50 protein-coding genes (1 of these 50 running past the window's edge) are annotated in these 55,255 nt (G+C 69.1%); 28 read left to right on the top strand and 22 right to left on the bottom strand.

From position 1 onward, the window contains the following. Positions 1–1,499 precede the first annotated feature (1,499 nt). On the bottom strand, positions 1,500–1,703 hold the full coding sequence (locus tag RALTA_RS26695; RefSeq protein ID WP_012357099.1) for a cold-shock protein: 204 nt from the start codon (positions 1,701–1,703) through the stop codon (positions 1,500–1,502). A gap of 430 nt (positions 1,704–2,133) precedes the next feature. Here RALTA_RS26695 and RALTA_RS26690 point away from each other — a divergent pair, with 430 nt between their 5' ends. From RALTA_RS26690 to RALTA_RS26680, 3 genes are all read left to right on the top strand, one after another. After that, on the top strand, positions 2,134–3,498 hold the full coding sequence (locus RALTA_RS26690) for an NCS2 family permease (protein WP_012357098.1): 1,365 nt from the start codon (positions 2,134–2,136) through the stop codon (positions 3,496–3,498). A 662-nt stretch (positions 3,499–4,160) separates the two neighbouring features. Then, on the top strand, positions 4,161–4,631 hold the full coding sequence (locus tag RALTA_RS26685; RefSeq protein WP_025584012.1) for a hypothetical protein: 471 nt from the start codon (positions 4,161–4,163) through the stop codon (positions 4,629–4,631). Positions 4,632–4,756: 125 nt separating this feature from the next. Further along, entirely contained in the window at positions 4,757–6,124 is a 1,368-nt protein-coding gene (locus RALTA_RS26680; RefSeq protein WP_012357096.1) for a sigma-54 dependent transcriptional regulator, read from the top strand. Positions 6,125–6,246: 122 nt separating this feature from the next. On the opposite strand, the gene RALTA_RS26675 is transcribed toward RALTA_RS26680, so the two are convergent. The 3 genes from RALTA_RS26675 to RALTA_RS29260 all read right to left on the bottom strand — a co-directional run bounded on the left by RALTA_RS26675 (position 6,247) and on the right by RALTA_RS29260 (position 7,591). Beyond that, complete coding sequence (locus RALTA_RS26675; RefSeq protein WP_025584014.1) at positions 6,247–6,645, bottom strand: hypothetical protein; 399 nt, start codon at positions 6,643–6,645, stop codon at positions 6,247–6,249. A 99-nt stretch (positions 6,646–6,744) separates the two neighbouring features. Continuing rightward, complete coding sequence (locus RALTA_RS26670; protein ID WP_232347830.1) at positions 6,745–6,966, bottom strand: hypothetical protein; 222 nt, start codon at positions 6,964–6,966, stop codon at positions 6,745–6,747. A 427-nt stretch (positions 6,967–7,393) separates the two neighbouring features. Then, a complete protein-coding gene (locus RALTA_RS29260) occupies positions 7,394–7,591 on the bottom strand; it encodes a hypothetical protein (protein ID WP_240990016.1) in 198 nt (65 codons plus the stop codon). A 244-nt stretch (positions 7,592–7,835) separates the two neighbouring features. On the opposite strand from RALTA_RS29260, the gene RALTA_RS26665 reads away from it, so the two are divergent. Continuing rightward, positions 7,836–8,759, top strand: a complete 924-nt coding sequence (locus RALTA_RS26665; protein ID WP_012357092.1) for a YihY/virulence factor BrkB family protein — start codon at positions 7,836–7,838, stop codon at positions 8,757–8,759. 195 nt (positions 8,760–8,954) lie between these two features. Continuing rightward, positions 8,955–10,556 (top strand): peptide chain release factor 3, encoded by a 1,602-nt coding sequence (locus RALTA_RS26660; protein WP_012357091.1) that lies wholly within the window; start codon positions 8,955–8,957, stop codon positions 10,554–10,556. A gap of 80 nt (positions 10,557–10,636) precedes the next feature. On the opposite strand, the gene RALTA_RS26655 is transcribed toward RALTA_RS26660, so the two are convergent. Next, positions 10,637–12,814 carry a TonB-dependent receptor family protein gene (locus RALTA_RS26655; RefSeq protein ID WP_012357090.1) on the bottom strand — a complete coding sequence of 726 codons (2,178 nt, stop codon included), beginning with the start codon at positions 12,812–12,814 and terminating at the stop codon, positions 10,637–10,639. Positions 12,815–13,158: 344 nt separating this feature from the next. On the opposite strand from RALTA_RS26655, the gene RALTA_RS26650 reads away from it, so the two are divergent. From RALTA_RS26650 to RALTA_RS26640, 3 genes are all read left to right on the top strand, one after another. Continuing rightward, positions 13,159–14,406, top strand: a complete 1,248-nt coding sequence (locus RALTA_RS26650) for an MFS transporter (protein WP_041232671.1) — start codon at positions 13,159–13,161, stop codon at positions 14,404–14,406. Positions 14,407–14,586: 180 nt separating this feature from the next. Then, entirely contained in the window at positions 14,587–15,465 is an 879-nt protein-coding gene (locus RALTA_RS26645) for a helix-turn-helix domain-containing protein (protein WP_012357088.1), read from the top strand. Positions 15,466–15,782: 317 nt separating this feature from the next. Then, entirely contained in the window at positions 15,783–16,730 is a 948-nt protein-coding gene (locus RALTA_RS26640; RefSeq protein WP_012357087.1) for a mechanosensitive ion channel family protein, read from the top strand. On the opposite strand, the gene edd is transcribed toward RALTA_RS26640, so the two are convergent. Then, complete coding sequence (gene edd, locus RALTA_RS26635) at positions 16,727–18,574, bottom strand: phosphogluconate dehydratase (protein WP_012357086.1); 1,848 nt, start codon at positions 18,572–18,574, stop codon at positions 16,727–16,729. The two genes, RALTA_RS26640 and edd, sit on opposite strands and share 4 nt — an antisense overlap. A gap of 206 nt (positions 18,575–18,780) precedes the next feature. Between edd and zwf the strand changes: the two genes are divergently transcribed. From zwf to RALTA_RS26605, 6 genes are all read left to right on the top strand, one after another. After that, entirely contained in the window at positions 18,781–20,238 is a 1,458-nt protein-coding gene (gene zwf, locus RALTA_RS26630) for a glucose-6-phosphate dehydrogenase (RefSeq protein WP_012357085.1), read from the top strand. A 35-nt stretch (positions 20,239–20,273) separates the two neighbouring features. After that, entirely contained in the window at positions 20,274–20,954 is a 681-nt protein-coding gene (pgl, locus tag RALTA_RS26625) for a 6-phosphogluconolactonase (protein ID WP_012357084.1), read from the top strand. 43 nt (positions 20,955–20,997) lie between these two features. Beyond that, positions 20,998–22,008, top strand: a complete 1,011-nt coding sequence (glk, locus tag RALTA_RS26620) for a glucokinase (RefSeq protein ID WP_012357083.1) — start codon at positions 20,998–21,000, stop codon at positions 22,006–22,008. 2 nt (positions 22,009–22,010) lie between these two features. After that, complete coding sequence (locus RALTA_RS26615; protein ID WP_012357082.1) at positions 22,011–22,724, top strand: response regulator; 714 nt, start codon at positions 22,011–22,013, stop codon at positions 22,722–22,724. Then, a complete protein-coding gene (locus tag RALTA_RS26610; RefSeq protein ID WP_012357081.1) occupies positions 22,724–24,049 on the top strand; it encodes a sensor histidine kinase in 1,326 nt (441 codons plus the stop codon). The genes RALTA_RS26615 and RALTA_RS26610 overlap by 1 nt, the downstream gene beginning before the upstream one ends. 343 nt (positions 24,050–24,392) lie before the next feature. Beyond that, the gene (locus RALTA_RS26605; protein ID WP_012357080.1) at positions 24,393–24,848 is read left to right on the top strand and encodes a YccF domain-containing protein; all 456 of its coding nucleotides are present in this window, start codon (positions 24,393–24,395) and stop codon (positions 24,846–24,848) included. Positions 24,849–24,852: 4 nt separating this feature from the next. On the opposite strand, the gene RALTA_RS26600 is transcribed toward RALTA_RS26605, so the two are convergent. The 3 genes from RALTA_RS26600 to RALTA_RS26590 are packed head-to-tail and all read right to left on the bottom strand — an operon-like array spanning position 24,853 to position 27,228. Then, positions 24,853–25,326 (bottom strand): MarR family winged helix-turn-helix transcriptional regulator, encoded by a 474-nt coding sequence (locus RALTA_RS26600; protein ID WP_012357079.1) that lies wholly within the window; start codon positions 25,324–25,326, stop codon positions 24,853–24,855. Next, positions 25,323–25,550, bottom strand: coding sequence for a hypothetical protein (locus tag RALTA_RS26595; protein ID WP_012357078.1), 228 nt, complete (start codon positions 25,548–25,550; stop codon positions 25,323–25,325). Before RALTA_RS26595 ends, RALTA_RS26600 begins: the two co-directional genes overlap by 4 nt. Next, positions 25,540–27,228: an FAD-dependent oxidoreductase gene (locus tag RALTA_RS26590; protein WP_012357077.1), complete on the bottom strand. Its 1,689-nt coding sequence runs from the start codon at positions 27,226–27,228 to the stop codon at positions 25,540–25,542. Before RALTA_RS26590 ends, RALTA_RS26595 begins: the two co-directional genes overlap by 11 nt. A gap of 184 nt (positions 27,229–27,412) precedes the next feature. Here RALTA_RS26590 and RALTA_RS26585 point away from each other — a divergent pair, with 184 nt between their 5' ends. From RALTA_RS26585 to RALTA_RS26575, 3 genes are all read left to right on the top strand, one after another. After that, positions 27,413–29,194, top strand: coding sequence for an OPT/YSL family transporter (locus RALTA_RS26585; RefSeq protein ID WP_012357076.1), 1,782 nt, complete (start codon positions 27,413–27,415; stop codon positions 29,192–29,194). Between the two features lie 129 nt (positions 29,195–29,323). After that, positions 29,324–30,481, top strand: coding sequence for an acyl-CoA dehydrogenase family protein (locus RALTA_RS26580; RefSeq protein ID WP_012357075.1), 1,158 nt, complete (start codon positions 29,324–29,326; stop codon positions 30,479–30,481). A gap of 32 nt (positions 30,482–30,513) precedes the next feature. After that, positions 30,514–31,086: a hypothetical protein gene (locus RALTA_RS26575; RefSeq protein WP_041232670.1), complete on the top strand. Its 573-nt coding sequence runs from the start codon at positions 30,514–30,516 to the stop codon at positions 31,084–31,086. Positions 31,087–31,188: 102 nt separating this feature from the next. Here the strand turns inward: RALTA_RS26575 and RALTA_RS26570 are convergent, their stop codons facing one another. Together RALTA_RS26570 and RALTA_RS26565 are read right to left on the bottom strand one after the other, a co-directional pair. Then, complete coding sequence (locus RALTA_RS26570) at positions 31,189–31,563, bottom strand: hypothetical protein (RefSeq protein WP_012357073.1); 375 nt, start codon at positions 31,561–31,563, stop codon at positions 31,189–31,191. A gap of 184 nt (positions 31,564–31,747) precedes the next feature. Then, positions 31,748–34,585 carry a M16 family metallopeptidase gene (locus RALTA_RS26565; protein ID WP_041232669.1) on the bottom strand — a complete coding sequence of 946 codons (2,838 nt, stop codon included), beginning with the start codon at positions 34,583–34,585 and terminating at the stop codon, positions 31,748–31,750. Positions 34,586–34,704: 119 nt separating this feature from the next. Here RALTA_RS26565 and RALTA_RS26560 point away from each other — a divergent pair, with 119 nt between their 5' ends. The 3 genes from RALTA_RS26560 to thpR are packed head-to-tail and all read left to right on the top strand — an operon-like array spanning position 34,705 to position 37,290. Then, positions 34,705–36,186: an AlkA N-terminal domain-containing protein gene (locus RALTA_RS26560; RefSeq protein ID WP_012357071.1), complete on the top strand. Its 1,482-nt coding sequence runs from the start codon at positions 34,705–34,707 to the stop codon at positions 36,184–36,186. Further along, the gene (locus RALTA_RS26555; RefSeq protein ID WP_012357070.1) at positions 36,183–36,683 is read left to right on the top strand and encodes a methylated-DNA--[protein]-cysteine S-methyltransferase; all 501 of its coding nucleotides are present in this window, start codon (positions 36,183–36,185) and stop codon (positions 36,681–36,683) included. The genes RALTA_RS26560 and RALTA_RS26555 overlap by 4 nt, the downstream gene beginning before the upstream one ends. A 25-nt stretch (positions 36,684–36,708) precedes the next feature. Next, entirely contained in the window at positions 36,709–37,290 is a 582-nt protein-coding gene (gene thpR, locus RALTA_RS26550) for an RNA 2',3'-cyclic phosphodiesterase (RefSeq protein WP_012357069.1), read from the top strand. Here thpR and RALTA_RS26545 read toward each other — a convergent pair. Beyond that, positions 37,274–37,897, bottom strand: coding sequence for a LysE family transporter (locus RALTA_RS26545; RefSeq protein WP_012357068.1), 624 nt, complete (start codon positions 37,895–37,897; stop codon positions 37,274–37,276). The two genes, thpR and RALTA_RS26545, sit on opposite strands and share 17 nt — an antisense overlap. Before the next feature lie 134 nt (positions 37,898–38,031). Between RALTA_RS26545 and RALTA_RS26540 the strand changes: the two genes are divergently transcribed. Both RALTA_RS26540 and RALTA_RS26535 read left to right on the top strand, forming a co-directional pair. After that, positions 38,032–38,913: a LysR substrate-binding domain-containing protein gene (locus RALTA_RS26540; RefSeq protein ID WP_012357067.1), complete on the top strand. Its 882-nt coding sequence runs from the start codon at positions 38,032–38,034 to the stop codon at positions 38,911–38,913. Positions 38,914–39,117: 204 nt separating this feature from the next. Continuing rightward, on the top strand, positions 39,118–39,927 hold the full coding sequence (locus RALTA_RS26535) for a flagellar brake protein (protein ID WP_012357066.1): 810 nt from the start codon (positions 39,118–39,120) through the stop codon (positions 39,925–39,927). 77 nt (positions 39,928–40,004) lie between these two features. Here the strand turns inward: RALTA_RS26535 and RALTA_RS26530 are convergent, their stop codons facing one another. The 4 genes from RALTA_RS26530 to RALTA_RS26515 all read right to left on the bottom strand — a co-directional run bounded on the left by RALTA_RS26530 (position 40,005) and on the right by RALTA_RS26515 (position 44,335). Next, the gene (locus RALTA_RS26530) at positions 40,005–40,853 is read right to left on the bottom strand and encodes an IclR family transcriptional regulator domain-containing protein (protein ID WP_012357065.1); all 849 of its coding nucleotides are present in this window, start codon (positions 40,851–40,853) and stop codon (positions 40,005–40,007) included. Between the two features lie 90 nt (positions 40,854–40,943). After that, complete coding sequence (locus tag RALTA_RS26525) at positions 40,944–41,375, bottom strand: DUF6691 family protein (protein WP_012357064.1); 432 nt, start codon at positions 41,373–41,375, stop codon at positions 40,944–40,946. Positions 41,376–41,378: 3 nt separating this feature from the next. Further along, the gene (locus tag RALTA_RS26520; protein WP_012357063.1) at positions 41,379–41,813 is read right to left on the bottom strand and encodes a YeeE/YedE family protein; all 435 of its coding nucleotides are present in this window, start codon (positions 41,811–41,813) and stop codon (positions 41,379–41,381) included. Between the two features lie 239 nt (positions 41,814–42,052). Beyond that, positions 42,053–44,335 (bottom strand): patatin-like phospholipase family protein, encoded by a 2,283-nt coding sequence (locus RALTA_RS26515; RefSeq protein WP_012357062.1) that lies wholly within the window; start codon positions 44,333–44,335, stop codon positions 42,053–42,055. Positions 44,336–44,573: 238 nt separating this feature from the next. Here RALTA_RS26515 and RALTA_RS26510 point away from each other — a divergent pair, with 238 nt between their 5' ends. The 4 genes from RALTA_RS26510 (at position 44,574) to RALTA_RS26495 (ending at position 48,380) form a co-directional block, all read left to right on the top strand. Then, complete coding sequence (locus RALTA_RS26510; RefSeq protein ID WP_232347827.1) at positions 44,574–44,798, top strand: oxidoreductase-like domain-containing protein; 225 nt, start codon at positions 44,574–44,576, stop codon at positions 44,796–44,798. 35 nt (positions 44,799–44,833) lie between these two features. Continuing rightward, positions 44,834–45,697, top strand: coding sequence for an NAD-dependent protein deacetylase (locus RALTA_RS26505; protein WP_012357060.1), 864 nt, complete (start codon positions 44,834–44,836; stop codon positions 45,695–45,697). Between the two features lie 382 nt (positions 45,698–46,079). Further along, positions 46,080–47,000: a DMT family transporter gene (locus tag RALTA_RS26500; protein ID WP_012357059.1), complete on the top strand. Its 921-nt coding sequence runs from the start codon at positions 46,080–46,082 to the stop codon at positions 46,998–47,000. Between the two features lie 201 nt (positions 47,001–47,201). After that, entirely contained in the window at positions 47,202–48,380 is a 1,179-nt protein-coding gene (locus RALTA_RS26495; protein WP_407637545.1) for an MFS transporter, read from the top strand. Position 48,381: 1 nt separating this feature from the next. On the opposite strand, the gene RALTA_RS26490 is transcribed toward RALTA_RS26495, so the two are convergent. The 3 genes from RALTA_RS26490 to RALTA_RS26480 all read right to left on the bottom strand — a co-directional run bounded on the left by RALTA_RS26490 (position 48,382) and on the right by RALTA_RS26480 (position 49,775). Beyond that, positions 48,382–48,930: a DUF1439 domain-containing protein gene (locus RALTA_RS26490; RefSeq protein ID WP_085960222.1), complete on the bottom strand. Its 549-nt coding sequence runs from the start codon at positions 48,928–48,930 to the stop codon at positions 48,382–48,384. Positions 48,931–49,052: 122 nt separating this feature from the next. Next, entirely contained in the window at positions 49,053–49,256 is a 204-nt protein-coding gene (locus RALTA_RS26485; RefSeq protein WP_012357056.1) for a SlyX family protein, read from the bottom strand. Between the two features lie 93 nt (positions 49,257–49,349). Continuing rightward, positions 49,350–49,775 carry a VOC family protein gene (locus RALTA_RS26480; protein ID WP_012357054.1) on the bottom strand — a complete coding sequence of 142 codons (426 nt, stop codon included), beginning with the start codon at positions 49,773–49,775 and terminating at the stop codon, positions 49,350–49,352. Between the two features lie 299 nt (positions 49,776–50,074). Between RALTA_RS26480 and RALTA_RS26475 the strand changes: the two genes are divergently transcribed. Continuing rightward, positions 50,075–51,022 (top strand): LysR family transcriptional regulator, encoded by a 948-nt coding sequence (locus RALTA_RS26475; protein ID WP_012357053.1) that lies wholly within the window; start codon positions 50,075–50,077, stop codon positions 51,020–51,022. 15 nt (positions 51,023–51,037) lie between these two features. Here RALTA_RS26475 and RALTA_RS26470 read toward each other — a convergent pair whose 3' ends face one another. Genes RALTA_RS26470 through RALTA_RS26460 form a run of 3 tightly spaced genes read right to left on the bottom strand, consistent with a single transcriptional unit; the run spans position 51,038 to position 53,996 of the window. Further along, positions 51,038–51,814 carry an enoyl-CoA hydratase gene (locus tag RALTA_RS26470; RefSeq protein ID WP_012357052.1) on the bottom strand — a complete coding sequence of 259 codons (777 nt, stop codon included), beginning with the start codon at positions 51,812–51,814 and terminating at the stop codon, positions 51,038–51,040. Between the two features lie 15 nt (positions 51,815–51,829). Next, positions 51,830–52,789, bottom strand: coding sequence for a Bug family tripartite tricarboxylate transporter substrate binding protein (locus RALTA_RS26465; RefSeq protein WP_012357051.1), 960 nt, complete (start codon positions 52,787–52,789; stop codon positions 51,830–51,832). Between the two features lie 43 nt (positions 52,790–52,832). After that, on the bottom strand, positions 52,833–53,996 hold the full coding sequence (locus RALTA_RS26460) for a CaiB/BaiF CoA transferase family protein (protein ID WP_012357050.1): 1,164 nt from the start codon (positions 53,994–53,996) through the stop codon (positions 52,833–52,835). Positions 53,997–54,320: 324 nt separating this feature from the next. Between RALTA_RS26460 and argG the strand changes: the two genes are divergently transcribed. After that, positions 54,321–55,255 carry the 5' portion of an argininosuccinate synthase gene (gene argG / locus RALTA_RS26455; RefSeq protein ID WP_012357049.1) on the top strand. 391 nt of this gene lie beyond the right edge of the window, so 935 of the gene's 1,326 nt are visible here — the first part of the coding sequence; its start codon is at positions 54,321–54,323; its stop codon lies beyond the right edge, outside the window.

Raw genomic sequence — 55,255 nt, 5'->3', positions numbered from 1 at the left:
CGGGGTTCTTGCCAGCCGGGAGGATCTAATGGCTGGTCGCATGGTGGCGGACGGTGGGCAACCCGGCAGGGTTGTCCACGGTTCGCCAGCCATCAGCTACCAGTAAACGATACCGATACGGGTTAACTACTTGTAAACCGTATACGTGAAGCCAAGGCCCTTGATTCGTATGAGGAAATGGCGGTCCGGCGAACCCGATTCTGCGGCGATCCGTACCCGATTCAGCGAAGGGCCGAACCCGTATCTGCGGCCACCCGAACCTGTATCTGCGGCCGGCGCGAACCGGATTCTGCGGGGATAACCCGCGTCGCCCACAGGCTTCTCCACAGGCGGAAGCCCGCCAAGCGTACCCGATTCTGCGAGCCGGGCGCCTGCCAGGCGTATCGGCGTGCCGGTTCCCGCCCAAAACCGGTGGATAACTGCGCCAGCCGGCGCTTATCCACGCAGAAACAGGTTCGGCTTCCAGCGTCCGGCCGGCGCCCGAAGCCGCGCCGCGTACCCGATTCTGCGAAAACCCTCGCCAAAGCGTACCTGTTTCTGCGTTGCCCTCGGATCTATGTCAGCTGGCCGTGCCAGCGTACCTGTTTCTGCGGCGTACCCATTTCTGCGTCGAGCCCTGGAGGCCGGGTCCCGTCATAAACCGTACCCAATTCTGCGGACGCCGCGGGTCGCTCAGTATCGCCAACCGTACCCGTTTCTGCGTCAGGTCACTCCGAAGGTTGAGCGGTCTTTCCACCAAGTTCTCATTATACATAAGCATTGCGTAAAAAGCTAGTACTTACACCCAACGTATACGTGTTCGCGCGGGGCGATCAGTTATGCGTACCCATTTCTGCGTGCTGTCTGGCGGAAGGCCTGGCACCGGGAACGTACGATCCGGCGATGCCACACCGGGGCGTACCCGATTCTGCGAGCCCACAGGCCTGCCGTCGGTCGCGGAGGCGTACCCGATTCTGCGAAGCTGCAGCGTGCGCTGGCTGTGCGGGCCGGGGCTGCGCCGCAGCACGGGGTGTACCCGTTTCTGCGGTAGCCGCTTCAGTCGCCGGATGTGGATAGGTCCGCGTCAAAAGCGGGTTGACGAGTGTCCGGACAGGCCAGAAAAAATTTCACTGCGTACCCGTTTCTGCGTGCCGGACGGCGGTACGGGGCCAGTGCCAGAGCGCAATGCGTACCCGATTCTGCGTGGCGATGGCCAGGATCGGTCGCTTCGGGCTCCGACGCGTACCCGTTTCTGCGGGCGGCGGGACGAGGCGCTGTACTGTGCGGTGCAACATGCCGTACCCGTTTCTGCGCAGAGGTGCGCAGCGCGGCGAGCGGTTGCCGATCAGGCGGGAGGGGGAGGGGAGGGAAGGGGAAGACGAGTAGGGAGACGAGCCGGTGCCCGGTGCGGCAAGTGAGCCGGGAGCGATCGGCAATCCTGCTGCAGAAAACAAAAAACCCCGCCTTGGGGCGGGGTTCTACGCTGTGCGGCACACGCCAGGTGCGCCGGCGGTCAACGCTTACAGCGGGGTGATGTTCGCGGCCTGCAGACCCTTCGGGCCATTCTTGACTTCGAACTGCACGCGCTGATTTTCCTGCAGCGACTTGAAGCCCTCGGCACGGATTTCCGAGAAATGGGCGAAGAGGTCGTCACCACCCGCGTCCGGCTTGATGAAGCCGAAGCCCTTGGCGTCGTTGAACCACTTGACGATACCGGTTTGCATAATGCTTTCCAGAAAAAGGACAGAAAAGATCGCATGACGAAGACGTCATCCGACACGGGGAACTCAAGGAAAGGACACCATGGACAACCGAAGTACCAGACGGTGGCTAACGAATGAACTGTTGCCTCGTCGCTTGAATCTAGGCGCGTTTATACGGGGGAATGCGGTCAGCGTCAAGCTGGGGACGGTCCCCATGGCTCACTCTCGGCGCGTGGCTGGCGGGACTGGCCCGGCCCGTGCGCGCCGTGGGATCATCACGCCTTTTGCATGTTGCCTATTCGTGCCCGCCGCGACGGCGCGGGCCGGGGCGGTACAGAGTACGCTAGCCCGTTCAGGGCATGCGCGGCCGGCGGGCGAGCCCGCTCCGGCACCTGGACCGATTCCGGAGCCCCTGTCGCCGCGGACACGATAAGACACCAGGAGACCATTCATGTCGATGCCGGATCCCGCTTCCAAGCCGGGTACTTCCACCTCCGCCGCGGCCCAGGCCGCGCCGTCGCTGATCGAGCGGGCATTCAAGCTGCGCGAGCACCATACCGATGTCCGTACCGAAATCCTCGCGGGCATCACCACGTTCCTGACGATGGCGTACATCATCTTCGTCAACCCGTCGATCCTCGGCGATGCGGGGATGCCCAAGGACGCGGTGTTCGTCGCCACGTGCGTGGCCGCGGCGATCGGCACGCTGATCATGGGCTTCTACGCCAACTACCCGATCGCGATGGCACCGGGCATGGGCCTGAACGCGTATTTCGCCTACACCGTGGTCAAGGGCATGGGCTTTCCGTGGGAAGCGGCGCTGGGCGCTGTCTTTATCTCCGGCTGCCTGTTCCTGCTGGTCACGCTGTTCCGCGTGCGCGAGATGATCGTCAATGGGATCCCGCATTCGATCCGCGTGGCGATTACCGCGGGCATCGGCTTGTTCCTGGCCATCGTTGCGCTGAAGAACGCCGGCATCGTGACCGCCAGCCCGGCCACGCTCGTGACCCTCGGTGACCTGCACCAGCCTTCGGCGGTGCTCGCGATCATCGGCTTCTTCGTCATCGTGGCGCTGGACCACCTGCGTGTGAAGGGTGCCATCCTGATCGGCATCCTGCTCACCACGCTGCTGAGTTTTGCCTTTGCCGGCAACACGTTCCACGGTGTCTTTTCCGCGCCGCCGTCGCTGAGCCCGACGCTGTTCAAGCTCGATATCTCCGCCGCGCTGTCGATCGGGATCATCAATGTGGTGCTGGTGTTCTTCCTTGTGGAGCTGTTCGACGCGACCGGCACGCTGATGGGCGTGGCCAACCGCGCGGGCCTGCTCAAGGCCGGCAAGATGGACCGGCTCAACAAGGCGCTGATGGCCGATAGCACCGCGATCATGGCTGGCTCGTTCCTCGGCACGTCGTCCACCACGGCGTATATCGAAAGCGCCTCGGGCGTGCAGGCGGGCGGACGTACCGGCCTGACCGCGGTGACGGTGGCCGTGCTGTTCCTCGCGGCACTCTTTATCGCGCCGCTGGCGGGAACGGTACCCGCCTATGCCACCGCGCCCGCGCTACTGTATGTGTCGTGCCTGATGTTGCGCGAGCTGCTGGAAATCGACTGGAACGACGTCACCGAGGTGGTGCCCGCGGTGATGACGGCGCTGGGCATGCCCTTCACCTATTCCGTCGCCAACGGCGTGGCGTTCGGCTTTATCAGCTATGCGGCGCTCAAGCTGCTGACCGGGCGCGCGCGCAACGTGCCGGTGATGGTATGGATCATTGCCGCCGTGTTTATCTTCAAGTTCTATTACCTCCCGGGACACTGACGCGCGGGGATCGCGGCAGCACCCGATAGCAGGGCGGCCCAGGAGCCGCCCTTTTTGTTGCCCAGGCGGCCGGCGTCGCGTTCAGCCCACGCTGCCGGCGTACCCGTTTCTGCGAACAAGCGATGCTGCGCGGCCGGCCTGGCGTACCCGATTCTGCGTGCAGGCCGGGGACCGCGCGCGCAGCACCGCAGCAGCTATGTCCCTGCCGCGGTGGGGTGTCGGAGCGTACCCGTTTCTGCGTAGTATGGTTGCGCCACAGGCGCGCGAGAACGCGCGTTGGCGTGCCGTTGCCACTGCGTACGCATGTGTGCGCGAGGGCTCATACCAAAGGATGAGATTGGCTGTAAGTCACCCACTCGGGGCTGGACAAACCGCCGCAAATGCACTGAACTATAGGCGTGGCAAAGAGGGGCGCGGCAAGCGCCCCTTCTTGACTCCGGTCTATGCGGCAGGGTGCCGGAGCCACGCCGGAAGCGCGTCGGCGCAATGCGCCAGGGCGGCAGCGCTTTCGCGACAGAGACCGTCAGATCCATGACGGCGCCGCCCACAATCCGGGAGCGTGCGGACAACATGCGCGCCACGCAGACAAGAAAATTCCAAGACTGAAAAAGTGGTAAACGTAGACGTGCAGTGCCGGGGGATGTTGTTCAACGGGGATAATCATGACCGCAGGAGAGATCCGGCGACCCGTCATCGGGCCTGTCAGGGAGTCCAGTAACCGCTCCATCCGATCTATGCATCCAGCCTGGGCTGCCGTGGGGGAAGCCGCAGGCGAAGTGCCCGCCAAACGGGCCGCGAGCGACGTGGCCATCGCCGATGTTGCCGCCCTGCTTGCCGAAGACAGCGAACTCAGCGACAGCGCGCGTGCGGCGGTGTCCAACCTGCTGCGTCGCCATCGGCTGCTCGAAGGGGAACTGGCACGTCAGCGCACGCTGCTGCAGGAATGGATCCTGAGCCAGCTGACCTACAAGGCGCTCTACTACCAATACTCCGGCCAGTCGCCGCAGGCGCCTCGGGTGGAGTTGATGCGCGAAAAAGAGGCCGTGCGACGGCGCATCCTCGCGCAGCTTCAGCCGGGCGCGGACGACCTTGCCGCGCCTGATGAGTCCACCCGCAGTCTGTCCAGCTCGTGACACCGACGTCGACCGCGGGCCCATGCCCGCAGCCAGTTCAGCCCCACCGTCCGCTACGGACGCGCGCCGCTGTCGCGGCCACGGGTGCCGGCACCAAGAACAAGCCTAACGTCCGGGAGATCGTGATGGACCGACTGTGCAAGGCGTCACGCACTGCACAGCTCGTAGTCGTGTCGCGTCATGAAGATTTTGGTTTCGACCCGTCCGTGATCGGCGCGGAATGGGAAATCCGCCGCGTCGCGCAGGTTCGCGACGCCGAGCGCGCGGTGCGCGCCTGCCCGCCCACGGCGGGCGTGATCGACTTGCAGTCCGACTACAGCGAGGCCGAGTTCGCCCAGCTGGAGCAGGCGCTGCAGCACCTGCATATCACCTGGGTCGCGATCACCTCCGATGCGATGCTTGCCAACGAGCGCGTACGGCGGATGATCCGCGACTATTGCGTCGACTACGTGCGCCTGCCGTTCTCGATGCCCGAACTGCTGTACACGCTGCGGCATGCGCGCGGCATGGCGTCGTTGCATGGTACGCGCCCACAGGAAAGCGCGTCGCGCGGCACCATGATCGGCGAATGCGCGGCGATGCGGGCAATGTTCCGCTCGCTGGCCAAGGTGGCGCACAACGAAGCGCCAGTATTCATCTCGGGCGAGTCCGGCACCGGCAAGGAGCTGGCGGCCCAGGCGATCCACGATGCCTCGAGCCGGCGCAAGGGCCCGTTCATTGCCATCAACTGCGGCGCCATCCCTTCGCACCTGGTGCAATCGGAGCTGTTCGGCTATGAAAAGGGCGCATTCACCGGCGCCAACCAGCGCAAGATCGGCTGGATCGAGCAAGCGGAGGGCGGCACGCTGTTCCTCGACGAGATCGGCGACCTGCCGCTGGAAAGCCAGGTGGCGCTGCTGCGCTTCCTGCAACAGGGCACCATCACCCGGCTGGGCGGCCACCAGTCGATACCGCTGAACCTGCGCATCATCTCGGCCACGCACGTGGACCTGGTGGCGGCGCAGGGCGATGGGCGCTTTCGTTCGGACCTGTTCCACCGCCTGTGCGTGCTGACGCTGTCCATTCCGCCGCTGCGCGAGCGCGGCGAGGACATCCTGCTGCTGGCCAATGCCGTGCTGGCCGAGCACGGCCATGAGGCGCACCGCCGTATCCGCGGGTTCTCCGCGTGCGCGACGCAGGCGATGATGCAGTACGCCTGGCCAGGCAACGTGCGCGAGCTGATCAATCGCGTGCGCCGCGCCATCGTGATGACCGACAACCGCAAGATCACCGCCGAAGACCTGCAGCTGCACGGCGGCGCCGAGCTGCCGCGCAAGACCCTCGATGCAATCCGCGAAGAGGCCGAGCGCGAAGCGATCCGCACCGTGATGGCCAGCCACGGCTTTCACGTGGTGCCGGCCGCGCGCGAGCTCAATGTGTCGCGCGTGACCCTGTACCGGCTCATGCACAAGCACAACATCCGCGTGGACAGCCACGCCTCGGCGGGCGAATAGCGCAACGGGGCATCAAACCCCGGGGAGCGCCGTTGCCCGATCGGCGGAACAGGCGCCAGCGGGAAAGGGGAACCGGCGACGTCCGCTCGCCGGTTCCGCCTTTCCCCGTGCCGGCCGGCACGTCAGCGCACCACCCGCGGAGGCCGTGAGGCCCCCGTCCCGCCCGCGAACCCGCCGCCTGCCGACTGCGCTGGCCTGGAGGCGAGGTTCATGCTGATCTTGCCGCGCGTCCGCCGCGGCGGCTCGCATGCGTCCTGCTGTTGCCACGGCACGATGTCGCGGCGGCGCTGGCTGTCGCGGGCCTGGCGCGCGGGCGGCGCGATCGCATCGCTGCCCGCCGTGTCCGGGTCCAGACGCAGTTCTCCCCAGGCCCAGCCGAAGCCGCGCACATAGACATCGTTGCTGACCGCGGCGTGGCTGTTCGCATCGGCCGCGTCGGGGCGGTCGAACCACGCGTAGCTGGCCGCTGCCGCGCTGCCCGAGCCAATCGCCAGCGCCGTGGCGAGCATTGCAGCTTTCATGGTCGGCATCTCCCTGTGGAAAAAAAGTGCCCGCCGGGGGACGGAACACTAATCCGCGCGATCACGCTGGCTCGCGTGCCGCTTGTTCTTTTCGGCCCGTCATGCGCGCCGCTTGCCCGCGTGCCGGCGGCAGGCCGGACTGGCCTGCGCCGGTCGTCGGATCGCCACGCAAGCCATGCCGTGCGCGCTGCGCGCGACTTGCACGCGCGCGCGCGGATAGGGCAGCAGCGGCGCCGACACCAGGTCCGTCTCTGATGGCGGCGGACCGGCCAGGCGGTATGCGCGCCGGCGCGCCGTCATGCGGGAAGGCGGGTGACGCATGTAGGGATCTCCAGCGCGACGAAGGGTTTGACGGAACCGCCGCAAGCCTGCACGGCGCGCCCTGGCCAAGTCAGAGCGACAAGTGTGCCAAGGGCCGCAAACGCTTGTGCCATGCGGCCTTTCGCGACGCAGGGCAGCGCGGGGCCACCACTGTACCGCGGCGCCGGACCGATCGGTTTCGCCACTGCAACGCGATGCGCAAGTGCCGCGGCGGCGCAGGCATGGCGCTGGCGTCCGCTGGCGCGCACTGGCCGGCGCTTTGCCGGGCGCTCGGCGCGTGGTGCCCCGGCCGCTCAGTCCGTTGCACGGTTGAAACCGGCCTTACATCAGTCATGCACGCGAGTAACCGCCGTGCATCCCTCAACCCGACGGAGCGGTGTGCGGCCACGCAGAAACAGGTACGCCCAGGGTCGCGGCAGGTGCGCCATCACCGGGGCTGGCCCGGGGCGCCCGAGGGATTGGCGGGGCTGGACGGTGTCGCAGCGGGCGCTGCCGAGGGCATGGCGGACGATGCGGTGCCGGAGATAGGCTTGGGGCCGGGCTGGCTGCGCTCGCAGCCGGCGCAGCCGAGCACGGCGACGATTGCCAGCACGGCCGCCGGGCGTGCGCGCGGGTTGCAGGTCACGGTTGCCTCCTTGCGCCGGCGCGCGGGCAACGGATGCGCCGGCAGATATGCCTGGTCTTACTGTAGCAGGTAGCCTGCGGCGCGCCGCGCCAGGCCCGCCTTGGGCAAGCGGCGCAATGCGCAGTATGATGAACGCAGGGCCTGCCGCGCGGGCCACTCACTCCGCGGTCCCCGCACCGGATCGCGCCAGCACCAGGCCGTGACTGACAAGAACGAACCTTCCTCCTCGTCTGCCGCCCAAGGCGTGCCGCCGCCGCGCCGGCACCGTCCGCACTGGCTGCCCGACCGCCACACCGGTGCGCGCACGCTGCGCGTCGTGGGCGCTGCCATCACCTCGTGGTTCGCGCACCGCGCCGCCAGCAAGGGCGCGGCGCTGTCCTTCTACATGCTGTTCTCGCTGGCGCCGATCCTGGTGCTGGTGATTTCGATCGCCGGCCTGTTCTTCGGCGCCGAGGCGGCGCGCGGGGAGATCTTCGCGCAGCTCGAGGGGCTGGTCGGCGACCAGGGCGCCGCCGCCATCGAAGGCATCCTGGCCGCGACGCACCGCGCAGGCGGCAGCGGCATGGCCGCGCTAATCGCGACCGGCATCCTGTTCGTCGGCGCCACCAGTGCCTTTGCCGAACTGAAAAGCAGCCTGGACGATATCTGGCATGTGCCGGTGCCCGACACCGCCGGCTGGCGCCAGTTGCTGCGCACGCGCCTGCTGTCGTTCAGCCTGGTGCTGGTGCTGGCGTTCATGCTGCTGGTGTCGCTGATCGTCAATGCGGCGCTGGCGGTGGTCGAGCGCATCTGGGGGCAGTTGTGGACGCAGACGTGGCTGGCACCGGTCGCCGAAGCCATTTCCTCGCTGTTTTCGTTCGCCGTGGTGACCGCGCTGTTCGCGGTGATCTTCAAGATGCTGCCCAATGCGCGCATTGCGTGGCGCGACGTCACCATGGGCGCGGTCATCACCGCACTGCTGTTCTCGATCGGCAAGCGGCTGATCGGGCTGTATCTGGGCAACAGCGCCGTGGCCTCTTCCTATGGCGCGGCGGGGTCGGTGGTGGCGTTGATGCTATGGGTGTATTACTCGGCACAGATCTTCTTCTTTGGCGCCGAACTGACGCGCCAGTACGCGTTGCAGTTCGGCAGCCTGCGCGGCAAGCCGGCGGACAAGCTGGCAGGGTAGCGGCGGCGCCGTTGGCGGACCGGGCGGGGGCCGTGGACAACACAAATCCCGTAGCGGCGCCCAAACCGGTAAAATACCGCCCCATTCCCTTCGCGTGCCCGCAGGGCCCGGCCCTGCGGCCGCCCGCGGCGCTGCCGGTCCCGGTTCCGGCCACCGCCGGGCCATCCCATTGTTTCCCAGTCAAACTCCGCTGCCGTGAGCTCGCTCGTTTCTGAAATTGCGCGTCGACGCACCTTCGCCATCATCTCCCACCCCGATGCGGGCAAGACCACCCTGACCGAAAAGCTGCTGTGGTTCGGTGGCGCGATCCAGGTCGCGGGCGAAGTGCGGGCGCGCAAGGCCGATCGCCATGCCACGTCGGACTGGATGGAGCTGGAAAAGCAGCGCGGCATTTCGGTGACGTCGTCGGTGATGCAGTTCCCGTACAGCCGCGAGAGCGCGGATGGCAAGGCGCAGGAGAACATCGTCAACCTGCTCGACACGCCGGGCCACGAGGACTTCTCCGAAGACACCTACCGCACGCTGACGGCGGTGGACTCGGCGGTGATGGTGATCGACTCGGTCAACGGCGTGGAAGCGCAGACCATCAAGCTGCTGAACGTCTGCCGGCTGCGCGACACCCCCATCCTGACTTTCATCAACAAGCTCGACCGCGAAGGCCGCTCGCCGATCGAACTGCTCGACGAAATCGAGGACGTGCTGCAGATCCAGTGTGCGCCCATGACCTGGCCGATCGGCATGGGCAAGGCCTTCCGGGGCGTGTACCACCTGATCGACGACAAGGTGCAGCTGTTCGACCCGCACGGCGACAAGGGCACCGCCGCGATTCTCGACGGTCTGGACAATCCCGAGCTGGACCGCATCCTCGGCAGCCAGGCCGAAGAGCTGCGCATCGAGATCGAGCTGGTGCGCGGGGCCTCGCATACCTTCGACAAGGCGGCCTTCCTGAACGGCAAGCAGACGCCGGTGTACTTTGGCTCGGCCATCAACAACTTTGGCGTGCAGTCGCTGCTGGATGCGCTGTGCGAACTGTCGCCGCCGCCGCTGGCACGCAACACGGAGTCGCGCGTGGTCGAGCCGCAGGAGCCCAAGTTCACCGGCTTCGTGTTCAAGATCCAGGCCAACATGGATCCGCGCCACCGCGACCGCATTGCCTTCGTGCGCGTGTGCTCGGGCCGCTTCGAGCGCGGCATGAAGCTGCTGCACGTGTCGGCCGGCAAGACCGTGGCGATCAACAACGCCATCACCTTCATGGCGCAGGACCGCAACACTACCGAAGAGGCCTACGCCGGCGACATTATCGGCGTGCCCAACCACGGCACCATCCGCCTGGGCGATGTTTTCACCGAGGGCGAGCCGCTCAAGTTCACCGGCATCCCGTCGTTCGCGCCGGAGTTCTTCCGCCGCGCGCGCCTGAACAACCCGCTCAAGGTCAAGCAGCTGCAGAAGGGCCTGCAGCAGCTGGCGGAAGAGGGCGCCACGCAGATGTTCCGCCCGCTGGCCTCCAACGACCTGGTGCTGGGTGCCGTGGGTATCCTGCAGTTCGACGTGGTGGCGCACCGGCTGGAGCATGAATACGGCGTCGATGCCATCTTCGAATCGCATGAATGCGCCACCGCGCGCTGGCTCAAGGGCACGCCGGCGGAGATCGAGAAGCTGATCGCCAAGGCCGGGCACAACGTGGCGCTGGACGGGGCCGGCGACCACGTGTATCTGGCGCCGAGCATGGTCAACCTGCGGCTGACGCAGGAACGGTTCCCGGAGCTGCAGTTCCTGGAGACGCGCGAGATCGTCTGATCGTCGTGCTCTGCAAAGCAAAACGGCTCGCCATGGCGAGCCGTTTTGCCGTTCCGTTGCCTGGCGCTCTCTAAACCCGATCAATACGCCAGCGACGCCTGGATATAGAACGTGCGCGGCATGCCCACATACTTGCCGGCATTGTTGTCGGTCGAGCGCGTGAAATAGCGCTTGTCGAACACGTTCTTCACGCCCACCGCCAGCTTCAGGTTCTGCGCAGCCTTGCCGAAGTCATAGCCCACGCGCAGGTTCATCAGCGCATAGCCCGGGATATCGCCCAGCGCGCCATTGGCGCTTTCCGCGGTCTGGTAGGTGGTCGACGTGCTCGGGTCGCCCGGCGAATGCTGCCTGGACTGCGCAAAGCCGTCGACATTGAACGACCAGCGGTTGCGCGCGTAGCGCATGCCCACCGTGGCCACGTGGCGCGAATAGAACGGCAGGTCGCGTCCGGCGAAGTTGCCCTGGTTATAGGTGGCTTCGGTGTAGGTGTAGGTGGCGTAGGCCGACAGGCCCATCAGCGACTTGTCGAGCGCGCCGAAGTCATAGCGCAGCGACGATTCCACGCCGCGGTGGGTGGTCGCGCCAAGGTTGGTCCACGCATCCGGCGCGCCGCCGGTGCCGCCGCGCAGCTGCAGCTCGTCGTCGAAGTCGATGTTGAACAGCGTCAGCTCGCCGCCCCAGCCATTGGCGTTGAAGTGCGTGCCGATCTCGTAGGTCTTGGCCTTTTCCGGCGTCAGGCCATTGGTGGTCTGCGCGATCTGGAAATACTGCAGCGGGCCGAACGACACGCCGGCGTTGGCGAACAGCTTCCACTGGTCGCTGACGTGGTACATCACCGCCAGCGACGGCAGCGGCTCGTTGGAAGACACGTCGCGGCGCACACCGCTGAAGTTGTCGGTCACGTACGAACGGATGAACTCGTAGCGCAGGCCGGGCGTGATGGTCCAGTTGCCGACGTTGATGGTGTCGTCGATATAGACCGCGTTGGCGGTGGTGCCGCCGGTGCGCCACTGGTAGACCGGCGAGGGCAGGGTAGTGGCATCGATCGAACCCGGCACGTAATACGCCGTGCGCGATGCCTGCTCGTCGCTGGCTTCGCGCAGGAAGCGGTAGCCGACGCTGACCTCGTGGCTCATGCCGTCGCCGCGAAACAGCTGCGAGTAGCGCGGCTCGATTGCAAAGGTGTGGTAGTTGCGCGGGGCCGCGGTCAGGCGGCGCCGGCCGGCCTGAGCGCCCGTGCCTTCCTGCTCGATATTGCTGCCGCGGAAGCTGTCGGTGTAGTAGGTCAGCACCTCGAACTTGCGGTCCGCGTCGTTGTGGCTGTATTTCAGGCTGAAGTCGTGGCGCCGGCCGCTGAAATTGTCGTAGGGGCGCACCGACTGGAACGGGTCGGCCGCGTACTGCGCCGGCGTCAGCCCGCCCGGCATGCCGGCCGTGCCTTCGTAGTAGTGGAACGCCGCGCTCAGCGAGTCGGTCTTCGAGATCCGGTAGGCGCCCTTGAGCAGCAGGTCGTCGATATTGACGTGGTCGTTGCTGGCGCGGTAGCCGTTGCCGTGGATGCCCGAGTACAGCAGCGCGCCGCCCAGGCCCTGCTCGTTGGTGCCGCCGATGAATGCGGTGGGGTTGGTCTTGACGTTGCCGCCGTGGCTGTAGATGTCGGTCGAGACCGAGGCATCGGCGGCGAAGGTCGTCGGGATCGGGCGCGTCACGAAGTTGATGATGCCGCCCACGTTCTGCGGGCCGTAGCGCACCGAGCCTGCGCCGCGCACCACGTCGATGGCCTCGAGGTTGCCCAGCGACAGCGGCGCCATCGACAGCTGCGGCTGGCCGTAGGGCGCCACCGCCAGCGGGATGCCGTCCATCAGGATGGTCGAGCGCGGCGACAGCCGCGAGGTCAGGCCGCGCACGCCCACGTTCAGCGAGACATCGCTGCCGCCGGTGCCGTTGTTGTCCTGCACTTGCACGCCGGGAATGCGGCGCAGCACTTCGCGCACATTGTTGGCGCCGGCTTCGGCAAAGGTCTCGCGATCGACGATGGTACGCGCGCCCGGATGCTCCAGCACCTTGGCCTCGTTGGCGTTTTCCAGCCAGTTGCCTACCACGGTCACCGTGTTCAGCGTGGCTTCGGTATTGGCGGCGGGGGCAGTGGTGGGCGTTGCGGAAGCCGCTTCGGCGGCGTGGACCGGCATCGCGGCGAGCTGGGCAAACAGCAGGGCGGCGCCGATGGCACCCCCGGTCAGGCGGAAAGCGGGCTGCAAGGTGAGTTTCCTGGGAGAGCGGCGCGTCACGTTGCGCCGGAAGCGGTGGTCCGGACGGTCGCGCCAATGGGCGGCGATTATAAATGCGAGTGATTCTCAAAAGCGAGAAGCCCGGCGTTGCGCCGCCTGCGCGTGTCGCGTCTCTGCATCATTGTGCTGACAACGAGGCAAGCGCCGCGCTTTATTCCGCACATTTTTCAGCTCTGGTGTGCAGGCGTGGGCATCTGCATGCAGCAATTAAGCCCACGCTTTAGAATCTGCCCTTTGCGCATGGCGCCGGTCGCGATCCCGACGGGCTTGATCCGGTGCCCACGCGCAATCTCCGCCCCTTTCCTGCCGCTCCGATGTCTTCCCCTGCCACCGTTCCGGCCGCCGAGCCGGACAGCGTCTTCCGTGATTCCGTCTTTCGCCGCTACTGGTTCGCGCGGCTGTGCACCACCATCGGCTACCAGATCTTCACCGTGGCGGTGGGCTGGCAGATTTACGACCTGACACGCGACCCGCTGATGCTGGGCATGGTCGGGCTGGTGCAGTTCCTGCCGTCGGTGGCGCTGATCCTGATGTCGGGCCACGTCGCGGACCGCTTCGACCGGCGCCGCATCGTGCGCACTTGCCAGTCGCTCGAGGCGATGCTGGCCGCCGGCATGGCCGCCGCCAGCCTGGGCGGCTGGATCGACAGCCACCACATCTTTGTCTTCGTCGCGCTGATCGGCGCCACGCGCGCGTTCGAGAACCCGACGCTGCAGGCCTTGCTGCCCAGCGTGGTCACGCCGCGGCAGCTGCCGCGCGCGGTGGCGCTGGCCAGCTCGGCCGGGCAGGCCGCCATCATCATCGGCCCGGCCATCGGCGGCTTCGCCTATGTGGCGGGCCCGGGGGTGGTGTACACGCTGAGCGCGACGCTGTTCGCGATCGCCGCGCTGCTGGTGGGCGGCATCACGCTGCGCCAGGCGGCGCAACGGCTGACCGCGCCGGTCAGCGTGCGCACCGTCTTTGCAGGATTCGCCTATATCCGCAGCCGCCCGGTGCTGCTGGGCGCGATTTCGCTGGATATGGTCGCGGTACTGCTCGGCGGCGCCGCGGCACTGCTGCCGATCTACGCGCGCGACATCCTGCATACCGGCCCGTGGGGGCTGGGACTGCTGCGCTCGTCGCCGGCGATCGGCGCGCTGGCGATGGCGCTGTGGCTGGCGCGCCATCCGCTGAACCGGCGCGCCGGACGCGTCATGTTCGCCGCGGTGGCGGTATTCGGGGTCGCCACGGTCGTGTTCGGGGTCTCGACGTGGCTGCCGCTGTCGATGGCGGCGCTGGTGGTGCTGGGCGCCTCGGACATGATCAGCGTGGTGGTGCGCTCCACGCTGGTCCAGCTCGATACGCCCGACGACATGCGCGGGCGCGTCGGCGCCGTCAATTCGGTATTTATCGGCGCTTCCAACCAGCTGGGCGAGTTCGAGTCCGGCGTCACCGCCGCGCTGCTCGGCCCGGTGGGCGCCGTGATCCTGGGCGGGGTCGGCACGCTGCTGGTGGTGGCGGTGTGGATGCGCCTGTTCCCCGCACTGGCGGCGCGAGACAAGCTGCATGAACATCCGGCGTGAATCGGGAAACCGGGCGCGCAAGCCGGGCCCGAACCCAGCCCGGCGACGGCCACAGCGTACCCGTTTCTGCGTGCGCGGCCGCAGCACGGACGGCGGTATAGTGAGGTCTCGCGCGTCGACTTTCGTCGCTGAAAGTTGTGCCGCCCATGCCCGTCCGCGTCCCGCCATGCCTTGCGTCCCATGACCTTGCCGACCGATCCGCTCCAGCGCCACGCGGTGTTTGCCGCGCTCAGCGGCTCGCGCGCTTCGCTGGAGCGCGCCGCCCCGTTGGGCGATGGCCTGGGCGTGGCGCTGTGGCGCAACCGGGACGACAGCACCGGCTATGCGCGGCCCGGCCACCACACCATGTCGGTCTATCTGCAGGGCGGTCATGCCACGTTCCGGCGCGACCAGCCGGACAACAAGGGGGCTCCGGGCAGGCTGTGCCTGTTGCCGGCCGACCATGAGTCGCGCTGGCATGTCGGCGGCCCGCAGCGCTTCCTGCATCTGTATTTCCGCCCCGAGGCCCTGGCCTGGCACTGCGTGCGCCTGCTCGACCGCGAGCCGCGCGCGGTGGCCCTGCGCGACCTGACCTTTGCCGACGATCCGCGCCTGCATGCCCTGAGCCTGCGGCTTGCCGCGCTCGACTGGCAGTCGCCCGAGGCGCGCATGGCCGGCAATGCGCTGGCCCACGAGGCGCTCAGCCACCTGGTGCTGACCCATGCCGGCCGCGCCGCCCCGACCGACTGGCGCGGCGGCTTGTCGGCGCAGGCACGGCGGACCGTGCGCGACTGGATCGAAGGCCATCCGGAAAGCAACCCGACGCTGGGCGAACTGGCGGCCCTGGCGGGACTGTCGGAATTCCACTTCGCGCGCATGTTCCGGGTGTCGTTCGGCATGCCGCCGCATGCGTGGGTGCTGCAGACCCGCCTGGAGCGGGCGCAACAGCTGCTGGCCGATCCGAGCCGCCCGCTGCACGAAGTCGCGGTCCGCGCCGGCTTTGCCTCGGCCAGCCACCTGAGCCGCCGTTTCCGGGCCGCATTCGGCGTAGCCCCTGGCGCCTGGCGCGCAGGCACCTAGCCTTCATCGGCGTCCGGGTTGTCCGGCGCCAGCCGTTGCGGCGCAAGGCCTGGCGCCGACGCGACCCGGTTGCCGCGCCAGTCGCGGGAACCCGCTCCCGCTTCGCTTGTCCCCTCCTATGTGTCGTGTTTCCGGCTTTGTTGGTGATCGTCTGACATTGTGCGTTCAATATCCACTAATTTGTCAAACGGGATCCTGTGCAAGGCGTTCCGGCAGAGCGCTCCGGAGGCCGGCACCGCACGCAGAAGCGGGTACGCATCTGCCCAAGGCCAGCACCGTCGACAACCCTGACAACAACCGCAAACGGAGCCGCTCCCATGAATCTCGACTTTATCGATGCCAACCAGCTGGAGGCGGGCTGGTCCTACCTGGTCCGGTTCGCCATCAACCAGGGCATGAACTGCCTGGCGGCCATCCTGATCCTGATCATCGGCTGGTGGCTGTCCGGCCGCGTGGGCACCGCGGCGCGGGGCGCGCTCGGCCGCACCCATGTTGACGCCACCATGCGACCGCTGCTGGCCAATGCGCTGCAGTGGATGGTGCGCGTGCTGACCATCGTGCTGGTGCTCTCGCAGTTCGGCGTGCAGACCGCCAGCATCATCGCCATGCTGGGCGCCGCCGGCCTGGCGATCGGGCTGGCGCTGCAGGGCACCCTGCAGAACATTGCCGCCGGCATCATGCTGGTGCTGCTGCGCCCGTTCCGCGTGGGCCAGTACATCGATGCGCAGGGAATCGCCGGCACGGTGCGCGAGACCGGGCTCTTCATGACCGAGCTGACCACCTTCGACGGCGTCTGCCTGCGCGTGCCCAACGGCAAGCTGTGGGGCAGCGCCATCACCAACTACAGCGAGAACGCGACGCGGCGCGCGGACATCGAGGCCACGGTGACCTTCGACAGCGACGTGCAGCGCAGCCTGGAAGCGCTGCGCGCGATGCTGGCACGCGAGCCGCGGCTGCTTGCCGAGCCCGCCCCCGAAACCATGGTGGTCAACTACACGCAACAGGGCATCACGCTGAACGTGCGCTACTGGACCTCGAACGACGATTACTGGAACGTGCGCTTCGCCTTCTACGAGCGCATCAAGCAGGTGCTGGAGCAAGCCGGCAGCAAGCTGGCGGTGCCGATCCAGGAACTGCACGTGCCGGGCGCATCCGCGGTGCCGGGCGTGGTGAAAGTAGCCGACAGTGCGCCGTCGGCGGCGCCGCGGCCGGCCGGCACCGCACCGCACCAGCCGCCGCGCCAGCCGGCGCGGCAGCCCGGCTAGCCGTGCGCGTCCTGCGCCTCGCCCTCATCCGAAAACAGCGTGCAGGCACCGCTTTCGGCCGTGCTGACCTGGCGGCGGAAGGTTGCGAACAGGTCGCGGCCGACGCCGTGGCGATTGGCGCCGAGGTCCGAGCTGGCCGGCGTGCGCGCCTGCCATTCGTCGTCGGGCACGAGCACGTCGAGCGTGCCGGCGGGCGCGTCCACGCGCATCATGTCGCCGGTGCGCACGCGCGCGATCGCACCGCCGCGCAGCGCTTCCGGGCAGACGTGGATGGCTGCCGGAACCTTGCCCGATGCGCCCGACATGCGTCCGTCGGTCACCAGCGCCACGCGAAAGCCGCGGTCCTGCAGCACCGTCAGCGTGGGCGTGAGCTTGTGCAGCTCCGGCATGCCGCACGATGCCGGGCCCTGCCACGGCAGCACCGCGATGAAGTCGCGCTCCAGCTCGCCGCGCTTGAAGGCGTGCAGCACATCGTCCTGATGCTCGAACACGATTGCCGGCGCCTGCACCACCTGGTGCTCGGGCTTCACCGCGGAGGTCTTGATGACCGCGCGGCCGAGCCTGCCGTCGAGCAGCTTGATGCCGCCGTCCGGCGCGAAGGGCGCGTCGGCGCCGCGGACGATGCTGTCATCGAGCGGTGCGGCCGGGCCGTCGATCCACGTCAGCGTGCCGTCGCGCAGCACGGGCTCGCGCGTGTAGTCCTGCAGGCCCCGGCCGACGATGGTGGTGACGTCGTCGTGCAGCAGCCCGAGCGCCAGCAGCCCGCGAATCACCACCGGCAGCCCGCCGGCGGCCTGGAACTGGTTCACGTCGGCCTTGCCATTGGGGTACACGCGCGCCAGCAGCGGCACCACCGCGGAGAGTTCGTCGAAATCGTCCCAGCTCAGCACGATGCCGGCCACGCGCGCCATCGCGATCAGGTGCAGCGTATGGTTGGTGGAGCCGCCGGTGGCCAGCAGCCCGACGATGCCGTTGACGAAGGCGCGCTCGTCCAGCACCTCGGCCACCGGCGTATAGCGCTCGCCGCCGTGCACCAGCTTCAGCGCCTGGCGCGCGGCCTCGCGCGTGAGCGCCTCGCGCAGCGGCGTGTTGGGATTGACGAAAGCCGTGCCCGGCAAATGCAGGCCCATCACTTCCATCAGCATCTGGTTGGAATTGGCGGTGCCGTAGAACGTGCAGGTGCCCGGGCCGTGGTAGGAACGGGTCTCGGCCTCGAGCAGCTCCTTGCGGCCGATCTTGCCTTCGGCATAGAGCTGCCGGGTGCGCGCCTTCTCATCGTTGCTGATGCCGGTGGTCATTGGCCCGCCCGGCACGAACACCGCGGGCAAATGGCCGAAGGACAGCGCGCCCATCACCAGGCCGGGCACGATCTTGTCGCATACGCCCAGGTACAGCGCGCCATCGAACATCTGGTGCGACAGCGCCACCGCGGTGGCCAGCGCGATCACGTCGCGCGAGAACAGGGACAGGTCCATGCCGTCCTGTCCCTGCGTGACGCCATCGCACATCGCCGGCGTGCCGCCGGCGAACTGCGCGGTGCCGCCGGCTTCGAGCGCGGCTTCCTTGAGCCATTGCGGGAAGGCCAGCAGCGGCTGGTGCGCGGACAGCATGTCGTTGTAGGCCGAGACGATGGCCAGGTTGGGCCGCTCGTCGGCCTTGAGCCGGATCTTGGCGGCGTCCGGCATGGCGGCCACCGCGTGCGCCAGGTTGGTACAGGAAAGCTGTGCGCGTTCGACCTTCTGCCCGGCCATGGCGCGGGTGCGCTCAAGATACGCCTGGCGCGAGGCGGCGCTGCGGGAGACGATGCGGGCGGTGACCCGCTCGAGCACTGGATGACGTGGCATGGGGTTCTCCTGCGGGTGAGCTTTCAGCCTAGCGCACTTTGCCGGGCCCTGCACGTCCCGAGGGCGCCCGCGGCCGGTGCGAACCACGCAGAAATGGGTACGCTCGCCTCGCCAAGCCGTAGCGACTCACGTAAACTGGCCGCAGCCCGGCCGGCCATTGCGTGCCGGCCGTGACAACTCGAATCTTCAAGGAGCGCAGGGTGAGCATGCCTGATTTCGACATGGTGCTGTTCGGCGGCACCGGCGACCTGGCGCGGCGCAAGCTGCTGCCGTCCCTGTTCGATGCGCATCACGCGGGCCTGCTGCATCCCGCCGCGCGCATTCTCGCCACCGGCAGCCAGTCGATGTCGAGCGCGGACTACGTCGCCTCGCTGGAGCAGACCGTGCGGCCCGCACTGGCCCACGCGCCACCCGAATCATGGGACAGGTTCTGCGCACGCATCGTCTACGTGCAGGCCGATGCACGCGTGCCGGCGCATTTCGATGCGCTGGCCGGGCAGCTGCTGTCGCGCAAGCCCGAGGTGGTGGTGTGCTATCTCGCCACCGCACCGCACCTGTTCGTATCGATCTGCGAGCAGCTGGCGCGCACCGGCCTGAACACCCGCCATGCGCCCAATGTCCGCATCGTGCTGGAAAAGCCGCTGGGCCATGACCTGGAATCGAACGAGGCGATCAACTCCGCGGTGGCGAAGTTCTTTGCCGAAGAGCAGATCTACCGCATCGACCATTACCTCGGCAAGGAATCGGTGCAGAACCTGATGGCGATCCGCTTCGGCAACGCGCTGTTCGAGCCGCTGTGGCGCCGCGAGTGGGTGCAGGACGTGCAGATCACCATCGCCGAAGAACTCGGCGTGGAAACGCGCGGCGACTTCTACGATCGCACCGGCGCGCTGCGCGACATGGTGCAGAACCACCTGCTGCAGCTGCTGTGCATGGTGGCGATGGAGCCTCCGGCCAGCCTGAGCGAAGACGCGATCCGCGACGAGAAGATCAAGATCCTGAAGGCGCTCAAGCCGATCACGCCGCAGGACGTGGCCGAGAAGACAGTGCGCGGCCAGTACCGCTCCGGCGCGATCGGCGGCAAGCCCGTGCCCGGCTACCTGGAGGAAGCCGGCATCGCGGCAGACAGCCGTACCGAGACCTTTGTCGCGATCAAGGCCGAGATCGCCAACTGGCGCTGGGAAGGCGTGCCGTTCTACCTGCGCACGGGCAAGCGCATGCAGTCGCGCGTGGCCGAGATCGTGATCCACTTCCGCGACGTGCCGCACGCGATCTTCCCGCGGCCGCTGACGCAGTCGCCGCAGAACCGGCTGGTGATCCAGCTGCAGCCCGAGGAAAGCATCCGCCTGTACTGCCTGGTCAAGCAGCCCGGCGATACGCTGGAACTGACGCCCACCTCGCTCGACCTGGACTTCGCCAATTCGTTCAAGGTGCGCCGCGCCGGCGCTTATGAACGGCTGCTGCTGGACGTGATCCGCGGCCGGCTCGGCCTGTTCGTGCGCCGCGACGAGCAGGTGCAGGCGTGGCGCTGGGTCGAGCCGATTCTCGACACGTGGGAAGCGAGCACCGTCCCGCCCAAGCCCTATACCGCCGGCACCTGGGGCCCGGCGGCGTCGTCCGCGCTGATGTCGCGCGACGGCGGCCTGTGGCACGAGGAAGCCTGAGCCATCGGCTCGCACCACTCGCAAAGGAGGCCGCCATGCGCCTGTTTGAACATCCCACGCCGATGGACCAGGCCGAAGCCCTGGCGATCTCGATCGGCAATGCGCTGGACCTCGCCGTGCGCGTCAAGGGCTGGGCGGTGCTGGCCGTCTCGGGCGGACGCTCGCCGGTGGCGATGTTCGAGCGGCTGCGCCACCGGCACGTGCGCTGGGACGCGGTGACCATCACGCTGGTCGACGAGCGCGTGGTGCCGCCCGACCACGCCGACAGCAACGCCGCGCTGGTACGCGCCCACCTGCTGCGCGAAGCGGCTGCCAGCGCCGCCTTCGTGCCGCTGATTGCCGATGCGCAGGACGCTGCCGCGCCCGCGCAGGCGGTGGCGCGTGCCAACGCCGCGTTCCGGCAGCCCGACGTGGTGGTGCTGGGCATGGGCGAGGACGGCCATACCGCCTCGCTGTTCCCGGATGCGCCCGAACTGCAGGACGCGTTGAGCGAGCCGCAGCCGGGCTACGCCATCACGCATCCGACGGTGGCGCCGCATGCCCGCATCACGCTGAACCTGGCCGCGCTGCTGGCCGCCGAGCGCGTGTTCCTGTCCGTGTCCGGCGCGGCCAAGGCCGCGGTGCTGGCGCGCGCGCTGCAGGGCCCCACGCCGTCATTGCCGGTCAGCCTGGTGCTGGCGCGGCACCGGCACGGGTTTGACGTGTTCAAGACCTGACCGCCGCGCCTGCCCCTTTGCGCGAGAAACGAGATCCGCTGCCATGGCTACTACCGCATCCTTCTCCGCTGACTTCCCGCGCCTGCTCGGCGATGTAGGCGGCACCAACGTGCGCTTTGCGCTGGAGACCGCGCCCATGCGGATCGGGCCGGTGACGGCGCTGAAGGTGTCCGATTTCCCGTCGCTCGAGGCCGCGCTGCGCCAGTACCTCGACGGCCTGGCCGGCGCGGGCCAGCCCACGCCGCGCCACGCGGCGATCGGCCTGGCCAATCCCGTGACCGGCGACCAGGTCCGGCTGACCAATCACAACTGGACCTTCTCGATCGACGGCATGCGGCGCGCGCTGGGACTGCAGACGCTGGTGGCCATCAACGACTTCACCGCGCTGGCGCTGGCGCTGCCGCACCTGCCCGCCGACAGCCTGGCGCAGGTGCGCGCCGGCACTGCCGTGCGCACCGCGCCGCTGGCGCTGGTCGGGCCCGGCACCGGGCTGGGCGTTTCCGGACTGGTGCCGGCACCGGGCGGGCAGACCGTGGCGCTGGCCGGCGAAGGGGGCCATATCGAGCTGATGCCGGACACCGACGACGAATGGATCGCGTGGCGCGCGGCCCATCGCAACGTCGGCCGGGTCTCGGCCGAGCGGCTGCTGAGCGGCAGCGGGCTGTCGCATATCCATGCCGCGCTGGCCGCAGAAACGGGTACGCTTTTGCTCGCGCCGCTGCAGCCGGCGCAGGTCACCGCGGGCGCCTTCGAGCGCAACGACCCGCTGTGCCAGCGCGCCATGGCGGTGTTCTTCGGGCTGCTGGGCTCGGTTGCGGCCGATATCGCGCTGGTGATCGGTGCGCGCGGCGGCGTTTATCTGGGCGGCGGTATCCTGCCGCGCTTCGTGCCGGCGCTGCGGGACTCGGTATTCGCCGAGCGCTTTGTCGCCAAGGGCCGCATGCGCGGCTGGCTCGAGGCGGTGCCGGTCCATGTCATCACCGCCAGCCATCCGGCGCTGCCCGGGCTGGCGCATGCGCTGGCCGAGCGCCTTGGCGGCGCGAGGAACGGTTAGCCATGCGCGTGCTGCTGGTCGAAGACGACGCCATGATCGGCGAGAGCGTCAAGCTGGCGCTGCGCCAGGAAGGATTTGCCGTCGATTGGGTGCGCGACGGTGACGCGGGCCTGGCCGCGGCCACCACCGCCGCGGACGGCCAGGCGTGCTATGACCTGATCCTGCTCGACCTGGGACTGCCGCGCCGCCCTGGCCTGGAGGTGCTGCGCGCGCTGCGGGCGCGCGGCGTGCCCACGCCGGTGCTGATCCTGACCGCGCGCGATGCCGTCGCCGACCGTGTCGCCGGCCTCAATGCCGGCGCCGATGACTACCTGGTCAAGCCCTTCGACCTGCAGGAACTGGCTGCGCGCATGCACGCGCTGGCGCGCCGCGCCGCCGGGCGCGCCGAACCGCTGGTCACCTACGGCGACATCGTGCTCAATCCCGCCACGCGCGAAGCCACCTGCCGCGGCGAACCGGTGCGGCTGTCGGCGCGCGAGTTTGCGCTGCTGTCCGCGCTGATGGCGCGCCCCGGCAAGGTGTGGTCGGTGCCGCAACTGCAGGAGCGGCTGTATGGCTGGGACGACGAAGTCGGCAGCAATACCGTGGAGGTCTACATCCACGCGCTGCGCAAGAAGTTCGGCGCGGCGCTGATCCGCAATATCCGTGGCGTCGGCTATGTGGTACCGCGCCTGGACGGCGAAGCGGCGGCGGATGGCGACGGGGAGGGCAACTGATGCGCTCGATCCAGCGAACGCTGCTGGCGTGGCTGGCGGCCGGCCTGGTCGCCGGGATCGCCATCGCCACCGCGCTGATCTACGGGCAGGCGCGGCAGGAGGCCAATGCGCTGTTCGACTACCAGATGAAGCAGATGGCCGCGGCGCTGCCGAGCCAGTTCCCCAACCCGGTGGCGCCGCCCTTCGTCGGCGCGCCCGGCGACCTGGCCCATGCCGACGAGGATGTGGTGATCCATATCTGGGACGGCTCCGGGCGCAGCCTGTATTTGTCGCACGCGCATCCGGCATTGCCTGCGCGCGCCGAGCTGGGCTTCTCGAACCTGACCACGCAGCAGGGCGAATGGCGGCTGTACAGCATGCAGCTGGGGCCCGCCGTGGTGCAGATTGCGCAGCCGATGAGCGCGCGCCGCACGCTGGCCGCGCGCATGGCGCTGCGCACCGTGGCGCCGCTGCTGCTGTTGCTGCCGCTGCTGGGCTGGCTGGTGTGGATGGCGGTGGGCCGCGGCCTGCGGCCGCTGCGCGAGATCGCCACCGAGGTGCGCGCGCGCGACGCCAACACGCTGGCGCCGCTTGCGGTGCGCCCCATGCCCGACGAGATCGCGCCGCTGAGCGCCGCGCTGAACCAGCTGCTGGCGCGGCTCTCGCATGCCATCGACACCCAGCGCGCCTTCGTCGCCGATGCCGCGCACGCGCTGCGCACGCCGCTGACCGCGCTGCAGCTGCAGGCACAACTGGTCGAGCGTGCCGACGACGGCGCCGCGCGCGACGAAGCCATCGCCAAGCTGCGCCAGGGGCTGGAGCGGCTGACCCATCTGGTCACGCAGCTGCTGACGCTGGCGCGGCAGGAACCCGGCGCGGCCGTGCCCCCGCACGAACCGGTGGAACTGCATCAGCTGGCCGCGGCCGTGGTCGCCGACATGGCGCAGGCCGCGCTCGATCGCGACATCGACCTGGGACTGGACGGCAGCGCCAACGCCGCGCCTGCCGTGGTACGCGGCGATGCCGATGCCTTGCGCATCCTGCTGACCAACCTGGTGGACAACGCGCTGGCGTACATCCCCGCCGGCGGGCGCATCGACGTGGCGGTGCGGCGCGGCAGCGACGGGCGCAGCGTGGAACTGGTGGTCAGCGACAACGGACCCGGCATCCCAGCCGAAGAACGCGCGCGCGTGTTCGACCGCTTCTATCGCGTGGCCGATGCGCCGACCGGCGGCAGCGGCCTGGGGCTCGCCATCGTCGCCGAGATCGCGCAGTCGCATGGCGCGAGGGTGGTGCTGGAGGATGCCGGGCCGGGGTTGCGGGTCAGGGTGGTGTTTCCGGCTTAGCCTGCGGCCTGCCCGTTGCGCAATTGGCTGAAGCGGGTGCGCAGATCTGGTTTTTCTTCCGCCTTGCGCAGGCTTGCCGAAGGCGACATCCAATCGATCGGCGCGCAGAAACGGGTACGCTTCGCCCCCGCAGGCTGGGGACACGGCGCGGTTGCATGTGTTGGCTACGCAGCTAAATCAAGCGTTACTGGAGGCGCCAAAGGCGCCGCGGCATGGCTTTGCCAGGCCCCGCCGCAGCACGCAGAAACGGGTACGCTTTTACCGCGCAGGCCGTTTGGCGCCATGCCGGCGCGCCGCCATTGCGTATCATGCGTGTTCCTCCCCTCACTGGCGAAACGACAGCATGCGTGCGATCGGCAACTTCCTCTGGTTCATCCTTGGCGGCGTGGTGATGGGCCTGGCCTGGTGGCTGGCAGGACTGCTGGCCTTTGTCTCGATCATCGGCATTCCCTGGGGCAAGGCCTGCTTCGTGATCGGCACCTTCACCTTCTTTCCGTTCGGCAAGCAGGCCATCAGCCGGCGCGAGCTGACCGGGCGCGACGATGTCGGCACCGGCGCGCTCGGGCTGGTGGGCAATGTGCTGTGGTTTGTCTTTGCCGGCGTGTGGCTGGCCATCGGCCATGTCATGGCGGCGTTCGCCAACTTCGTGACCATCATCGGCATTCCGTTCGCGATCCAGCACCTGAAGCTGGCCGGCATCGCGCTGGCGCCGATCGGCCAGACCGTGGTCAGCAACGAGATGGCCGACGCCGCGCGCCGCGACGGCGCCCGCGCGCAGGTGGACAACCTGCGCCGCTGAGCGCTCAGGCGTCCGCGTCGTCGTCGGGGGCTTCCGCGTCCTGCTGGCCGGCGTGCGCCACCAGCCGGTCGAGCAGGCTGCCCAGCAGCGCCTGCTCGTCTTCACTCAGGCAGCCGAAGATCTCTTCATTGCGCCGGGCGATCATGGCGATCGCCTGCCGGTACAGCGGCTTGCCCTGCGCCGTCAGCGACAGCACCACGCCGCGCCCGTCGGCCGCGCTGGCTTCCTTGCTGACCAGCCCGCGCGCCACCAGCGCCTGTGCCGAGCGGCTGGCCTGGCCCTTGGTCAGGTTGGCGCGCTGCGCCAGGGCATTGACCGACAGCGGCGCGAACGCCCCGATCGCCGCCAGGCAGCGCCCCTCGCTGAGCAGCAGCCCGCATTGCTCCAGGTAGGCGGCGGCGCTGTCCTTGTCGCTGAGCTTGTTGACCTGGTGCAGGCGGTAGGTCAGGAACTGTTCGAGGCGTGGCAGTGGCTTCATGGCGTTTCGGTTTCGGGCGTCGGCATTGTAGAGCCCCCGGGCCCCTCTTGCCGGCTGCGCGCCTCAGCCTCGTCGATCAGCGCCAGCACCGGCGCCAGCGCTTGCTGGCGGCTCATCAGGCCCAGGCACACCATTGCGAGCAGCAGCGGCGCGCGCGCTTCGCCGGTGCGGCCCATGGCTTCGCACAGTCGGGTATAGGCCTGGTCGAGGTCTTCAGCTTGCATGGCGGGCTCCGGATTGCAGCAGGGGGGCGAGAGTGGCGCGCACGGCGTCCCATGACGGTTCGCGCCAGCGTGCCAGCACATAGCCATCGGGACGGATCAGGTACAGCGTGCCGGGGTTGGCACCATAGCGGGCGTGGGCCTTGCCGTCGACGTCGGCCAGGTCGTCTCCGACGCCCGCGGCGCCGGTGACGACCTGGTACGCTTGCACGGCTTGTCGATGTTCCTGCGTGAGCGCGGCCAGCGGCTCGGGCAGCGCCGCTCGATCGCCGCCATGCCGGAACCAGAGCAGCGTGAAGCGCTGCCCGAAGCATTGCGTCAGATGCCGGATGCCGTCCGGCCCGTCTACGCGCAGTTCTGGCGCGGGCACGCCCGGTGCCGCGCCCGGGCAGTCGGTGCCGAAGTCGCTGGGACCGTTCAGCGCCGAATCGACATAGACAATCGGTGCCGACTGGCGCGGATTGATCAGCGAACGCACCGCCGGCTCGGACGGCGCCAGCCGCAGCGTGGCCTCGCGCATCAGCCTGAAGGCGAAATCGGGCGGCGCCATGAACTCGGTGCTCTTGGCGCCGTAGGCAAGGTTCTGGCGCGTGGCGTGCAGGCGCTCGGCGGAGTAGGTATCGAGCAGGCTGTCGCCGGCCTCGCCGCGCAGCACCCAGGCCAGCTTCCACGCCAGGTTGCCGGCATCGTCCAGTCCAGAATTGAGCCCGCGCACGCCGAAGATCGGCACCAGGTGCGCGGCGTCGCCGGCGAACAGCACGCGGCCATGGCGGTAGTCCTGCAGGGTCAGGCACTTGGCGTTGTACATCGAGATCCACAGCGGCCGCCACGGCTCGGTCTCGCCGATCATGTCCAGGTGGCTCTGCACGCGCGGCAGCACGTTCTCGGGCCTGACCGCCTCGTCGGGGTCTTCGTCGTCGCGGATCTGGTAGTCGATGCGCCAGACATCGTCGGGCTGCCGGTGCATCAGCAGGGTCGAGCCGGGATTGGAGGGCGGGTCGAACCACGCGAGCCGCTCCACCTCGCGCCGGGTTTTCTGCACGATATCGACGATCACGTAGCGGCCTTCGTACTGGGTACCCTCCATGCGCAGGCCCAGTTGCTCGCGCACCGTGCTGCGTCCGCCGTCGCAAGCCACCAGCCATTGCGCATCGACCTGCACCACGCCGTCGCCGGTCTCGATCTCGGCGACCACGCCGCCGGGGTGCTGGCGCAGCGTCCGCAGGCGCGCGCCGAAGCGCACGTCGGCGGGCGACGCGCCGCGCAGCGCGGCATCGTGGGCGAAGGCCTCCAGGTAGTACTGCTGGATGTTGACCATCGGCGCAAAGCGCTCGCCCGGCTCGCTCGGCATCTGGAAGTGCAGCACTTGCGTGTCGCGGTAGTAGCTGCGCCCGCCGACCCACGGCAGGCCGGTTGCTACCGTGGCCCGGTCGGCGCCGGCCCAGCCCAGGATTTCCAGCGAGCGCCGCGCCATGCAGATTGCGCGGCTGCCGGCGCAGTAGCCGTCGTCGGCTTCCACCACCAGCGCGGCAATGCCCTGGCGCGCCAGCAGCGCGGCCAGGGTCAGGCCGACCGGGCCGCCGCCGGCAATCAGTACCGGGATGCGCTGCGGCCAGGGGCGGGACGAATCGGGCGGCGGTGCGGGCGGCACCGGCAGGCGAGGTGCGTGCAGGTCTGGCATGGCTGGCTAGGGTCTATGAGATAGTTGTGGGCGCAACTATATCGGCTATTTAGTTGCGTGCGAAACTAGTGTAAACCCCGCGGTCCGCGCCGGTACTGCGGTAACGCAAACCAGCCGCCACCGCGGGGCCAGGCCTCGCCTATGCTTCGTAACAGGCACACTGTTCCGCTGAAGGCACCCCGCCATGCCCGTCCTGCCTACCGATGCCGCGCCACGCGCGGCCTGGCTGCCACCGCCGGGCAGCTGGCAATACCACCTGATGCTGGGCGCGGCCGGCATGCTCGTGCTCGGTCCGCTGGGCGGCGTCGCCGCGGCATACATGAATTTCTCGCTGGGGTTCTTTGTCGGCGGGCAGGTGCTGGCCGGCATCCTGGGCTCGGTGGTGACCGCCGGCTACGGCGCATCCGGCCGCCATGGCGCCAACTACATCCAGACCGCGGCGGCATCGGTGGCGGGCATGGGCGGCATGGCGGTGGTGCTGCAGGCGATGGCATGGCTGGGCATGGCGCAGCCGCCGCTCTGGCAACTGGTGCTGTACTTGCTGTGCATCGGCATGTTCGGGGTGGGCGTGGGCATGCTTTATACGCCGTTGCTGGTGGACCGCATGCAGTTGACCTTTCCCTCCGGGCTGGCGGTGGCCAACATCCTGCGCGCGCTGACCGACCCCGCGCTGCTGCGGCGCTCGGTGGCGCGGCTTGGCGGCGGCATGGCACTGGGGCTGGCGAGCGGGCTTGGGTCCGGGCGCGTGCCGTGGCTGGCGGCGCTGGACCTGTCCGCGGCGACCTTCGGCGCCGGCATGATCGTCGGCGCGCGCGTGGGCGTTGCCGCGCTGGTGGGCGGGCTGGCGGGCTGGGCCATGACGCCGTGGTTCATCGCCGCCGGCTGGCTCGCGCCGGGCGAGCCCTATCGCAAGGCCACCTTCCTGGTGGCATTGGGCATGATCCTGGGCGCGGCGGTCGTCGACCTGGCGCAGTTGCTGGCGCAGGCGTGCCGGCGCTGGCGGGCGCAGCACAAGCCGCGTCCGGCGGAGCAACGGCGGGGACCGGGCATGGGCTGGGTGGCGGCGTGGGCCCTGCTGTGGGGCGCAGCCACGGTGGCAGCGGGGGTGATGTGGTTCGGGCAGCCGCTGGCATTCCAGTTGATCGCCGTGCTGCTGGCGCTGGTGTTTGCGCTGGTCAACGGCATTTCGGTCGGCATGGTCGACCAGAACCCGATTTCGTCGGCATTCGTGCTGTCGGTGATCCTGATGGCGGCCGCGGGCCTGCGCGCGCCGCAGGTCGGCCTGATCGCCGCCACGGTATTGCTGGTGGCCACGGCCGAAGCCAGCGACATGCAGCAGGACCGCTCCACCGGCTGGCGCCTGGGCAGCGACCGCATGGTGCAGTTCGGCTACCAGGTGGCGGGCATCGTGGTCGGCGCACTGGTCGCGGTGGCGATGGCGCGGCTGTTCCTGCAGGCCTATCCGGTGCTGGCGCTGGACCAGACCCGCCTGCCGGCCGACCAGCAGCCGGCGCGCTGGACTTCGGCCATGACCTACAAGATCGTGGGCGTGTTGCATGGCTTGTCGCAGGACCGCGCCGGCCAGTACCTGGCGGTGGCGGCGGGCCTCGGCATCGGGCTGGCCACCGCGCTGTTGCGCCGCGCCATCCTTGGCCATTCTGCCTGGCAGCGCTTTGCGCGTTCCGGACGGCGCGGGCAGGCTGCGGATTTCGTGCTGGACGCGGTGATCCTGCCGTCGCCCTATGCGTCGTCGTTCGGCGGCTTTGTCAACCTGGCGGCGGCAGCTTGGATGGCCGCGGGTGGCGTGCTGGCCAGCGTGGGCGCTGCGCTCGGCGCCCCCGGTGCCGGCCGGCAAGGCCTGCCACGCGACATGAATACCGCGTCGCTGCTGGGCGGGGGGCTGATTGCGGGGGATGCGCTGGCGGCGCTGGCCATTGGCATGGCCGGCTTGCTGTCCGTCGCGTGAGGGGGGCGTAGCTGCCGATTGTCAAATTTTGCTGACGCTTCTGTCCAAGAACCAATGGATTGTCAAATCTTGCCACCGGCGTACCATAGGCGGCCAGACTGACGAACTGGCTTGACCCGGAGAATCCTCATGGCCCTAGACCAAGAATCCTTTGCCCTGCTGCGCGCCTCGGTGCAGCGTTTCATCGACGAACGCCTGAAGCCCGCCGAAGACACGCTGGAGGAAACCGACGACGTGCCCGCCGACATCGTCGCCGACATGAAGGAGATGGGGCTGTTCGGCATCTCCATCCCCGAGAACTACGGCGGCATCGGCCTGTCGATGTCGCAGGAATGCGATGTGGTCTACGACCTCGGCCATACCGCGTTCGCCTTCCGCTCGGTCTTCGGCACCAACGTCGGCATCGGTTCGCAGGGCATCCTGATGGACGGCACCGAGGAACAGAAGCAGCAGTACCTGCCGCGCATCGCCAGCGGCGAGATGATCATCTCGTTCGCGCTGACCGAGCCCAACGCCGGCTCCGATGCGGCGTCGCTGCAGACCAAGGCGGAGCTGGACGGCGACCACTATGTGATCAACGGCACCAAGCGCTTCATCACCAACGCGCCGCGCGCGGGCGCCTTCACGCTGATGGCGCGCACCGGCGGACCCGGCGCCGGCGGCATTTCGTCGTTCATCGTGCCGGCCGACACCCCGGGCATCTCGCTGGGCAAGCCCGACAAGAAGATGGGCCAGCGCGGCACCAAGACCTGCGACGTGGTGCTCGAGAACGTGCGCGTGCCGGCCGCCAACATTATCGGCGGCGTGCCGGGGGTGGGCTTCAAGACCGCCATGAAGGTGCTGGACCGCGGCCGCCTGCACCTGTCGGCGCTGGCCTGCGGCATGGCGCACCGGCTCATCACCGATGCAGTGGCGTATGCCAAGGAGCGCAAGCAGTTCGGCCGCCCGATCGGCGACTTCCAGCTGATCCAGGCGATGCTGGCTGACAGCCAGGCCGAGCTCTACGCGGGCCTGTCGATGGTGCGCGACTGTGCCCAGCGCTACGACGCCAAGCCCGCCGGCAAGAGCGATCCGGAAGTCAGCATGCTGGCTTCGTGCACCAAGATGTTCTGTACCGAGATGGTGGGCCGCGTTGCCGACCGCGCGGTGCAGATCCACGGTGGCGCCGGCTATATCGCCGAATACAAGGCCGAGCGCTTCTACCGCGATGTGCGCCTGCTGCGCCTGTATGAAGGCACCACGCAGATCCAGCAGATGATCATCGCCAAGCATCTGCTGCGCGACTGACCCCCCAACGGCCCGGCGTGGCAGGAGTGGACATGGACACGATGCAGTTTCGCGGGCCCGACGGTGCGCCGCACGCAGGGCATGATGACAGCGCGCCGCACCGGCTGCGCGCGGTGGTGGCGACCTATCGCCCCATGCTGCAGGCGTACACGCTGGCGGTGTCGCCGGCCGAGCTGATGGCACTCTCGGCGCTGCCCGCGCAGATGGCGGCCAGCGTCGGCGCCGCCCCGGACCCGCGCGTGCAGGCGCACCTGGCGCGCCTGCGCGCCGAGGTGCACGGCAGCGGCATCGCCTTGCCCGGCGCCATCGTGGTGGCGGTCAGCGGCGGCCGCATGCAGTGCGAGTGCGACCACCTGTTCACGCTTACGCTGCAGCCGCGCCATGGCGACCGCCTGATCGTGATCGACGGCTACGAGCGGCTGTTGGCGCTGGCGCATGGCGAACGCCGCCAGTGCAAGACGCTGGTGTCGGCAGTGCTGTGGCGCACCGCGCTGGAGACTGCCGCGGCGGCACCGGCCGACGATGCCGCCAACGACATCATCGACGCGCCGGTGGCGCAGTCATGCGCGGCGCGCTGGACCAACGCGACGCGGGTCTGGCATTGATCCGGGGGATTGGCGTGACCGCCGTGACCGGCACGACGTAACAGAAGCCGCCTGCAGGGCGGCTTCTTTATTTCATGGTGAACGCAGGCGGGCCCAGGCCGCTTACTGCGGCCACACGCCGTCGACCTCGCGCAGCAGGTGGCCGGCGAGAATATAGTCCCCAAGCCGCGTGGCCTTGGCTTCGAGGTCGAGTAGTTCATGGTCCGCCAGCGTGCCGAGATCGAACTGGCAATAGAGATTGCGTTGACGGAATGTGGCCTTGGGTTTGGCCAGCCCTTCGATCAGGGCCTCGCGGGAACGGACGGCGATGCTCTCTTGTCCGCGATACTGCACCTTGATACCGCGCTTTTCTCCGAGCCTGCCAAGTTCGACGGCGTCCTGCCATCCGGTCTCGTAGTCCAGCTCAAGCGCCAGCACGCCTTCCGAGGCCAGAAGCCTGAGCGCTTCTGCCTTGCTGCCAGCTCGCACGATTGACATCCACACCTCTTGTATCGACTTATACTGTACGAATATACAGTCAACCCGGGGTCGGGGCAAGGCCCCTGGCACGGCGCGCATGGGACCCGCCGCAGGCCATCGCCGCAAAGACGCCGGATCGCCCGCGCTCGCGGATAGCGCCGCCGCCCGGCGAGTATGGTTGCCGATGTATTTCAGGGGCATGTCAAGGCCGCGCGGGCGGCGTCTCGCCGGCTTCGCCCACGGTCGGACCGGTCGCCGTGCTGGCGGGGGTGCCCGCCGCCTGGCCGGTTGCCCCGCCCTGCGCCGCTGCGCCGGCGAAGTCTCCGGCATAGGCGCGCGACAGCATGTCAGGTTGCATATATCGGCGGATGGCGGCGTTGACCGCTGCCGTGGTGGCGTCACGCAGGCGTTGGTCGAGTTCCGCGGTAAAGGCCATGGTGCGGCCCAGGTAGAGCTGGCTGGCCAGCGCGCCGGCCAGCGCGGCGTCGTTGCTGCGGCTGACCATGCCCTGCTGCAGCAGGCCGCTGACGGCCTCGGTCAGTTCCTGCTCGGTAATGCCGTCGCGCACCAGCCGCTCCAGCTCCTCCCCGACGGCGCGCTGCACAAGCGCCAGGCTCTGCGGCGCATACTGCGCGCGCAGGCCGAAGCGGCCGGCGCGGTCCAGCGCGCCCACCTGCACCCAGCTGCTCGCGCCGTAACTGACGCCCTCGCGCTGGCGCAGCCGGTCCGCCAGCCGGCTGCGCAGGCTGGCGCCGCCCAGCACGCGGTTGGCAATCATCATCAGCGCATAGTCGGGCGCATCATTGGTCAGGTCGATCGGGGCGGACGCCAGGTACACGGCGTTCGCCTTGCCCGGCGTGGGCAGCGTGAACTCGGCGGCCGGGATCGGCACGAATGGCCGCTCGACGCGCGCATACGGCTGAGGCGCAGTCCAGTCACCAAACAACGCTGCCGCGTTCGCGGCGGCAGCCGCGCCATCGAAGTCGCCGACCAGGCTCAGCTGCGCATGGCTTGTGCCGTAGAAGCGGGCATGGAAGTCGCGCACCTGCGCCAGCGTGGCCGAGCGCAGGTCGGCGATATTCTCGGCGATGGTGCGCGCATGGCGCGGGTCGCCCAGGGGGTAGGGGTCGCCGTGCCGGCCCAGCGCATTGGCGGCCAGCACGCCGGGCTCGCGCTGCACGCTTTCTAGCTCGGCAATGCTGGTCTGGCGCAGCGTCTCGAATTCGGCCTCGGGGAAGGTCGGCGCGCGCAGCAGGCCGCGCAACAGCGCCAGCAGCTCCGGCAGATGCGCGCGGCGTGTCTCGAAACTGACCGTCACCTGCTCGGAGCCGCCCGAAATGCCGACGCGCGCGCGCAGGGCCTCGATGCGGTCGGCGATCTGCTGGCGGTCCATGCCGGCACTGCCGCGGCGGAGCATCGCGGCGGTGAGCGCGCCCACCGTGGTCAGGCCCTGCAGGCTTTGCGCATCGCCCATGCGCAGCACCAGTACGCCATGCACCACTTCACCGCGCGCGGGTTTGGGCAGCAGCGCCAGCTGCATGCCGTTGGCCAGCGTCTGGCGCGTGGTATGGGCCTCGATATTGGCGGGGCTGGGATCGAATGGCGCCACCGTGGGCAGCGCCGGCCGGCCCTGGTAGCCGCTGACCATCGCCGCGATGTCGGGCGCCGCCGGCATTTGCGCGCGCGGCGGCTGGTCGGCCGGCAGGAACAGGCCCACGGTGCGGTTCGAGGCCTGGAAGTAGTTCTGCGCCACGCGTTGCACGTCGGCCAGCGTGGTGGTCTCGATGCGGTCGCGCGCCACGAAGAACAGGCGCCAGTCGCCCTTGGCGATGGCCTCGGACAGCGCAATCCCGAGTGAGCCGGGATCGTTCATGTACTGCTCGTAGGCGTTGCGCATGCGCACGCGCGCGCGCTCCAGCTCGGCCTCGGTCACGGGGGCTTCGGCAAAGCCCTCGATCTGCGTGATCAGGCCGGCGCGGGCGGGCGCGAGCGGCTGGTCTTTCGACACCTGCGCCATGAACAGCAAGGCGCCGGGGTCCTTCATCGCATAGAACGCGCTGCCGATCGACGAGGCCTGTCCGCGCTCGACCAGCGCCTTGTACAGCCGGCCGCCGGGCGTGTCGCCCAGGATGATGGTCAGCAGCGACAGCGCGGTGGTGTCGGGGTGCGCGCCGGGGCTGACATGGTATTGCGCGACGACCAGATGGGTGTCGCCCGGGCGCATCACCACCAGCTCGCGTGCGCCTTCCTGCGGGGGCTCCACCGTGGGTTCGGGAGGCAGCACGCGCTGCGGGCGCGGAATCGGCCCGAAATAGCGCGCGATGCGCGCCAGCGTGGCGGCGGGATCGAACTTGCCCGCCACCACCAGCACCGCGTTGTCGGGCTGGTAGTAGCGGCGGTAGAAGGCCCGCAGGTTATCGATGCTGACGCGCTCCACGTCGCTGCGCGCGCCGATCGGGGCCTTGCCGTAGTTGTGCCAGCGATAGGCGGCCGCCATGGTCTGCTGCATCAGCATGCGCCCGGGGCTGTTTTCGCCCATCTCCATCTCGTTGCGCACCACGGTCATCTCGCTGTCCAGGTCGGCGCGCGCGATCACGCTGTTGACCATGCGGTCGGCCTCCATGCGCAGCGCCCAGTCCAGGTTGTCGTCGCTGGCGGTGAAGGTCTCGAAGTAGTTGGTGCGGTCCTGCGCGGTGGTGCCGTTGACGCTCATGCCGCGCCGCGCGAACTCGGCCGGGATGGTCTTGCCCGGCAGCGACGGCGTGCCCTTGAACAGCAGGTGCTCGAGCAGGTGGGCCATGCCGGTCTCGCCGTAGTTCTCGTGGCGGCTGCCGACCAGGTAGGTGATGTTGACGGTGGTGGTGGCCTTGGCGGCATCGGGGGCCAGCACGATGCGCAGGCCGTTGGGCAGGCGGTGTTCGGTAATGCCTTCGACCGACGCCACCTGCGTCGCCTGCACCGGCGCTGCCGAAGGCTGCGCCAGCGCCGGGGGGCAGGCCAGCGTGGCAAGCAGTGACAGGTGCAGGGCGATGCGGCGCATGGAATCTCCGACGGGAAGGATATGTGCAGCGCAACTGTGCCCCAACCGACCCCCGCGCGCCAGAGGGAAATGTCCGAATCCAGCGCGTGCGCGGCGCCATCCGGCGGTAGCATGCCGTCATGAACCTGGATCCCGATACCTGCTACAAGGCCGTGGCCTCGCACGACCGCCGCTTCGACGGGCGCTTCTTCGTGGGCGTCTCGTCGACCGGCGTGTACTGCCGGCCCGTGTGCGCGGTACGCACCCCCAAGCGTGAGAACTGCTCGTTTTATGAAAGCGCCGCCGCGGCGGAGAAGCACGGCTTCCGCCCGTGCCTGCGCTGCCGCCCTGAACTGGCGCCGGGGCATGGCCTGGCCGATATTTCCGGCCGGCTCGCGCAGGCCGCCGCCACCCTGATCGACGAAGGCTTCATGGCCGATGGCAGCGTGGCCGCGCTGGCGGCGCGCATCGGCGTGACCGAGCGGCACCTGCGGCGGCTGTTCGATGCGCAGTTCGGCGTGTCGGTGCTGGAGTACGCGCAGACCCAGCGGCTGCTGCTGGCCAAGCGGCTGCTGGCCGACACCGCGCTGCCGGTGACCGAAGTTGCGCTGGCGGCGGGCTTTGGCAGCGTGCGCCGCTTCAACGATGTGCTGAAGACCCGCTACGGCCTGACGCCGCTGGCGCTGCGCCGGCGTGCCGCCGACGGCGTGGCCGACCGGCTGGTGTTCGAGCTCGGCTACCGCCCGCCGTTCGCCTGGGACGCGTGGCTGCGCTTCCTGGCCACGCGCGCGGTCGACGGCATCGAGGCCATCCGCGACGGCGCCTACCTGCGCACGTTGCGGGTGGAAGCCGGCGGCAGCAGCCACCTCGGCTGGGTTCGCATTGAACATGTGCCGCGCCGGCTGGTGCTGCGCGTGACGCTGTCGGCATCGCTCGCGCGGGCGATTCCGCAAGCGCTGGGCAAGGTGCGGCGGCTGTGCGACCTGGGCTGCCGTCCCGACGTGGTGGACCGGCACCTGGGCGAACTGGCCGAAGCCATGCCTGGCGTGCGCCTGCCGGGCTGCGTCGACGGCTTCGAGATCGCGGTGCGGGCGGTGGTGGGGCAGGTGATTTCGGTGGTGCAGGCCAGGCGCATCCTGGCCGCGCTGGCGCAGCGCGCAGGGCAGGTGCTGGACGGCGCGCCGCCGGACGGCCTGCGCTACACCTTTCCGGGCGCGGCGGCAGTGGCCGCGCTGCCGGAGGCTGCGCTGCGCGAGGCCGGGGTGTCGCCGGGCAAGGTGCGCACGCTGAAGGTCCTGTCCCGCCGCGTGGCCGACGGCACGCTGGTGCTCGACCCGCACGCGGCGCCGGAGCAGGCGGTGGCGGCGCTAAGCGAGATCGACGGCATCGGCGACTGGACCGCGCAATATGTCGCCATGCGCGCGCTGGGCTGGCCCGATGCCTTCCCCGGCACCGACTATGCGCTGCGCAAGGTGCTGGGCGTCACCACCGCGCGCGCGATGCATGAACGCACGGCGCAATGGGCACCGTGGCGCGCCTACGCCGCGATCCACCTGTGGCATCGCTACGAAGCGATGAAGGACACGCCGCCGGCCGCGGCGCAACCGGAGCATCTTCCATGACCAGCTATCGCCATATCGACAGCCCATTGGGCACCGTGCTGCTGCGCGTGCGCGACGGGCACCTGACCGGTCTCTTTTTCGCGGGGCAGAAGTACCATCCCGCCGGCATCGCCGACAGCCGCGACGTGCCCCCGGCCGACGCCGTGGTGCTGGACCGCGCCGCCGCCGAGCTGGCCGAGTATTTTGCCGGCCGCCGCGACACCTTTACCGTGCCGGTGCGCTTTGCCGGCAGCCCGTTCCAGCAGCGCGTGTGGCAGGCACTGCTGGAAATCCCGTGCGGCGCCACCGCATCCTATGGCGAACTGGCGCGCACGCTGGGCTTGCCGCCCACGCATGCGCGCGCGGTGGGCGGCGCGGTCGGCCGCAACCCGCTGTCGGTGATCGTGCCCTGCCATCGCGTGCTCGGCAGCGCCGGCGCGCTGACCGGCTATGCCGGCGGCATCGAGCGCAAGCGTGCCCTGCTGCGGCGCGAGGGCATCGCCGCAGAGAAGGGCTGAGACGGGCTGAGACGGCCCTACGGCAATGGCACGCCTGTTTATCGCGGTGGAAGTGCCGCCGGCACAGGCGGCCGGGCTGCTGTCCACGCTGCCTGCCGCGCCCGGCGTGCGGGCTGCCACGCCCGCGCAGGTCCACCTGACCCTGCACTTCCTCGGAGAAGGCCTGGGCGAGGCCACGCAGGCTGCCGACAAGCTTGGCGCCGCGCTGGGCGCGCTGCGTACCCCCGTGTTCACGCTGCAGGCCTATGGCACGGGTCGCTTCCGCAGCGGTCCGGGGGCGGTGCTGTGGGCCGGCCTTGCGCCCGGTCCCGGCCTGGACGCGCTGCGCGCCTTGCACGCCGAGGCAGGACAGGCACTGGCGCAAGCCGCCGGCTTCCAGCCGGAGCGGCGGCGCTTCCATCCGCACTTGACCCTGGCACGCTGCAAGCCGACCGTGCCCGAAAGCGCGCTGCGCGCCTGGCTCGATGCGCACCGCACGCTGGCCAGCGCCCCGTGGCGCGTCACGCGGCTGGTGTTGTTCGAAAGCCGGCTCGGTCCGCAGGGCCCGCAACACCTGGTGCGCCTGGCCTGGCCGCTGGCGGCGCCGGGCCCTACGCCAGGTTGCTGAAGCCCAGCGCCACGCCCAGCCCGCACAAGGCCGTGCCGATGGCGCGATCCAGCAGCCGCTGCCGTCGCAGCATGGCCGCGCGCAATGCCGGCGCGGTGAATACCCAGGCCACCACGCTGAACCACGCCAGGTGCGCCACCGACATGAATCCGCCATAAGCCCATTGCACCGGTACCGGCGTGTGGGCATTGACCACCTGGGTGTAAGTGCTGACGACGAACAGCGTGGTCTTCGGATTCAGCGCATTGGTCAGGAAGCCCATGCGCAGCGCCGCCAGCGGGGCCTGCGCACGGCCGTCGTGCACGTCCGGCTTCAGCGCGTCGCGCTTGCGTAGCGTCTGCAGGCCGATCCAGACCAGGTAGGCAGCGCCCAGCGCCTTTACCAAGGTCAGCACGCCATGCGCGTGCGCCATCAGCAGGGACACCCCGAACATCGTATAGAGCACATGCACCTGCACGCCCAGCGCGATGCCGAGCGCGCTGAGCAGGCCGGCGCGGCGGCCGTACAGGTAGCTGTTGCGGGTGACCATGGCGAAGTCGGGGCCAGGGCTGATCACGGCCAGCACGGTCACCGCGGCGACCGCCAGGGATTCGGCGAGAGGGGGCATGTTGCGTCAGGATATGTTTTGGTTTCTGGCCCCATCCCACGCTCGGGGGGACCAAAGCGTACCCAATTCTGCGTGCCGAAACGCGCCCCGACAACCGATATATACTCGCGCGGTTACGTGAGAAAAACTGACCAATGCACTGGCTGGGGTGGATCCGATTCTTCGAGGCGGCGGCGCGCCACGAGAGCTTTGCGCGCGCGGCGGAGGAGCTGCACCTGACCCATGGCGCGGTCAGCCGGCAGATCCGCCAGCTGGAGGAAACGCTTGGCGTAGCGCTGTTCGAACGGCGCAACCGCGGTGTTTTCCTGACCGAGGCGGGGCGCTCGCTGTTCGCGGCGGCGACGCAATCGATGGAGGGGCTGGCTGCCGCGGCGGCGCGCATCCGCGCGCAGCCGCCCGGGCGGGCCCTGGTGCTGTCGTGCGAGCCGACCATTGCCATGCGCTGGCTGATCCCGCGGCTGCCGCGCTTTGCCGCGCGCCATCCCGACATTGCGCTGCACCTGATGGCGGCGGGCGGGCCGATCGACTTTGCGCGCAGCGGCGCGGACCTGGCGCTGCGGCGCAATGACTTTGCCTTCGATCCGCGCTGGCACGCGCGCGAGGTGGTGCAGGAACGCGTGGGTCCGGTGTGCCGGCCTCCGTTTGCGCAGGGCGCGGCGGTGTCGCCGGTGCGGTTGCACACGCGCACCCGGCCCGAGGCCTGGCAGCGCTGGCAGGCGGCGTGTCCCGCCGAAGCAGCCCGCTTGCGGCTGGACGGCGACGCCTGGTACGAGCATTTCTATCTGAGCCTGCAGGCCGCCGCGGCGGGCCTTGGCTGGGCCATGGCATCGCAGCTGATGGCTGCCGACGAGATCGCCGATGGCCGGCTGGCGGCGCCGTTCGGCTTTGCGGCCGACGGCTCGGCCTACCACCTGCTGTCGCCCGCACCGTTCGAGCACGACATGCGCCGCCAGGCCTTGCTCGCATGGTTGCGCGATTGCGCGCAGGCCACGCTCGCGCCGCCGCAGCAGCCCTGAAAGCCGCGCAAGCGCTACCCCCCCGAAGTCTGTGCTCAAGTTCTGCCACAGATTTGCCGAAGTGAGATCATCGGTCTTGCCGGCCAATGGTGCGGGCGCTTAACATGCGGCGCGCGCCCGGCAGGCCGGTGCCGCCGGCGGCTCCAGGCTGGTCCGCGGCGGCCCTGCGGCTGCCCAGCCAAAGGCCGCTTCCAGCCCCTCCAGATGTTGCGTGAACCTATGAACCAGCACGACGCCCCCGGGCCAGCCGAGACCGGCGCCGATTCCGATGCCGAAACCGACGCCGAAACCGACGCCGAAACCGACGCCGGGGCAGCGGACGACCGCTATCGCCTGAGTCACAATTCGCAGATCGGCACGGTGCTGCGCGACCTGGCGTGGCAGAAGTGCATGCTGAGCGTGCGCACGCGCACCGCGCACCAGTTCGTCACCTCGATCCTGCATGTGGACCCGGTCAACCGGACCTTCGTCTTTGACTGGTGCAACGCCGAGCCCGAACGGATGTCGCTGATGACGTCCGAAGAGAACGCGTTCTCAGGGCTCCTGCGCGGCGTGCCGGTCAATTTCGTGGTGGGCCAGCCGGCGGCCACGCGCTATGACGATGGCCCTGCCTTCGTGGCCGAGTTTCCGGAAAAGCTCTATCACTTCCAGCGCCGCCGCCATTTCCGCGCCCGCACGCTGGTGACCAAGGGCTACCGCTGCGAGATGTCGCTGCCGGACAAGACCGTGCTGGGACTCGATATTGCTGACCTGTCGCTGTCCGGCGTGGGCCTGCGCTCGAGGACCGTCACCGCCGACCATCTGCCGGTCGGCACCACGGTGGCGAAGTGCCGGCTGGATTTCCGCGAGCTGGGCAAGCTGGAGCTGGACATGCAGGTGGTCGGCCACTGGCTGGTGGGCCGCGACGACAGCGCGATCCACCACTTCGGCTGCGCCTTCGTCAATCCGGACGGGCGCATGGAGAACTTCCTGCAGCGGCTGGTGTTCGCGCTGGAGCTGGCACACCGTGGCTAAGCCTGCCTCGGTACCGGCGCGGCGGCGCGTGGCACGACGGCAAGACGCCAGCACCACCACGCCGCAAGGCGGCAAGATCAGGACCCGACCATCCGCCCGATCGCGGCGGCGGCTTCGCGCATCGGCGCCAGCAGCCGCGTGATCATGTCCGCCTCGGAGACGCGCGCGGCGCGCACGCTGACGCTCAGTCCCGCCAGCACGATGCCCGAGGCCGAGCGCACCGGCACGGCCATGGCGCGCAGGCCGGGCTCCAGCTCCTCATCGACGATCACATAGTCCAGTTCCCGCGCGCGCTCGAAGCAGGCTTCCAGCTCTTGCCGCGAGACCTTGGTCTGCAGCGTGCGCGGGCGCAGCTCGGCATGCTCGAAGAAGCCGTCCAGCACCGTGGCCGGCTGGTGAGCCAGCAGCAGCCGGCCGTTGGAGGTGCAGTAGGCCGGCAGGCGGCTGCCCATGCCCAGCGAATAGTTCAGCACGCGCTGCACTTCGGAGCGCACCAGGTACAGAATGTCGGTGCCGTCCAGGATGGCCAGCGTGCAGGTCTCGTGGATGCGGGCGCTCAGGTTGTCCAGGATCGGCTGCGCCAGCGATACCAGCGAGGTCGATGAAAAATACGCGTGTCCCAGGTGCAGCACGCGCGGGCGCAGCGCGAATTGACCGTCCTGCTGGCTGACATAGCCCAGCTGCTCCAGCGTATACAGGCAGCGCCGCACCGACGCGCGCGAGAGCTGGGTACGCTGCGCCACCTGCGAGATCGTCAGCGGGCGCTTGCGTTCGGAAAAGGCTTCCAGTACGGTCAGCCCGCGTGCCAGCGAGAGCATGAAATTGGGATCGCCGGCAAAGCTGGAAAGCAGGTCGGCCTGGGGCCGGGCAACGCGGACGGTGTCGGCCTGGGCATGGCCGAGACCGATGGGGCGGAGGACATCCATGGGAGGCTGGGGGTCTACGTCGTTCGATAATCGCGCAATGTTAAACCGGTCGGCCGCCGGGGGCCAGTACTGGTTGCATGCTGCGCTGCGTCAACGCCGTCGCGTGCGCCGGGCCACGGCCTCCGCCAGTTCGAACAGCGCCATGCCCGCGAGCATTGCCGCGACAAAGCCCCATGCCTTGGCATAGCCGGCACCCAGCGCGACCAGCGCGGGACCCGGGCAAAATCCGGCCAGGCCCCAGCCCACCCCGAAGGCGGCGCTGCCCAGCAGCAGGCGCGGGGTCACCGCGGCCAGCGCCGGCCACTGCATCGGCAGTCCCAGCCATGACCGCTGGCGGCGGCGCGCCAGCGCAAACGCCACGGCACCGACGGCGATCGCGCCAGCCATGACAAAGGCGAGCGACGGGTCCCAAGCGCCGGCGAGATCAAGAAAGCCGAGCACCTTGGCCGGGTTGGCCATGCCCGACAGGATCAGTCCAATGCCGAACACCAGTCCGGCCAGCAACGCCAGCAGCGTGCCCATGGTTCAGCCTCCCAGCACGTGGCGCTGCACCAGCACCGTCAGGAAACCAGCCGCCATGAATGTGACGGTGGCCGCCAGCGAACGCACCGAGCCGCGCGACAGGCCGCAGACGCCGTGGCCGCTGGTGCAGCCGCCGGCGTAGCGCGTTCCCAGGCCGACCAGCAGGCCGGCCACCAGCACCTCGGTCCAGCCGGCATCGATACGCGCCGCGGGCATGGCATCGAACGCAATCGCCAGCCATGGCGACAACAGCAGTCCGATCACAAAGGCGATCCGCCATGCGGTGTCGCCCTGGGGCAGCCGCAGCAGGCCGCCGACGATGCCGCTGATGCCTGCAATGCGGCCCAGGGCAAGGATCATCAGCGCCGCCGCGAGGCCGATGACCAGCCCGCCAGCCAGCGAGAGCCACGGTGTGAATTGGTGGAAGTCGATATGCATGAAGCGGTGCGCGCGTAAAGCCGGGCGCCGAGGCGGCTGCAAGTGCAGTCCGAGGCAGGCATTATAGGCGCGCCATCGCCTGGCAGGCGCCCATAAAAAAGTCGCCGCTGGGGAAGCGGCGACCGGGGAAGGTTGTCATTCAAGAGGGGGTCTTGGTGACAGGAAAAGTATAGACATTTGAATTAAGACATTACATACAACTTTGGTGGGGTAAGGCAGGCGCACATTGTTGCCGCGCGTCAGAACGGCTTGCCCAGGAACAGATAGAAGCTGTACACGCCGGCCGTCGCGCGCCCATAGGCCAGATACAGCGGCCCGAGCGGGCTGTCGAGCGCCAGGAACAGCGACCCCGACTTGAGCAGCCCGGTGGGACTGCCCGGTACCAGCGCGTCGCCCACGCGTCCTGTCTCCAGCGAGAAGCCGGCGTAAACGCCCTGCAGCAAGGTCTGCCGCGCCAGCTTGTTGTAGTACACCAGCCGCGCAAACTGCAGGTTGCCGCCCATCAGCTGCCCGGTCGCGTAGCCGGACTGCTGCAGGAAGCCGCCCCACTGGAACAGGTCGTAGTTCGGCAGCGGCTTGCCGCCGGGATTGCCGCCGACCTTGAAGGCGAACGACAGCGTATGGTCGCCGAACGAATGGGCATAGATGCCGTCGGCCTGCGCCTTGATATAAGTCCGGTCGGCTCCCAGCCCCGGTTGCGAGGCATAGATCCGCACCCCGCCCGCATAGCCGAAGCGCGGGAAGTCCACGCTGTCGAGCTGGTCGAAGAAGAGCCGGCCGGTGATGGCCCCGCGCCGGATACTGCCCGGACCCGGCGCCAGCGCCGCCGGGCCGGTGCTGAGCGTGGCATGCTCGGAGCCCGTCTGCACGCCGACGCGCAGCTCGCCGTACTTGGTGAACTGGCTGCCGACGTCCAGCGCCAGGTCGAAGCGGCGCACGTCGTAGGTGGCGATGCGCGTGCTGCCCTGGAACACATTGACGGGGCGACGCTCCAGCTCGATGCGCGGTGCGATAAAGAAGAACTGGCGCGTATCCAGCGGCTGGTAGAACTCGCTGGACAGCGACGAGGTCTGGCCCACCTGCGCATCGGTGCGCCACTCCGCGCCCAGCGCATTGAGCCAGGTGCGCCGGTAGCTGCCGACCAGGTTGAAGTACGCGTCGCCGCGGAAGTCCGAGCTCAGTCCCAGCCCGAAACGCAGGTAGTCAGGGCCCCACGATTTCTCCACCGCATTGACCGTCAGCACGCGCCGGCCAGGCTCTTCCAGGATGCCGTAGTTGACGTGCTCGAAGTCGCCCGTGCCGAACAGGCGGCGCATGTCCTGGTCCAGCGCGGCCTGGTCGATCGGCTCGCCCGGCCGGGTCTGCATCACCGCGGTGGCATAGTCGGGGTTGACGCGATGCAGCGGCGCCAGCCGGATCTCGTCGACGGGGCGGGTGTCGGGCGGCTGCACCGCCTGCTGGGCGGCGCGCAGCTCGGCATATTGCGCCGGCGGCAGCGCCAGCGGCGCGAGGCGGTCGGCGACCTTGCGCGCAGCGGCCTCGCCGATCGGGATGGTGGCCGGCAGGTGGTCGAAGTCGGTCGCGGAGAAGTCGCCCAGCGCGGGCTCGATCAGCACGTCGGTGGGCCGCAGCGAGGCCAGCGACGCGCGCACGTTCTGTTCGGTCAGGATGTTGAGCATCTGGCCGGTCACGCCGATGACCGAGGTCAGCGCCTCGCGCTTCATCAGCGGCGTGCCCAGGTTCACCGCGATGACGATATCGGCGCCCATGTCGCGCGCCACGCCGACCGGCAGGTTGTCGGTCAGTCCGCCGTCGACCAGCAGCCGGCCCTCGTATTCCGCCGGGGCCACCGCGCCCGGCACCGACATGCTGGCGCGCATCACGTTGGCCAGCTCGCCCTGGCTGAACACCACCGCAGTGCCCGCCACCAGGTCCGTCGCCACCGCGCGGTACGGGATCGGCAAGCGGTCGAAGTCGCGGACTCCCGGGGTCCTGGCCAGCTGGCGCAGCACCGTCTCCAGCTGCACGCCGGAGACCGCGCCCTTGGGCAGCAGCACGCCGCTCGACTGCAAGCCGATCTCCGGCGTGAACAGGTTGGTGAAGTCGTCCTGCTTGCGCCGCACGGTCAGGTCCTGTCGCGGCGGGCGCTCCTTGAAGAGCTTGTCCGTGCTCAGGCCGCCGACCAGCCGCTCCATCTCGGCGGGCCCCATGCCGGTGGCATAGGCGCCGCCGACCAGCGACCCCATGCTGGTGCCGGCGATGCAATCGACCGGGATGCGCATCTCCTCCAGCACCTTGAGCACGCCGATATGCGCGGCGCCGCGCGCGCCGCCGCCCGACAGCACCAGGCAGATGCGCGGGCGCCCCCCCGCGGTGGAGGTGGCAAGGCCCGCGCCAGCGCTGTCGTCGTGGCCTGGTGCCGGGGCCTCAGCAGCCATCGCGGTGCCGGCGGCCAGCGCGCTGGCGGCAAGCAGGCGCATCATGCCGGCAAGGCGCAAGCAATGGTGTGGAGCTGCCTTCATGGCTCGATCAGGGTCGCAATCCGCTGCCAGGCCGGTTGCCGTGGGGGAAGTCCGGCTATCTTCCGGCAAAACGTGCCGTGCGGGCCCTGCGCCGCACCGCGCGCAAAAACAATTCAATACGCGGCTCGGAAGCGTTCAGATCGGCTCCCTGCGCTGCCAGGGGGCGCCGGGGCGCAGGTGGGCACGCCGGAATATACTGGGGGCTGGTCTGCCATGGCGCCGCGTGCGCGATCTGCAAGTGTCCCAAGTGTCCCCCGCCGTCCCCGTTGCCGGTTCCACGGTTTCCCCTGACGATCCTCGCCCCGAGCCCCCGGAGCGGCCCGCCGACGGCGAGTGCTGCGGCTCTGGCTGCGATCCCTGCATCTTCGACTATTACTACCAGGAGTTGGACCGCTACCGCGAGGCACTGCGGGCCTGGGAGGCGCGCCAGGCCGCGCGCCATGCCGAGGATCCGGCCGCTTGAGCGTCCACCTGAGTGCCCACCCGAGCGCCCTGACGATGCAGCCATCGCACCCCGCCCCCGCGGCCGAGGCGGCGCTGTTCGATTTCGTGCAGCGCCACCCGCGCCTGTTCGTGCTGACCGGCGCCGGCATCAGCACCGATTCCGGTATTCCCGGCTACCGCGACGCGCGCGGCCAGTGGCAGCGCTCGCCGCCGATCACGCTGCAGGCCTTTCTCGGCTCGCATGCCGGGCGCCAGCGCTACTGGGCGCGCAGCATGCTCGGCTGGCCGCTGGCGTGGCAGGCGCGGCCCAACGACGCCCACCATGCGCTGGCGCGGCTTGGCGCCCAGGGCCGGCTCACCGCGCTGGTCACGCAGAATGTCGACGGCCTGCACCAGCGCGCCGGCAGCCACGGCGTGATCGAGCTGCACGGCAGCCTGGCCAGCGCCGTCTGCCTGGATTGTGGCGCCAGCCACGACCGCGCCGGCCTGCAGGACTGGCTGGTGTCGCGCAACGCGGCGTTGCGCGACGTGATCGCGCCGCCCGCGGCCGATGGCGACGTGCATTTCGAATCGCCGCTGTTCGCGCAGTTCCAGGTGCCCGATTGCGGCCATTGCGGCGGCATCCTCAAGCCGGACGTGGTGTTCTTCGGCGAATCCGTGCCGCGCGCGCGTGTCGATGCCGCGCGCGCCGCGCTGGCGGCCGCGGATGCCGTGCTGGTGGTGGGGTCGTCGCTGATGGTCTATTCCGGCTACCGCTTCTGCGTCTGGGCCGGCCAGATGGGCAAGCCGGTCGCCGCGCTCAACCTGGGCACCACGCGGGCCGACGCCATGCTGTCGCTGAAGGTCGAGGCCGGCTGTGCCCCGGCGCTGCAGGCCCTGGTGTCACGGCTGGAGCAGGACGCAGCAGGATTTCGTTGACGCGCGCGCTGTGCGGGCATAGCATCGCCACACCACGTTGATCGACGCCGGTCGATCTTTCTTCAAGGCCTCCGATTTCCACCATGACCGCAGACCGCCAACGCCCCGTCATCGCCGCGCCCCCGGGCCGCGCGTTGCCGTGCCCGCGTCGCCAGCCTGCGTTCACATCTGTCGCGCCGCCGCCGCCGTTCTCTGGCGGTGCACATCCGCCGCCGCCGCGCGGCTGACGGGCACGCGCCCCAGCCCTTCTCGTCTCCGGTAGTCCCGCATCCGTGTGCCCGCGCGCACGGCAGCCGCACGCCCGTGCGCGCTGTCGCCGTGCCGTGGCCGCATGCCGATGCGCGTTGCCAGAGCCTGCCAAGCTGACGACAGATGACAAGCCATGACCAACAACGAAGACTGCGCGGCGCGCTTCGACGCCCCGCGCAACACGCTCGCCACGCGCACCACATCCACTGCCCTCTGGGCCACGCCGCTGTTCGTGCTGCTGTGGAGCAGCGGCGCCATCGCCGCCCGGCTGGCGCTCGACCACGCCACCCCGTTCGCCCTGCTGACGCTGCGCTTTGCGCTGGTCTGCGCCGTGCTGGGCGCGCTTGGCCTGGCGCGCAAGCGCCTGCTGCCGCCGCGCGGCGAGCGGCTGCACACGGCGTGCGCGGGGCTGCTGCTGATCGGCGGCTACGCCGTCTTTTACTTTCTGGCCCTGGACCATGGCATGACGCCCGGCGTGCTGGCCACGGTGCTCGGCGCGCAGCCGATGCTGACACTGCTGCTCACCGAGCGCCGCGCCAGCGCCGCGCGCCTGGGCGGCCTGGCGCTGGCCTTCGCGGGGCTCGCCATGGTCGTGGCCGACAGCCTGTTGCTGGCCAGGCTGTCGCCGGCGGGCGTGCTGTGCGCGCTGGCCTCGCTGGCCAGCATGACGCTCGGCGCCATCCTGCAGAAGCGCAGCACGCGCGCCCCGGCCGAAGTACTGCCGCTGCAGTACGGCGCCAGCCTGGCGGCGTGCCTGCTATGCCTGCCGTTCCAGCCCTTCGCCTTTGAAGCGTCGCTGGCATTTGCCGCGCCGCTGCTGTGGCTGGCGCTGGGGATTTCCATCGGCGCGACGCTGCTGTTCTACCGGTTGATCCACGCCGGCAACCTGGTCAACGTGACCAGCCTGTTCTACCTGGTGCCGGCGGGCACCGCGGCGCTCGATTACCTGCTGCTGGGCAACCGCATGACGGCGCTCGCGCTGGCGGGGATGGGGGCGGTGCTTGGGGGGTTGGGGCTGGTGTTCAGGGGAGGGCGAAATCCGATGCCCGGATGATCTGAGATTTCGCCGGAATCGTCCCGCAAGTTCTGAAATGCACCGCGGAAAGGTCGGAATCTAGCGCATGCGGCGGCCTGGGGCGGCGATCGCGTTCTATGCTGACCCGCTTCGACAACGCGTTGCTCCCTTCCCATGCAAAGGCTGGCCGCCGTCCCCGGATACAGGCCGCTGCTCGCCGCCAGGATCGTCAGCGCCCTGATGGTGTGGCTCGACGCCACCGTCGTCTTTTCGCTGCTCGCCTTCCACTGGGGCGCGGATGCGACCGCGGCCGGCGTCGCTGCCTCGCTGTTCGTCATGCCGGTGCTGGTCGGAGGGCCCTTCTTCGGCTGGCTGGCCGACCGGGGCAACCCTGTTGCCATGCTGTTTGCCAGTTACAGCGCGCGCGGCATGACATCGTTGCTGCTGCTCGTGGCGTCAGACCTGAACGTGTTCGTGCTCCTGCTCATGCTCAAGGCGCTGGCCAATGCCAGTGCCTTGCCGCCGGAACAGGTCATGGCCCGGTCAATGCTCAGCCATGCACAGCTTGCCGCCAATGCTGGCCTGGTGACGGCGGCCGACCAGATCACCAAGGTGTGCGCGCCGCTGATCGCGGCGGGCGCGACCGCGCTGCACGGGCCAATGTCCGGACTCTGGCTTTCGGCCGGCCTGTCATTGCTTGCCATGGTGTGCCTTGTGCCCCTGCGCGACCGGGCGCGCCCGGTCGCAGCGCAAGGCACGCCGGCACCGGGCGCGTTGCGGCTCGGGCCACTGATGGCGCTGCTGCGCAACAGTCATGACGTGCGGGTGTCGTTCAGCTGCGTGTTCCTGCTGACGGCGGTCTTCGGATTCTATGATCCGCTGCTGGCGCTGTTCATCAGGTCACAGGGGTTACCGGTATCGGTGTTTGGCATGCTGGTGAGCGGCACTGCCGCGGGCGCCGTGTGTGGCGCGCTGGCGTTCCCGCGCCTGTACCGGCGGTATGGCATCCGCCTGGCGCCGCCCGGGCTCGCCGTGGTCGGACTGACCGTGCTGATCCCCGGCGTGCTGGCCGGCACCGGCAGCGGCATGACCACGATGCTGTGGCTGGGGCTCTGGATGGTGAATGGCTGCGCCTATTGCCTGGCGTGCCTGAGCCAGGCCGTGGCGATCCAGCAGCAATGCCCGCGCCATTGTCTGGGCAGCGTCAGCGCCACGGCCAGGAGCGTGCAACTGGTGGCGCTGGTGCTCGCGCCGCTGCTGGGCGGCGTGCTGGGGCGCAAGATCGGGATTCCGCTGGTGTTCGCTCTGAGCGGCTGCCTTGCCATTGCCGGCGGCTGGTTCTGGGCCCGGCGAGCGCAACGCGGGCACGCCGGCCGGCAGGCCGAACAGCCAGCGGACGCAGAGCAGGCCGGTCCGTAGCCTACCGCTGCTTCACCTCCACCCGCACCTCATCCTTGCCCACCGTAATCGCCCCCGGTTCCACTTCCCTGCCGCCGACGCGCAACTCCTCCGGCTTGAAGGTGTAGATCGGATAATCCTTCAGCAACTGCTGCGCGACCACGGCGCCGATGGCGTTGAGCTGTTCGCGATAGAGCGCCATGCCGGTGACGTCGACCTGCTGCACGGTGGGGTTGTCGAGCAGCACCGCGCGCCTGGCCGGGTCATAGCGTATGCCGCTGTTCAATGCCAGCTTGCCGTTGACCGGGGGCGAAGGCAGCAGGGCGTTGGTCAGGCGGGCGTCGACATGGGTGGTGAGGCGGTTGCTGGCTTCATCCAGCACCAGCCGCGGGTGGCTGAGCTGGACGCTGACGACTTCGGCGTAGCGCAGCGTGGCGGGGAAGCGCTTGTCCAGTTCGGTCTGCAGTTCCTGCCGGGTCAGGGAGTATTCGCCGGTCCAGACGTTGTAGCCGGCAAAGGCCGGGGCGGCGATGCAGGCGGCGGCAAGGAGCAGGGAGCGTTTCAGGCGCATGTGGCGGGTCGGACGCGCCATGGGAAGACGCGGCAAATGGGATCAGCCTGTCAGACCGCCGCGGCAGGGGCGGCGTTCCGTCACATCGGCAAACGGATGGCCTGGGGGGTGTGCCGTTCGGCTCAGTAGTGCGGCGGAATTTCCTGCGCCGGGTCGGCTTCGGCCGCGGTGGTGGCAGCGCTGCGCACTTGCTGGTACAGCGCGCGGAACTGTTCCTGCAGCAGGTCGATCTGCTGCTGCTGGCGCGCCACGGTGCTGTTCAGGGTATCCAGCAAGTCTTCCTGGAAGGCGAGCTTGATTTCGAGTTCGTTGAGGCGATCATCCATGGCTAGGTTTCTCCGGCGGGCGGCGCGCATTGTAAACCGATCGCGGGGATTGCCCCGCGGGCGCGCCGCCGGCCGGGAACGTGCGTGCCGGGCTTACTTGGGCGCCGTCAGCAGCATCCACATGATGCCGAAACGGTCGGCCACCATGCCGAACTGCTCGGCAAAGAAGGTCTTGTCCAGCGGCATCAGCACCTGGCCGCCTTCCTTCAGACCGTTGAACGCCTTTTCGACCCCGGCCTTGTCGGGGAATGTGATCGCCAGGCCGAAACCCTGGAACGCGGGCTGGTTCGAGCACTGTCCGTCGGAGGCCAGGATGATGCTGTCGCCGACCTGGAATTCCAGGTGCATGACCTTGTCCTGCGCGCCCGCGCCGGGCTGGCAGCCTTCGCCGCCCTTGCCGGCGTCGGGGTTGTCGGCGAAGGTCATGCGGGCGTTGACCTTGGCGCCAAGGGTCTGCTTGTAGAACTCGACCGCTTCATCGCAACGGCCTTCGAAAAACAGATAGGGCTGGACTTGCATGACAACTCCTGTGAATGGGCGGCGCGTGGCCGCGGGAATCCTGGCATGGGCGCCGTCTGCAAGCCGCGAGACTCTGGCCGCGAACCGGCGCGCTGGCAATGGCGCGCACGTTTGTGTACGCCGTCCACAATACCTTAGCAAAGAAAATGGACGGCGTCCACATCGAATGCGCGGTCGGCTGGACGGTGCGGCCGCAGGAAAGCCCTTGGGCGTGCACTAGAATTGCCCGCGACACGCCACCGCCGCCTGTTTCCACCCGCTACCCCCGTTTCGACTGCCTCGGCCCAAATGGAGTTGCCTTGCGTTACGAATTGACCGACCTGCGCCTGTTCCAGGCCATTGCCGATGCGCAAAGCCTGTCGGGCGGCGCATCGGCCACCCATATCACGGCGTCGGCGGCAAGCTACCGGCTGAAGAACCTCGAGCACGCCATGGGAACGCCGTTGTTCGTGCGCACGGCGCGCGGCATGGAACTGACGCCGGCCGGCGAAACCCTGCTGGTCCATGTGCGCGAACTGCTGCTGGGCGTGGAGCGCATGCACGGCGAGGTCGGGCGTTTCTCCGCGGGGCTGAAGGGCAATATCCGGCTGCTGGCCAACAGCAGCTCGCTCAACGGCTTCATCATCCCCAGCGTGAGCCGCTTCCTGCTGGCCAATCCGGACGTCAACATCGACTTGGAGGAACGCGCCAGCCAGTCGATCCTGGCCGCGGTGGCGGCGCACGAGGCCGATGTCGGTATCCTGGCCGGGGATTTCCACACCGGCGGCGACGCGGCCGGCGTGCGCTCGGTGCGCTACGCGCGCGACGAGCTGATCCTTGTGATGGCGGCGGACCACCCGCTCGCGCGCGAGCCCGAGGTGCGCTTCGGCGCGGCACTGGCGTTCGACTTCGTCTGCATGAGCCGCACCAGCAGCAACTTCCTGTTCCTGCGCGAGATGGCGCAGCGCGCCGGCAAGGGCCCCAACGTGCGCCTGCATGCGCACAGCTTCGATGCGGTGCTGTCGCTGGCCGAAGCTGGCGTGGGCGTGGCGCTGGTGCCCAGCAGCGTCGCGGCACAAGCCCTGCGCGAGGCGCGCGTGGCAGGGGTGCGGCTGGCCGAGCCGTGGGCCTTGCGCGAGCTGAACCTGATCGTGCGCGCCGACGGCAGGCTGCCCGCGTTTGCCGAGGCCTTCGCACAGTTCCTGCTCAACGATCCGCGCGTGGTGGCCACGCGCGAAGGCGGCGCCATGGCCGCCACGGCGCCGTAACCTACCGTCCCGGCTTCAGCGCTTGCGGTTCAGGAAGGTGGCCATGTGCTGCTGCGGCTCGCCGGTGTCGAAGGCGCTGCCGAACTCGGTCACGCTGTTGCCGATCGAGACGTCCAGCGGCGCGTCTTCCCACTCGCGCAGCAGGCGCTTCTGCTGGCGCACCGCGACCGGGCCGAAGCCCGCCAGCAGCGCGGCCACGCGTTCGACTTCCTGGTCCAGCCCCGCCAGCGGCACCACGCGGCTGACCAGCCCCCACTGCAGCGCCTCGGCGGCGTCGGAGATCTCGCCCGTCAGCAGCATCCACGCGGTGCGTGCATTGCCGATCAGGCGCGGCATCAGCGCGGCGTGGATCACCGACGGGATGCCGACCTTCACCTCGGGCATGCCAAGCTGCGCGGTGTCGGCGGCGATGCGCAGGTCGCACGCCAGCGCCAGTTCCAGCCCGCCGCCGAGGCACCAGCCCGGCATGCGCGCGATCACCGGCACCGGCAGGTGGCGCACCGCATCGCACAGGCGGCGCAGGCCGCTGATGAAGGTTTCGGCGCTGGCGCGGTCGAGCGCGGCCATTTCCTTGATGTCGGCGCCGCCGACGAAGCCCTTGTCGCCCGTGCCGCGCAGCACCAGCACGCGCACCGCGTCATGGGCGGCCAGCGCTTCGATCGCGCGCGTGAGCGAGGCAATCACCGGCGTGCTCAGGATATTGAGCGAGCCGGCCTCGCGGATGGTGACGGTGGCAATGCCGCGCGCGTCGATGTCGACGCCGGCGTGCGGTTCCTGCTGAAGTGCGCTCATGTGGGTCCCCTGGGCTTACTGGAGCTTGGTGAAATGGATGGCCTCGACTACCTGCTTCCAGTGCGCGTTCTGCCCACGGATCAGGTCGCCGAAGGCCTTGCGCGAGGTCGGTGCGGGAATCGCGCCTTGCTTTTCGATGGCGGCGATGACCTCCGGCTCGGCCAGCACCTGGCGCACGGCGTCATTGAGCTGGTCGAGGATGGCGGCGGGCGTGCCGGCCGGCGCGCCCAGGCCGAACCACGACGGGTTGTTCATCGCCGGCAGGCCGGCCTCGGCATAGGTGGGCACGTTGGGCAGCACCTTCAGGCGCTGCTTCGCGGCCACCGCCAGCGGCTTGAGCCGCCCGCCCTGGATCAGCCCGGACGACGACGGGATATTGTCGAACACGACCTGGATCTGGCCGGCGACCGCGTCGTTGAGCGCCGGGCCCAGGCCCTTGTACGGCACATGCAGCATGCGCGTGCCGGTGGCATTCATGAAGAGCTCGCCGTTCATGTGGCTCAGGCCGCCGTTGCCCGACGAGCCGAACGAGTACTTGCCGGGATTGGCCTTGAGCTGCCTGATGAACGACGGCAGGTCCGCGGCCGGGAAAGCCGGATTGACTACCAGCACGTTGGGCACGTCGGCCAGGTTGCTGATCGGCGCGAAGTCCTTGACCGGGTCGTAGGCCGTCTTCAGGTAGACGTTGGGGTTGACCGCGTGCGAGCTTTCCACCTCCATCACCAGCGTGTAGCCGTCGGCCGGCTGCTTGGCCGCGTAGGCACTTCCGACCGCGCCGCCAGCGCCGGGGCGGTTCTCGATCACCACCGGCTGGCCCAGCACCGGGCCCAGGCGGGTGCCGACGATGCGGGCGATGATGTCGGTGGTGCCGCCGGCCGCGTAGGGCACGATCAGCTTGATCGGCCGCTCGGGGTAGGCGGCGTGCGCGCTGCTGGCGATGCCGAACAGGGCCATGGCGAAAAGGGCTGGTTTCATCGGGTGTCTCCGGGTCAGGGTTATCGGTGTCGTGAAGGGGCGGTCAGCGCGGCGGGCTGTGTTCGCCCAGCAGCGGCGGCGGTGCCGGCGGGCCCTCGTGCCCGGCCAGCATCGGGTTGCGCACCATCGGCACGCGGCCCATCACGGGGTGCTCGGCCACCTGCATCAGCTTGCGGTGCCTGACCTGCGGATGGGCGAAGACTTCGTCCATGGTGTGGATGGGGCCCCAGGGCACGCCCGCCGCATCGAAGGCCTCGGTCCAGGCAGCGCGGGTGCGCGTGGGAAAGAGCGCGGTGAGCTGCGCGCGCAACGCTTCCAGGTGTTCGATGCGCGCGGAATTGGTGGCGTAGCACGGGTCCTGCGCCAGCGCCGGGGTGCCGGCCACGGCGCAGAAGCGCGCGAACTGGCTGTCGTTGCCGATCGCCAGGATCAGGTGGCCGTCGGCGCAGCGGAACACTTCGTATGGCGCGCAGTTGGGATGGGCGTTGCCGCTGCGCTGCGGGTTCTGGCCCGATACCAGGTAGTTGGCGGCCTGGTTGGCGTTCATCGCCACGGCCACGTCAAGCAGGGCGATGTCCAGGTGCGCGCCCACGCCGGTCTGCTGGCGCTGGTACAGCGCGGCCAGCACCGCGGAGGTGGCATACATGCCGGTGCTGAGGTCGACCACCGCCACGCCGGTGCGCAGCGGGCCGGCGCCGGGCGTGCCGTCGGGCTGCCCGGTGTAGCTCATCAGCCCGCCCATGCCCTGGAACACGTAGTCGTAGCCGGGTTTGTCCGCCATCGGCCCGCTCTGGCCGAAGCCGGTGATCGACAGGTAGACCAGGCGCGGGTTGATCGCCTTGAGCGTGTCGTAGTCCAGCCCGTAGCGGCGCAGCGTGCCGACCTTGTAGTTCTCGACCAGCACGTCGGCGTCGCGCGCCAGTTCGCGCACCTGCGCCGCGCCTTCGGGCGAGCCGTAGTCGATCGCGACCGAACGCTTGCCGCGGTTGCAGCAGATGAAGTAGCCGGACAGGCGCGGATCGCCTACGGAGCCGGCCGGTGCGTCGAGATAGGGCGGCCCCCAGCCGCGGGTATCGTCGCCGCGTTCGGGGTATTCGACCTTGGTCACCTCGGCGCCCAGGTCGGCCAGGTTCTGGGTACACCAGGGACCGGCCAGGATGCGCGATAAATCCAGGACCCGGACACCTTCCAGGGCGCGATGCAGCATGACGACTCCGCTTTCCGACAACAGTGCGGCGCAGTATAGGGAGCGGTATCGGCGCGAATCCAGTCGAGAGTTTTGAAAGGCGCGTTCGCCGGATTTGAACGGTCCAATGGTGTGCGGCCGACGTGGGCGCAGGTGGCGCCGGCGCCCCCGCCGACGCCCGCGTTTGGCGCGTGGGCGCCGCCGTGTCACAATTCGCGTTTGGCACTGACTCGGCACGTGACTCGGCCGGCCGCGTCGCCGTGCTTCCCGCCGCCCCCGGCCGCCCTTGGCCGACGCAGTGGAAGCCCGCCCAAGAGCCGACAAATTCACATTGATTTTCTGGCGATGACTACCATCCTGCAGCACATTCCTACCGGCCAGCGCGTCGGTATCGCCTTCTCCGGCGGCCTTGACACCAGCGCGGCACTCCTCTGGATGCGCCAGAAGGGCGCCGTCCCCTACGCCTACACCGCCAACCTGGGCCAGCCCGACGAGCCCGACTACGACGACATCCCGCGCCGCGCCAAGGCCTACGGCGCCGAGGAAGCCCGCCTGGTCGACTGCCGCGCGCAGCTGGTGGCCGAGGGCATCGCCGCGCTGCAGTGCGGTGCCTTCCATATCTCCACCGCCGGCATCACCTACTTCAACACCACCCCGATCGGCCGCGCCGTCACCGGCACCATGCTGGTCGCCGCGATGAAGGAAGACGGCGTCAACATCTGGGGCGACGGCAGCACCTTCAAGGGCAACGACATCGAGCGCTTCTACCGCTACGGCCTGCTGACCAACCCCGGCCTGCAGATCTACAAGCCGTGGCTGGACCAGCAGTTCATCGACGAACTGGGCGGCCGCGCCGAGATGTCGGAGTTCATGCGCCAGAACGGCTTCGACTACAAGATGTCGGCCGAAAAGGCGTACTCGACCGACTCCAACATGCTGGGCGCCACGCACGAGGCCAAGGACCTGGAGCACCTGGATTCGGGCATCCGCATCGTCCAGCCGATCATGGGCGTGCAGTTCTGGCGCGATGACGTCGAAGTCAAGCGCGAAGAAGTCACGGTGCGCTTCGAGGAAGGCCAGCCGGTGGCGCTGAACGGCCAGACCTTCGCCAATGCCGTCGACCTGTTCATGGAAGCCAACCGCATCGGCGGCCGCCATGGCCTGGGCATGAGCGACCAGATCGAAAACCGCATCATCGAGGCCAAGAGCCGCGGCATCTACGAAGCCCCGGGCCTGGCGCTGCTGTTCATCGCCTACGAGCGCCTGATCACCGGCATCCA

The sequence above is a fragment of the Cupriavidus taiwanensis LMG 19424 genome, assembly GCF_000069785.1.
In the GTDB taxonomy this organism is placed as follows: Bacteria; Pseudomonadota; Gammaproteobacteria; order Burkholderiales; family Burkholderiaceae; genus Cupriavidus; species Cupriavidus taiwanensis.
Note: the sequence above shows the minus strand (reverse complement) of the source record. Positions and strands in the feature narration are given on the sequence as shown.

Coding starts and splice junctions, on each gene's coding strand:
- RALTA_RS26695 (WP_012357099.1), bottom strand. CDS start 1,703: ATGCAAACCGGTATCGTCAAGTGGTTCAACGACGCCAAGGGCTTCGGC.
- RALTA_RS26690 (WP_012357098.1), top strand. CDS start 2,134: ATGTCGATGCCGGATCCCGCTTCCAAGCCGGGTACTTCCACCTCCGCC.
- RALTA_RS26685 (WP_025584012.1), top strand. CDS start 4,161: ATGACCGCAGGAGAGATCCGGCGACCCGTCATCGGGCCTGTCAGGGAG.
- RALTA_RS26680 (WP_012357096.1), top strand. CDS start 4,757: ATGGACCGACTGTGCAAGGCGTCACGCACTGCACAGCTCGTAGTCGTG.
- RALTA_RS26675 (WP_025584014.1), bottom strand. CDS start 6,645: ATGAAAGCTGCAATGCTCGCCACGGCGCTGGCGATTGGCTCGGGCAGC.
- RALTA_RS26670 (WP_232347830.1), bottom strand. CDS start 6,966: ATGCGTCACCCGCCTTCCCGCATGACGGCGCGCCGGCGCGCATACCGC.
- RALTA_RS26650 (WP_041232671.1), top strand. CDS start 13,159: ATGTCTTCCCCTGCCACCGTTCCGGCCGCCGAGCCGGACAGCGTCTTC.
- RALTA_RS26645 (WP_012357088.1), top strand. CDS start 14,587: ATGACCTTGCCGACCGATCCGCTCCAGCGCCACGCGGTGTTTGCCGCG.
- RALTA_RS26640 (WP_012357087.1), top strand. CDS start 15,783: ATGAATCTCGACTTTATCGATGCCAACCAGCTGGAGGCGGGCTGGTCC.
- edd (WP_012357086.1), bottom strand. CDS start 18,574: ATGCCACGTCATCCAGTGCTCGAGCGGGTCACCGCCCGCATCGTCTCC.
- zwf (WP_012357085.1), top strand. CDS start 18,781: ATGCCTGATTTCGACATGGTGCTGTTCGGCGGCACCGGCGACCTGGCG.
- pgl (WP_012357084.1), top strand. CDS start 20,274: ATGCGCCTGTTTGAACATCCCACGCCGATGGACCAGGCCGAAGCCCTG.
- glk (WP_012357083.1), top strand. CDS start 20,998: ATGGCTACTACCGCATCCTTCTCCGCTGACTTCCCGCGCCTGCTCGGC.
- RALTA_RS26615 (WP_012357082.1), top strand. CDS start 22,011: ATGCGCGTGCTGCTGGTCGAAGACGACGCCATGATCGGCGAGAGCGTC.
- RALTA_RS26610 (WP_012357081.1), top strand. CDS start 22,724: ATGCGCTCGATCCAGCGAACGCTGCTGGCGTGGCTGGCGGCCGGCCTG.
- RALTA_RS26605 (WP_012357080.1), top strand. CDS start 24,393: ATGCGTGCGATCGGCAACTTCCTCTGGTTCATCCTTGGCGGCGTGGTG.
- RALTA_RS26600 (WP_012357079.1), bottom strand. CDS start 25,326: ATGAAGCCACTGCCACGCCTCGAACAGTTCCTGACCTACCGCCTGCAC.
- RALTA_RS26595 (WP_012357078.1), bottom strand. CDS start 25,550: ATGCAAGCTGAAGACCTCGACCAGGCCTATACCCGACTGTGCGAAGCC.
- RALTA_RS26590 (WP_012357077.1), bottom strand. CDS start 27,228: ATGCCAGACCTGCACGCACCTCGCCTGCCGGTGCCGCCCGCACCGCCG.
- RALTA_RS26585 (WP_012357076.1), top strand. CDS start 27,413: ATGCCCGTCCTGCCTACCGATGCCGCGCCACGCGCGGCCTGGCTGCCA.
- RALTA_RS26580 (WP_012357075.1), top strand. CDS start 29,324: ATGGCCCTAGACCAAGAATCCTTTGCCCTGCTGCGCGCCTCGGTGCAG.
- RALTA_RS26575 (WP_041232670.1), top strand. CDS start 30,514: ATGGACACGATGCAGTTTCGCGGGCCCGACGGTGCGCCGCACGCAGGG.
- RALTA_RS26570 (WP_012357073.1), bottom strand. CDS start 31,563: ATGTCAATCGTGCGAGCTGGCAGCAAGGCAGAAGCGCTCAGGCTTCTG.
- RALTA_RS26565 (WP_041232669.1), bottom strand. CDS start 34,585: ATGCGCCGCATCGCCCTGCACCTGTCACTGCTTGCCACGCTGGCCTGC.
- RALTA_RS26560 (WP_012357071.1), top strand. CDS start 34,705: ATGAACCTGGATCCCGATACCTGCTACAAGGCCGTGGCCTCGCACGAC.
- RALTA_RS26555 (WP_012357070.1), top strand. CDS start 36,183: ATGACCAGCTATCGCCATATCGACAGCCCATTGGGCACCGTGCTGCTG.
- thpR (WP_012357069.1), top strand. CDS start 36,709: ATGGCACGCCTGTTTATCGCGGTGGAAGTGCCGCCGGCACAGGCGGCC.
- RALTA_RS26545 (WP_012357068.1), bottom strand. CDS start 37,897: ATGCCCCCTCTCGCCGAATCCCTGGCGGTCGCCGCGGTGACCGTGCTG.
- RALTA_RS26540 (WP_012357067.1), top strand. CDS start 38,032: ATGCACTGGCTGGGGTGGATCCGATTCTTCGAGGCGGCGGCGCGCCAC.
- RALTA_RS26535 (WP_012357066.1), top strand. CDS start 39,118: ATGTTGCGTGAACCTATGAACCAGCACGACGCCCCCGGGCCAGCCGAG.
- RALTA_RS26530 (WP_012357065.1), bottom strand. CDS start 40,853: ATGGATGTCCTCCGCCCCATCGGTCTCGGCCATGCCCAGGCCGACACC.
- RALTA_RS26525 (WP_012357064.1), bottom strand. CDS start 41,375: ATGGGCACGCTGCTGGCGTTGCTGGCCGGACTGGTGTTCGGCATTGGA.
- RALTA_RS26520 (WP_012357063.1), bottom strand. CDS start 41,813: ATGCATATCGACTTCCACCAATTCACACCGTGGCTCTCGCTGGCTGGC.
- RALTA_RS26515 (WP_012357062.1), bottom strand. CDS start 44,335: ATGAAGGCAGCTCCACACCATTGCTTGCGCCTTGCCGGCATGATGCGC.
- RALTA_RS26505 (WP_012357060.1), top strand. CDS start 44,834: ATGCAGCCATCGCACCCCGCCCCCGCGGCCGAGGCGGCGCTGTTCGAT.
- RALTA_RS26500 (WP_012357059.1), top strand. CDS start 46,080: ATGACCAACAACGAAGACTGCGCGGCGCGCTTCGACGCCCCGCGCAAC.
- RALTA_RS26495 (WP_407637545.1), top strand. CDS start 47,202: ATGGTGTGGCTCGACGCCACCGTCGTCTTTTCGCTGCTCGCCTTCCAC.
- RALTA_RS26490 (WP_085960222.1), bottom strand. CDS start 48,930: ATGCGCCTGAAACGCTCCCTGCTCCTTGCCGCCGCCTGCATCGCCGCC.
- RALTA_RS26485 (WP_012357056.1), bottom strand. CDS start 49,256: ATGGATGATCGCCTCAACGAACTCGAAATCAAGCTCGCCTTCCAGGAA.
- RALTA_RS26480 (WP_012357054.1), bottom strand. CDS start 49,775: ATGCAAGTCCAGCCCTATCTGTTTTTCGAAGGCCGTTGCGATGAAGCG.
- RALTA_RS26470 (WP_012357052.1), bottom strand. CDS start 51,814: ATGAGCGCACTTCAGCAGGAACCGCACGCCGGCGTCGACATCGACGCG.
- RALTA_RS26465 (WP_012357051.1), bottom strand. CDS start 52,789: ATGAAACCAGCCCTTTTCGCCATGGCCCTGTTCGGCATCGCCAGCAGC.
- RALTA_RS26460 (WP_012357050.1), bottom strand. CDS start 53,996: ATGCTGCATCGCGCCCTGGAAGGTGTCCGGGTCCTGGATTTATCGCGC.